Below are 54,667 nucleotides of genomic sequence, written 5' to 3'. Positions count from 1 at the left end.
GTTGCCGCAACAATTCCAGCGCATAGTCACCCGTGTCGCGGGCATTTTCGACAAGGTTTTCTTCGACCAGAACGTCCAAAACCGCCATTGCAGCCGCGGCAGAGACCGGGTTGCCGCCGAACGTGTTGAAATAGCCAAAGCGATTGCGGAACCCGGCCATGATCTCGGGCCGGGTGACGACGGCGGCGACCGGATGCCCGTTGCCCATAGGTTTGCCCATCGTCACGATGTCCGGTGCCAACCCGATCCGCTGATGCCCCCAGAAATGACGACCGGTGCGACCGAAGCCGGGCTGCACCTCGTCCGCGATGATGATGCCACCGGCGCGACGCACGACCTCGACGGTCGGGTCGAGGAATCCCGACGGCAGGTCTGGGAAGCCTTCGTTGGCGAAGAACGGGCACAGGATGAGCGTGCCGAAGCCATGCCCTTCGGCTTCAAGCGCGTCGATGGCGGTTTGGATTTCATCTGCAAACGCCTGCGCCTGCGCCTCGACGCTGCCACCAAGCGGGGCAAGCGTGTCTGGCGACGGAACCTTCTTGACCCAGTCCACCGCACCGCCAATGGGGGTCTTCTTGGCGGACAGGTGCGACACCAGATCGGTGTTCCCGTGATAGGTGTTGTCGGTGCAGATGATCCCGGACTTGCCGGTCATCGCCCGCCCCATGCGCAGGGCGATGTCGTTGGCTTCGGACCCGGTGCAGACCATGATCATGGTGTCCAGATCGTGCCCCATCGTGCCGGTCAGGCGTTCGGCATAGTCCAGGATGCCTTCGTGCAGGTAGCGCGTATGGGTGTTCAGAGTGGCCGCCTGAGCCGAGATCGCCTCGACCACCTTCGGATGGGCGTGACCCACATGCGGCACGTTGTTGTAGCAATCCAGATATCGGTTGCCGTCCGCATCCCATAACCAGGCACCTTCGCCCCGCACAATGTGGACGGGATCGCTGTAGAACGTCGTCATGTTGGGGCCGAGAAGCCGCGCGCGCCGATGCAGTAGGTTTGAATTGTCCGACATGGGGAAGGCTCCGCTGTGGTTAGTCGTCGTTGACGCGTCCGCGCAGCGCCTTGATCTGGCTGCGGCGTGTCTTGGCCTCAAGCCTGCGTTTCTTCGAGGCAAGCGTGGGGCGTGTTGCGATGCGCCGTTTGGGGGTGACCAACGCGCGCTGGATCATTTCAACCAGCCGGTTCTGCGCAATTTCGCGGTTGCGGGCCTGGCTGCGCGTCTCTTCGGCGCGGATCACGATGGCGCCGTCTTGCGTCCATTTGCGCCCTGCGATGCGTTTCAGACGGGCCTTGGCGGGTTGGCTCAGATTGGGGGATCGCGCGGCTTCAAACCGCAGTTCGACTGCCGTAGACACTTTGTTCACGTTCTGACCGCCCGGGCCGGAGCTGCGGGTAAAACTCTCGCTCAACTCCCAATCTTGCAGGGTGATATCATCGGTCACGCGGATCATGGCGGCACCCTAGCGAATTGGATCCAAAACGGAAATCCCGGAAATGGCAAAAGAAAAGGGCCGCCCGCCTTGGGACGACCCTTTCGAGAATTAAGGAGGTGGGACCGGTTAGGCCAATTGGCCAACTTGATCCGCGTTCCTTGCCGGGGGCTGCCCCGGAAAGTCGCGACCTAGGGTGTCCCGGCACCTCGCTCCATTGTTCCTCTCGACATGGACACCTCCTTTCTCACTGTTTCTATATCTAGGAGGTTGCCACAGATTTTGCGTTTGTCAAAACTTTTCACGCAGGATTTTGTGAAAGTTTTGTGACGATGAGTCGAAATGGGACCAGTGCGATCAGTGCAATCGCCGTTTTGACCAGCCAATCAGCCAGTGCCAGCGACATCCAAAGCGGGGCGTCCGGGCCGCTTCCCAGCAGGGGCAGAACCGCGTTCGCCCAGCCAACATCGTTGCCGGGTTCAAGGAAGGTCAGGCTGGCCGAAAAAGCAATGGCAAAGAAAATCGCGGTGTCGACTGTGCCGCCGATCAGGGTGCTGGCCGCCGGAGCGCGCCACCATTTCCCATCGCGCAATCGGTCGAAGATCGCCACGTCCAGCAGTTGCGCCGTCAGGAAAGCCAGACCAGACGCAACCGCGACGCGCAGGGTAACGAGCGGGCCGAACTCGCCCATAATCTGCGTGCCGACAAGGCTGCACGCCACGCCAGTGATAAACCCGGCAAAGACAACTTTGCGCGCGGCCGAGGGGCCATAGACCCGGTTCATCACGTCGGTGACAAGAAAGGCGAAGGGATAGGTAAAGGCGCCCCAGGTCAGCCATTGACCGAACAGATGTTGCACCAGAATATTTGACGCCACCACGATGGCGGCCATGGCAATTACGCCGGGAAGGATACGGGTCATGTTGTTGGTCCGTTTTAGCAAGGTTGCGGAGACTTGGTTCCCAAAAGCCGGGAACGGGCTGCGTTTAACGGTTCATTGGGTGTTAATCAAGTGGTCCGTCCCGATGCCCGCGCCATCCGGGACGACGTATTCCACAATTTCCGTGACCTGGAAAAACTTGAAATTGTCGTCCGAGACCATGGTCAGGCGGATCAGACCATCCACGTCCCGCCAAACGGCAAGCCCCTCAAGATTGTCATGCGCACCAACTTCGGTTTGCAGCAATATGGTCTCGTTCGTCAGGCTGTTGCCGGTAATGTCAAAGCGCCGGACGCGGCTGGTGAAGCCGAAGATGCCGCTCAGGTGGCGTTCCAGCACATAAAGCCGCCCGTCAGGCCCGACATCTGCCCCGACCGGCACATAGGGGCGATATCGTGGCAGGGTGAAAGGCTGTTCCCAGGTTTTTGCACCGGGGCGCAATCGAAAGACGCGGTGCGGTGCTTTCTGGCTACCATCGCCTTCGGGGATCACAAGAATGGTGCCATCCGGCTGGACCGCCAATGCTTCTTGTCCGGCGTTCGGCTCCATTTTCTTGGTGGCCGGGTTCTTGGGCAGATTTCGCACCCGTCCTTGCCCGGTTGGGTATCTGACGATCCTGTGGCCCACCTCGAAACTGACGAACATGGTGCCATCCGGCGCGATGGCCAGGCCTTCGCTGTCCGACCATATGCCACGCACATTGACCCCGCGCGGTGTGGTCAGCTTGCGCAGGGCGCCATGGGCAACCTTCGCGATCTTTCCATCTTTCCGCACAAATCGACCGTGCGTTATATCACCTCGATCGGTGATCGCGGTAAAGGACGTGCCGTCCTCGCTGACCTCAATGCCAGAGAAACCGCCAAAGGCGGGATCGTCCCCACCATGCCAGCGCGTGACTGACAGCAGCTTGGCCTCGGTCACGGTCTGCGCGCCCAGATCGACGGTCAGAAATCCGACCAGTAAGGTCAGCGCCCCTAGCGCGACGACAAGACGGAACGGCATTGGTTGGGAAGATCAGCAAGTGTCAGAGGCCCGCGCGGTTTGCTTGGCTTGGGCGGGGTGGGCGGGGGCGGTTTGGGGTGCAGGATATCGTTGACCCAGTTCACCGCGTCCTGGCAGCCGTCACCGGGTGGCGGTGGGGCCTGATCGACGCAACCGCGCATACCTCTGGGGCATTTCAGGCGCACGTGGAAATGGTAGTGATGCCCGTACCACGGCCGAATTTTCCTCAGCCATTTGCGGTTGCCCTTCTCGTCCTTGCACATTTGCACCTTGGCACCGGGAAAGACAAATATGCGCGCCACGCGTTTGTCCTTGGCCGCGGCTTTCAGGATTTCATGATGTGCGCGGGTCCAGGAGCTGTTCACAAAGGCACCCTTGGCGCGACGCATCGAGATCGACGAGATGCTTTCGCGCGCGCCGACCGACAGGTTCAGCTTTTTCGCGGGCAGCATCCAGATGTCCACGTCCAAGCCGATCTGGTGGGATCGGTGTCCGCTCAGCATCGGCCCGCCGCGCGGTTGGCTCATGTCACCAACATAAAGCCCGTTCCAGCCGGGCTGTCGCGCCGCCTTGCGGGACAGGTCTTTGACGAAGTCGATAAGCTCGGGATGCCCCCAGTTCCGATTGCGCGACAGGCGCATCGCCTGCCAGGTCGGACCGGTTTGAGCAAGTTGCTTGCCCCCTGCAAGACACCCTTTCGCGTATGACCCGAAAGGGGCCGCTTTCTGCGACGATCCGGATCGCTTTGCCCCGAACAGCTGTTTCGCCGGTGTGTCGGCCTGCGCCGAGATCGGCCCAATGACCACCCCCGAAAGCGCAAGCGCACCGACCAGAACAGCCCCTTGAATGAGTTTCTTGATATTCACCATGCCACCTCTCACCGCTCTCCCTCTGGTTTAACCCAGATCAGAAGCAAAAGCCCCAGTGCAAACAACCCGATCAGCGGAGACACGCCGAGCCGCGCGCTGCCGGTCATCGTCGTGAACCATGCGATCAGCGCCGGTGCCATGAAGGCCGTCGCCCGCCCGGACAGGCCATAAAGACCGAAACTTTCGGTCGGGGCTTGGGGGTCGGTGTGGCGCACCATCATCGACCGGCTGGCCGATTGCAGCGTGCCGCCCATGCCGCCGATCAACATGCCGCAGCCGAAGAAGATGATGTCCGGGATATTCGATCCTTCCGGCAGCGCAATGCCCAACAGAGACTCGCGCGTCATGTTCACGATCAGGAAGCAGACCGACATCAAGATCAGGATCGACCCGATGATGACGGGCTTGGGTCCGCGCTTGCTGTCCACCCTGCCGCCCATCCAGCTGAACGCCGCCGCCGCCAGACCCGAGATGATCCCAAAGACCCCAATCAGGACGATGGGCCAGTTCAGAACAAGGCTCGCATAAACCCCGCCGAACCCGTAAAGGCCATTCAATGCGTCGCGGTAAAACATTGAACTGCCCAGATAGGCGGCAAGGCTTTTCTTGTTTTTCAGACCCCGAATGGTTCGGCCCAGAATGGCAAATGCACCGGAAAGGCTGTGTTTGGCGTTCGGGCGCGGCACGTCTTTTACCCACAGCGCATAGGGGATCATGAACACGACAAACCAGATCGCAACGAACGGTCCGACGATCCGTGTCCCTTCGCGCGCCTCGGCGTCCAAAAGGCCCAGGCCGGGATCCAGCCCGATCAGGGTCTTTCCATTGGGCTGTTCGACAAACAGCGTCAGCATGATCGCCAGCGCCACCAGCCCGCCAATATAACCGAAAGCGAAGCCGGATCCCGAGATCTCGCCCACCTGATCCTGGTCGGCCAGACTGGGCAGTTGCGAGTTGGTGAACACCAAAGCAAACTCCGCCCCGATGAAGCCGATCGCGAACATCAACATCATCGTCCACAGGTTCGATCCATCTGGTTGGGTCCACCACAGCGACCCTGCGCCGATGACATAAAGAAGGCTGAACACGGCGACCCAGGGACGCACCCGCCCCGCGGTGTCAGCCAGCGCGCCCATGACCGGCGCACCGAACCCGACGATCAGACCCGCAGCGGCCAGCCCCCATGACCAGATGCTCTGCGCCCTGGCGTCCGCCGCCTGTTCGGCCAAGCCCTGGCCCATGAAGTACTCGGTCGCAACGGCGGCAAAGAACGGTCCGAAGATGAACGTCAGAAGCAGAGTGTGATAGGGCTGGCTGGCCCAATCGAACCAGAACCAGCCCCAAATGCGCCTGCGCGTCGAGATTTCTGCCATGCCTGCTCCCTGTTTCCGCCGATCAAACAGCGAAACCAGCGCGCGGGCAAGGGGTGTCATGCTTCGGGTGGCCAGGGGCGCTGTGCGTCGGCGTCGATCCAGGCCTGAACCCAGTCCGGCAATGTGGGACGCTGGCCAACATAACCCAGCGTGTCGACCACGCGGGCGGTGGGCACGATCCCGTTGCGATCCGTCACGGCCGAGCGATAGACGATCTGGTTCGCACATTCGCCGCGCAGCCACATGCTTTGCTCGACATAGATGAACCGGTCGTCCCATCCGACCACGCGGCTGCGCATCTCGACCCGGACGAAGGTGCGCACCCGCTTGCGATACCGCACAGAGGCACCCGCCATGGTCAATCCCCAGCGGTTCTTGATCAACATTCGGGACAACCCGGTGCGCCCGGCCAGCGGAATGCGCCCAAGGTCATAAAGCGTCAGCGTGCGCCCGTTGTTCAACTCGCGCCACAGGTCGATGTCCCACGGCCAGCACATATGATGGCTGACATGGGTGCCGGTGATCGGCAGCGGCGTGGCACGCGCGTTCTTGATCAGCTCTTTGGTCATGCGGATGAACGGATACATGGTGGCTCCTTCCGGTTGTGGCCGACCTGCCCTTGAGCGCCGCAAACGTCAACCGAAACCACGCGTCACCCTTGCCCTGACTGGCAACCTTCCCTAGATGGAACGGACAACCCGAAAGGAGCCCCTATGCAGTCGCTGTTTCAAATCCTGATGCTGATCGTGGATATCGCCTGGTTTGTCCTGATCGTGCATATCGTGATGTCGTGGCTGATCAACTTTCAGGTGCTGAATCTGCGGCAACACGTGGTTGCACAGGTCTGGTACGGGCTGAACCGGCTGTTGGAACCTGTCTATTCCCGCATCCGGTCTTTCCTGCCGCAGATGGGCGGGCTGGACTTCGCCCCATTGGTGGCGCTGATCGCGCTCTATGCGATCCGGATCATCCTGGTCAATAACGCCTCGGTGTTCTTCTAAGCCCCTTGCCCCTTTCGGTCGCGCATGGGATTGTGCCCTCAAAATAACGAGCAGCACCTATGCCCCGCGATCTGGATCTTTTGAAATCCGTTTTCGGTTTCGATGAATTTCGCCCTGGACAGGCCGAGATTGTCGAGGCTGTTTCGCGTGGTGAAAACACCTTGGCGATCATGCCCACGGGTGGGGGGAAGTCGCTGTGTTTTCAACTGCCAGCCCTGATCCGCGATGGCGTAACCGTTGTTATTTCGCCTTTGATTGCCCTGATGCGCGATCAGGTGCGCGGGCTTCAGGCGGCGGGGGTGAATGCTGGTGCTCTGACCTCGGGCAACACGCAGGACGAAACGGACGCGGTGTTCGATGCACTGTCACGTGGTGAGCTGAAGCTGCTTTACATGGCGCCCGAGCGGTTGGCATCAGGGGGCACGCTGAACTTGTTGCGCAACGCCGGTGTGACCCTGATCGCGGTGGACGAGGCGCATTGCGTCAGCCAATGGGGCCATGACTTTCGCCCGGACTACCTGCGGATCGGAGAGCTCAGACGCGCCCTTGACGTGCCTCTTGCCGCCTTCACCGCCACTGCCGACGAAGAAACCCGCGCCGAGATCGTGCAAAAGCTGTTCGACGGGTCCACGCCACGCAGCTTTCTACGCGGGTTCGACCGCCCGAACATCCATCTGGCCTTCGCCGCCAAGGATAGCCCGCGCAACCAGATCCTGAACTTCTCAGCGGCCCGAAAGGGGCAGTCCGGCATCGTCTATTCTGCCACCCGGGCCCGCACCGAAACGCTGGCCAACGCCCTGCGCGACGCGGGTCACCCGGCTGTGCATTATCATGGTGGGATGGATGCGGACGACCGACGCGATGTCGAACGGCAGTTCCAGCAGGAAGACGGATTGATCGTTGTCGCGACGGTAGCCTTTGGCATGGGCGTCGATAAGCCTGACATTCGCTGGGTCGCCCATTCCGATCTGCCCAAGTCGATCGAGGCGTATTATCAGGAAATCGGTCGCGCCGGGCGCGACGGGGCGCCTGCCGACACGCTGACCCTGTTCGGCGCCGACGATATTCGTCTGAGGCGGTCGCAAATCGACGAAGGGCTGGCCCCGCCCGAACGCCGCGCGGCCGACCACGGCCGCCTGAATGCCCTCCTTGGCCTGGCCGAGGCGCATGGCTGTCGGCGCCAGCAACTTCTGGCCTATTTCGGTGAAACGACGGACCCGTGCGGCAATTGCGACCTGTGCGCCACGCCGCCTGAGCTGTTCGACGGGACGGTCGACGTGATGAAAGCACTGTCGGCCATTCTGCGCACAGGTGAATATTTCGGTTCAGGCCATCTGATCGACATTCTGCGTGGCACCACGACCGACCGCATCCGGGACCGGGGCCATGACCAGTTGCCGACGTTCGGGGTTGGCAAGGATCATGACAAGCGCATGTGGCAGGCCATTTTCCGGCAGATGCTGGGGCTTGACCTGGTGCGCCCTGACCCTGAACGGCATGGCGCGTTGCGTATTACCGAAAAGGCGCATCCCGTTCTTCGCGGGGAAGCGCAGGTCGAACTGCGCCGCGATACGCTGAAATCCGGCACACGGCGACCGGCCGCCAAAATGATGGTGGCGGAAGAGGACGCGCCGCTTCTGTCGGCGCTCAAAGCCAAACGCCGCGCGCTCGCCGAGGCGGCGCGTGTACCGGCCTATGTGATCTTCAACGACCGGACCTTGATCGAAATGGCCGAAAAGCGACCCACTGATCTGGATCAGATGGCCCGTATTGGTGGGGTTGGCGCGAAAAAGCTGGAAAGCTATGGCCATGCGTTTCTTGAGGTGATCAATGGCGCGGCCCCCGTGCTTCATCCGCAACGGCGCAAGCTGGCCGGGCGTGCCGCTGGGGGGCTGTTTGATCAGTTGCAAGCCGTCGCGACAGAACTGGCCCGCGGCGAAGACGGGACCGGAAAACACCTGAGCGTGACCGCAACGACCCTGCGCCATATCGCCGAACGCAAACCCATGACCTTGGGGGATCTGGGTCGCATCGCAGGCATGGGGGACCAGAAGGTCCAGCGGTTCGGCGCGGCCTTCATCGACGTGCTGATGAAAGAGGGTTGATATGCTTGTTGTCGTGTCGCCGGCGAAACGGCTGGATGAGAAACCCGCGAAAGCGCCGAACGGCACCCGCCCTGTCTTTCAGGACCAGGCCGAGATCCTGGCCGAGACGGCACGGCACCTGTCGGGCAAGGATCTGGAACGCCTGATGCACATCTCGCCGTCACTGGGGGCGCTGAACGCCGAACGGTTCAAGGTGTTCGGCAGCGGCGCGGGCGAAAAACCAGCGATCGAGATGTTCGCGGGTGATACCTATGCCGGGCTGGACGCCGCCAGCCTGGATGACGATGAGTTGCGATATGCGCAGGATCATCTTTGTATCCTGTCGGGTCTGTATGGACTGTTGCGTCCACAGGACCAGATCGCGCCGCACAGGCTGGAAATGGGCACGCGAATGAAGACAATGCGCGGCAAGAACCTGTATGAGTTCTGGTCCGACCGTATCGCAAACGCGTTGAACCGCCGGGCCGATGAAACCTCGTCCAAGATCCTCGTCAATTGTGCGTCGGTCGAGTATTTTTCGGCCGTCGATGCCGATGCGCTTGATCTGCAGGTGGTCACGCCGCAGTTCCTCGAAATGCGGGCAGGCGCGCCAAAGGTGGTCAGCTTTTTCGCCAAGAAGGCGCGCGGGGCGATGGCGCGCTTCATCGTGCAGAACCGCCTGCGTGACCCGGATGATCTGATGAGCTTCGATCTGGGCGGATACCGCTTCCAACCTGGCATGAGCACACCAGACCGCCCGGTTTTCCTGCGGGACGAAAGCTAGCAGCAGCTTCCCGGCAGGGGGCAGCGGGCGCTATCCGGGCAATGCGTCAGGATCTCATGCAGGATTTCAGGCTTTTTCAGCGGCTTGGTCAGGTGCTCGTCCAACCCGTGTGCAAGAATGTCCCGGTCATCCCCGGTCAACGCATGGGCGGTCAGCGCGACGATGCGCGTGCGCGGCAACCCTTCATCCTGCTCAAGCAGACGAATGCGCCGTGTGGCTTCTTTTCCGTCGACTTCCGGCATTGAGATATCCATGAACACGATGTCGGGTTGCAGGGACTGATACGCCTCGACCGCTTCGATGCCATTGCTTGCGAAGTGCAGATCAATGTCCAGGTCTTTGAGCAGTTTGGTGAAGACAAGCTGGTTTGTCTTGTTGTCCTCGGCAGCCAGTACACGCATCTGCCGCAAGTCCGAACGTTCGGCCGGTGTCAAAAGCAAGGGCGCGTCGGTGACCGGTTCGACCTGATTGGGGGCAGGGTTGGCGGGTGAAGTGCCGATCTGCTGGATGATCTCGAACACCGCATCGCGCGTCAGGGGCAGTTGCAATACGCGCGTGGCACAGGCGACGTTGTTGTTTTGCTTTGCGGTGGTCGATTGCGGTGCGGTCAGAAAAACAATCGGTGCGGTCGGGTTTTGCGATCGCAGCACCTGGACGAAAGATTTGCCGTCCTGCGACTGGATCCTGGCGCTTTGTTCATCGACAAGGATCAACGCCGCCCCCTGAACCGCCGCGTAGCTGGGGCTGAGCGGGTCATAATGCCGAATGCGCAATCCCGTTGCCTCGAACCGTTTTTCCAGGATGGTGCGGTTCAGACGATCTTCCATCGCCATGACAACCCACCCCGCATCGCGCGACAGTTTGGGTGGCTCGGTGATTTCCGCAACGGGCAGGGCGATGTGAAACCCAAAACATGACCCGACACCTTCCTGGCTGTCGACCCAGATTTCGCCACCCATCAACTCCACCAGTTGGGACGAGATAGCGAGACCAAGCCCGGTACCTTCGAACTTGCGGTTGCGTTCGGTGTCGACCTGGTTGAACTCTCCGAAAATGTGCCGCTGCATGTCTGCGGGGATGCCGATGCCGCTGTCTTCGACGGTGATGTGAACCTGCTGCGCATCGCTGTCGCTGAGTGGCAGGCCAATGGCGCGCACCAGCACATGGCCTTCCGACGTGAACTTGACCGCGTTGCCGATCAGATTGGTCAGGATCTGCCGGATCCGCACCACATCCCCGATGAATTTCGACGGCATGAAAAGATCGAAGTCGACGATCAACCGGATGCCCTTTTCCTGAACGGCGGGTTGCAACAGCGTCACGACATCCAGAATCACCCGTTCAAGATCGAAGGGTTCAGGTTGCAAGGTCAGTTTGGCGGCTTCGATTTTCGAGTAATCCAGGACGTCGTTGATGATGGTCAACAAAGCCTCGCCCGATTGCCGGATCGTGTCGATATAAAGGCGCTGTTCCTCGTCCAGATCGCCCTCGGCCATGATTTCGGCCATCGAAACCACCCCGTTCATCGGCGTGCGAATCTCGTGGCTCATATTGGCAAGAAAGGTGGACTTGGCACGGTTCGCGGCCTCGGCACGGTGCCGCGCCTCTCGCAGTTCTGCCTGGTACTTGATGGTTTCGGTGATGTTCAGGCCAAGGCTGACCATATCGCCATCGCGCGAGCGTCGGTCGACCAGCTTGATATGCGTCCCGTCCCACAGTCGCAGAACGACCGGGTCGCGCGAGGGCGCGCGCCAGCGATCCAGCATCATATCGCGCCATTCCAGGGGGCGCATATCACCGATATCCACGATCCCTTCATCCGTCGCGATGTGCAGGATGTCGGTATAGGGAATGCCGGGCACAACGCAGCTTAACCCGTCGAATGGCTCAAGATACGCGCTGTTGGCGGCGATCAGCTTGTCCGATTGATCAAATACCGCAAACCCGTCTTCGATGGTTTCCAGCGAATCCCACAGACGGCGCTTGGCAATCACAACCTCTGCATTTGCCTTTTCAAGATCGGCGCGCACCTGCGAATTTTCGCCCTTGATCTCTTCGACCGTGACGCGTGTTTCGTGGATTTCATCCGACAGGTGCAACGCATGTTGCGACAGCACACGATTGGCATTGGACAATTCGGCCTGTTTCTGCGCCAGCAACCGTTCAGCGGCCATTCTGGCGCGCCGTTCCTGTGCAAGAATATCTTCGATTTTCATCCCCGGTTCTCCGAGTCACCTGTTTCGTGACTCCCAGCATCATCGAACAGGGTGAACAGGGTCTTAACGGTCAATCAGAAAACGCGCCCCCAACAAAAAAGCCCCGGCACCGGGCCGGGGCTTTGGGTGTGATCTGCGCTGGATCAATCCTTGTCGTCTTCGTCGTCGTCATTGTCCGGCAGGTTGAAGAAACTGTCCGCGTCGGGCAGTTCGTCTTCTTTCTCATCATCCGGAGTGCCGGACAAGGTGAAGGTCTCAAGCCCCTCGATGGCGCTGGGGATCTTCGGTTCCGGCTCCATGCCAAGGCTTTGTTCGGTCGAGACCAGCTTGCGGCGTTCGTCATCCGACATCACGCCACCTTCCTTGGCCTTCTTCGCGGCTGCTTTCTGCACGGCCAGATCAAGCTCGCTTTGTTTGCACAGGCCCAGGGCGACCGGGTCGATCGGCTCCATGTTCTGGATGTTCCAGTGCGTGCGCTCGCGGATCGACTGAATCGTCGGCTTGGTGGTGCCCACCAGCTTGGCGATCTGGCTGTCGGCCAGCTCCGGGTGGAATTTGACCAGCCACAGGATCGAGTTGGGACGGTCCTGACGTTTCGACAGCGGGGTATAGCGCGGCCCGCGGCGCTTTTCTTCGCCGGTCGCGGCGGCATAGAATTTCTGCTTCAGCTTATGCAGCGGGTCTTTTTCGGCCTTCTCGATCTCGCTTGCGTCCAACTGGTTGTTGGCGATCGGGTCGAACCCCTTCACGCCAACGGCCACATCACCATCGGCGATGCCTTGCACTTCCAGCTCATGTAGGCCGCAGAAATCGGCGATCTGCTTGAAGCTGATCGTCGTGTTGTCCACCAGCCAGACGGCGGTGGCTTTTGCCATGATCAGTTTGCTCATCCGAACACTCCTTCGAAACTGACCCCGGATACAACTTTCCCGCGCCCTGGCTGGGCTGCCTGTGTCGCGGGGACTTTATCAGGCCGGTTTCCGTTGTCGGGGAACTTGAGGTCTATATAAGGGGGAAGAAGGAAAGAGGGAAGGCAAAATGCGACAGGTCTTGTTCGGCGGCATTCTGTGGCTGGCGTCAGTGGTTGGCCTTTGGGCGGAGGGCGAGCAGGCCGGCGACTTCGACTATTACATTCTGGCGCTCAGCTGGTCGCCCAACTGGTGCGCCGTCGAAGGTGATGCGCGCGGGTCCGAGCAATGCGACGCGGCCCGCGATCTGGGCTGGGTCGTGCACGGGCTTTGGCCGCAATACGAAGAAGGCTGGCCGAGTTATTGCAACACGTCGATGCGCCCGCCGTCCCGTGGCCTGACCAACGCACAGGCAGATATCTTCGGCGCAGGCGGGGCGGCCTGGTATCAGTGGAAAAAGCACGGCGTCTGTGCGGGGTTGGAGGCCGAGGACTACTATGCCCTTGCCCGACAGGCGTTCAACAGGGTGAACAGGCCCGAGGTGTTGCGCAAACTGACCTCCCCCGTCCGCCTGCCCGCATCAGTGGTCGAGGAAGCCTTCCTGCAAGCCAATCCAGGCTGGAAGCCCGACATGCTGACCATCACCTGCCGCCAAGGCCGCATACAAGAGGCCCGCCTGTGCCTGACCCGCGACCTTGAACCTAGGGTATGCGCGCGGGACGTGCGGACCGATTGCCGGGCGGGGAAGGCGTTGCTGGAGCCGGTGCGGTAGGGGGTGGTTGTTGAGGGCGGGATGACATGTGAAGTCCGCTCAGAGCCCATAGTTACGGATGCTGCACTATGTATGAATGGCAGCATACTGCAAATTTTTGGTAAAAGTTCGCAGTATTGCCTTCTTCTGGCACTAACGATGCAAACGGCGGATGTGTGCGAGTGCGCCGAATGAACAGGGCATACACTCCAATACCTAAGCGTCACATATCATCACCGGACGGGGTTTCATCTGACGTCCAGCCATATTTGCGCAACCATGCCTCGGTATAGGCAATATCTTCGTGCGTGTGGATGTCGATGCTGCCGGAATTTGGAACGCCCTTGATCCTTTGCCCCATGAAGTCCCAAGGTTGCTGACCTTGTGCTTCGGGACCGAAACAGGTTGAAACCCTGAGCACCCAAAACGTGTGGTCGATAAACAGCGCCGGTTCGAGATCTTGCCGGTTTGTCGAGATTGGACCTTCGGTTTCCAAAAACGGCACCAGATTTCCATCCGGGCCAACCTTCTTGGTGCGCAGGGGGTGATATTCATTTCGTTCTTCGACCGTGACCACGGAATCGAGTTCGGGGTTGTCGATAAGTTGCTGGATGCAATGATCCACCAAACCCGGGCGATGCGTGCCGACATTGCAAAGAAACACGACCAGAATCTCGGGCTTTTTCCCTTCCGCTTCAAGCACGGACAGTGCATGCGTGAGGGCATCTTTGTGCTGAGAGGTTGGCAGCGCAAGTTCTTCGGGGCGGTCGATGATCTTCAACCCCATCTCACGCCCAACGTCTTTCAGCTTCTCGCCATCGGTGGACAGGTAGACTTCGTCAATCAATTTCGATTGATTTGCCATCAAGGCCGCGTAACTCATCAAGGGGCGTCCCAAGACTTCGATGACATTTTTGTCGGGAATGGAAACACTTCCCCCGCGTCCAGTCAAAAGTCCAACAATCATCGTTTTCTCCTGTCTTTTATCAATCGCATCATGACCTGTTTCCAGGGCATGTTGTACGGCTGATTTTACTTGAACTGGCGAAGGCCTTCGCCCAGGTGCTTAGGTTCCAGTATTGTTTGATGCCGGTCCTCGGGCAGTTTCGCCCATTGCTCTGCGTCCCCATACCCATAGGCCGCACGCAACACGGTCATTGCCGTGCAAGTTTCATATAGCTCCAGCGGGGCTTTCGCTTGATCCTCGATCAAGACGAACTTCTGCTGCAAGCCACCATTGGCTTTCAGGATGCGACAAATCTGTTGCGACTTTCCAAGCCCGACATTGTCATAAATTCCGTTGAAATCACGAGAGTAAATTTTCTGCTCGTCAAAGGGAAGGTTGGCCATTTTCAGGAAAGAAATCACAGCGGCCTTGTCCCGGGCTGTGCAAATATAGGTGTCGAACAATTCTGTGGAATCCCGCAGCGCCTCGACCGCTTCGTTATAGGCGGTAAACAACGTATCATAGCGATTTTCGAGCAGGTATTGCAGGTCGCGGCGTGTGCCATAAAATATGGTGTCGAACTTGCGGGATTTAGCTTCATCCACCAAGGCATCAAAGGCTTCCCAATACGCCTTGGACGAAGAAAACCGGCGATTTGAGCGCACGAAATATTCAATTTGATAGAGGTAATCCTTCCCGTCCACGACATAGGGACGGTACGGTCGCAATACTTCGGTCAGCGCGTCGACTTCGCCACTTTCCAGCGTTGTTTCCACAACATGCCGAGAAAGCGCTGGAAGGGTTCCCTCAAGCAATTGTATGGCAAAATGACTGACGGTTGCACACTCATACAGCGAGTTGCACAAGACTCCGTCAAAATCCCAGATGCAAATCATGATGTTCCCTCCGGTGCCACATTATTCAACAGGATTGGTAGGGCCGCGATGCATTTTTCAGTCGCTCCGGCATGCGTCTGCAAGAAATCGCGTGTGGCGTTGGTGAACTTCAGCGCATCCCAACGGTCGGCAAGAAAATCGAGGGTGAAGGTCTCCAACTCTTCTATTGTTTCGCATTGCGTCAGAACACCAGCTTCGATCGCTTCCACCGATGGATATTCGATGTTCCAGGTATAGGGGCCCACGACCACTGGTTTGCCCAGCAGCAGCGGCTCAATCACATTGTGGGATCCGCGCGGATGAAAGCTTCTGCCAACCACAACCATATCTGATAGGGCAAGATAGAAGAACATTTCACCAAGTGAGTTGCCGACAATCACATCGATATCGTCAAGCGTCAGATTTTCTTTCTCTGAAAGGTCTGCATCCAGCCAATCGCTGCGCGCACAGGCCCGCAGGCCATAGCTATTCAAACTTTGGGTCAGTCCAGAAAAACGCTCGGGTTCGCGCGGGACATAGATGAACAGAGGTTTGGTTTCAGTATCCTCAACGCGCTCCAGCATATGTTTCATATAGCTGAAGTGAAGATCCTCTTCTTCCGCGACCGCGCTGGTCAGTGCAATGGCTTTGCGATTGGCAAATCCGGCCGACGCCTTAAGCTCATTGGCTGCTGCCAGATGATGTTTTGGCACGGGTTGGTCAAAACGAAGCTCGCCGGTGACGGCGATGTTCTTGATGCCCACTGCATGAAAGCGATCCTTGTGAAGGCTCGATTTCACCATCATGCCAGAAAGCTCACGCATGACGCCGGAACGTATGCCAAGAAGCTTTCGGTCCAATTCAACGCTCCGGCTTGAAAACAGGCCATTGCATAGAAAAAGAGGCACCCTCCGCCTGCGGCTTGCTGAAATCATGCGTGGCCAGATGTCGGCCTCGACGATAAGCCCGTATTTCGGGGCAAAAGCTTTAAAAAACCGTGAGAACACCCAATCAAACTCGAAGGGTACATAAACAGCTTTCAACCGTCCCGCTGCCATATCTTCTGCAAAAAGTGACTGGGACGTGCGCCGCCCTGCAGGAGTGAAGTGGGTTATGATCACCCTTTCCCCCTGTGCAAGCAGCGCCCGGACTAGGGGTGCTACAGCAATGGTCTCGCCCATAGATACGGCATGAATCCAAACTGATGAGGACATGCCGAGATCCTGATATGAACCAAAACGCTCGGCCAGATGCTCTCTATATTCCCGGTCCTTGCTGCCGCGCAGGAACAAATATCCAAGAGCAAATGGAAACAACAGAACCCAGATCAAAGTGTATAATATATGAGTAAGATAAAGTTTGATTTCGGGTCTCAGTTTATTCGTCTTTTGGATTTGCGAGTCCCGTTCAGCATAGGGACGTGAAGGATTGTTGGCTCATTATCAGGTCTTTTCGTTGCGGACGGTCGAGAAATCAAGTCCTCCACTATTGATCAAGCGGGGTTTCATTCCCGCGATGAAGGATTCCAATGAAGTGGTCCCACCTATTCGGACAATTTTGCAGCTTTTCTAAGGTGTATCGTGTTTAGGTTTCATGCTGCTTTTTGCTCTTTCAAGCCCGCCCAATATGCCTCGTCGGGCGTTCGCCGATCAAGCGCGGAATGGGGTCGCTCGGCGTTGTAGAATGCCATCCAGTCTTTGCCGACGCGGCGGGCCTGGAAGCCGTCATTGATCTCTTAGAGATAGATCGCTTCCTGCTTCAGACTGCGCCACAGCCGTTCGATAAAGATGTTGTCCAGATAACGCCCGCGCCCATCCATTGAGATGCGCACGCCTGCCTCGGTCAGCGTCGAGATCCAAGCCGATCCCGTGAACTGCGACCCTTGATCTGCATTCATGATCTCGGGAGGGCCGTGTTTGGCGATGGCTTCGTTCAGGGCATCGACCATTGCCCGGCAGGCGATTTGCAAAGCAAATCTGCCGGGAGGGGCAGAAGTCGGCATGCATCGTATTCGACAGCCGCCAGCTCAGGACCTTGCGCGACGCCCAATCCATTATCGCCACGAGATAGAGGAATCCGTTTCGCACCGGGACGAAGGTTATATCGGCGCTCCAGACCTGGTTTGGCCTCTCGATCTGCATCTTTCTAAGCAAGTACGGATAGACCGGATGCTGGGGATGCGGCTGGATGGTCCGAGGGCGTTTGTAGATTGCCGCCGGGCCCATCTTTGCCATCAGCCTTCGGACGCGATGCCGCCCGTCAACCGTTACTTCCCGACTAAGTACGCAACGATCTGACGTGATCCGAAGAACGGATACTTCGTGAAGACCCGGTCGATCTGTTTCATCATCACCAGCGTGTCAGCGTCGACCCCGGCCGGGGTGTAGTAAAACGCAGATCGACTGAGCCGCACCAACTTACATTGCTGGCTGATGCTCAGCTCGGGGTGATCCTGTTTGATCATCGCGCGTTTCTTCTCGGGCTCACCGCTTCAGCCCTTCGAACAAAAAATCATTCTCGAATGCCAGCCTCCCGATCTTGGCATGGAGTTCCTTAACTTCTGCTTCTGTCAGACCTTCCGGTTTGCCGACACGGGCAAACACATCGGCCATGCCTTCGACAGCCTGACGTTTCCATGTACTCACCTGGTTCGGGTGAACCTGATGCCTTGCCGCAATCTCCTGGATCGTCTTGTCGCCTCGCAGCGCTTCCAACGCCACCTTGGCCTTAAACTGGTCTGTAAACTTCCGGCGCTTCGCCATTCTCGTATCTCTTCAAAGGTTTGGGATACACCTTAGCCGACTGTCCAGTTTTCCGGGACTACTTCAGGGCGCCTCGGGCGTCATTTTTCGCAGGATAATGTACATCTTTGTAACGGGTTAGCGGACGGCGTCGACATCTGTTCGGTCAAGTATCACGGTGCGTTCTTGCCAAGAGCCATTGGCGTGATGGCCTGCGGACTCGATATTCTGGAGCGAAACTTGGCCTCCAAGAAAATCGCCGAGCGTGCAGGGAAACTCTTGGAAGCAGGAGGACTTTTGGTTTCCGAATTCGCGCCAGGCGCGGCCGAGGATCAGAATTCTGTGATCGCCTCTTGCCGTCTCCAGGGAGGCTTGTCGCAGGTGCTATTGCTGGTTCAAAGCAGCACTGATGGCGGTTCGCGGTTCACTGCCGGGCATTTCGCCAAGTTGCCTCGCAAGCTCGCTTTCATCGTGCCCCCGTAGGCACAGTTGTCGAAATCCACGTTTGGAGCCAACCTTTTGCTACTCAGTGGTAAAGTGGGGCTCGCCGAGTTTGTCGGCCTGAAAACACTAAAGACATTGAAAGCCGATCTGCTGCCGATGCGATCAAAGGACGACTATGATGGCGTCCTAGACAGCTTGGGAAGCACCCCGACGACGTTCCTTTGAGCTTATGGGCAGGAGAGTGTAAGTAAACCCTTCGGTCGGCAGGAGTTCCCTGAGCAGTTCAAAGCTCTCAATCTATTCATCAAATTCCATCACAAGGCTCTCCATTATTTCTTCACAGAAGTGCGTAGCCGAGGTGCCAATTTCCAAAGCCGTCATTGGCGCGACAGTAGCGAAAGCCCGCACTGTCCCGCATACCGACCATTCGAAGATATCCAGGTTGACGCAAACTATCCTCCTGAATCCTACGTCCCAACCTCCAACACAATCTTCCCGATGTGCTCGCTCGTCTCCATCCTCTCGTGCGCTTTTGCGGCGTCCTCCAGCAGGAAGGTCTGGTCCATCACCGGGGCGGCGCGGCCTGCATCCAGAAGCGGCCAGACCTTTTCCGCCAGTTCCTCGGCGATCCTTGCTTTCGCCAAATCGGATTGCGGGCGCAGGGTTGATCCCGTCACGGTCAGGCGTTTGGCCATGATCATGGCGAAGTTGACCTCGGCCTTGGGGCCGGACAGGAAGGCGATGTGGACCATGCGGCCTTCGACCGCTAGGCATTTGATGTTGCGTGCGATGTAATCGCCGCCGACCATGTCGAGGACCAGATTCGGGCCGCCTTCCGCCTCCATCACCTCGACGAAGTCTTCGGTCTTGTAGTTGATGGCCCGCTCCGCTCCAAGGTTAAGGCAGACCGCGCATTTTTCGTCCGAGCCTGCGGTGGTGAACACCCGCGCGCCGAAGGCGTTGGCAAGCTGGATCGCGGTCGTGCCGATGCCGGAGCTTCCGCCGTGCACCAAGAACCGCTCGCCCGCTTGCAGCCCGCCGCGCATAAAGACGTTGGACCAGACGGTGAAGAAGGTTTCCGGTAAGCAGGCGGCCTCCTTCATGCCCATGCCGTCGGGCACGCGCAGGGCGTGGGCGGCCGGGGTCGTCACGTATTCTGCATAGCCGCCACCGGGCAGAAGAGCGCAGACCTTGTCGCCCACGGCCCATTGCGTGACACCGTCGCCCAACGCCACGACCTCGCCTGAAGCCTCAAGGCCGGGCAGGGGGCTGGCGGTGGGGGGCGGCGCGTATGACCCCGCCCGCTGCAGCGCGTCAGGCCGGTTCACCCCGGCAAAGGCCACGCGCATCAGGATGTCGCCGGGGCCGGGCGCTGGGATCGGCTGTTTGGACAGTTGCAGAACCTCGGGTCCGCCGGCTTCTGTAATCTCGATTGCGCGCATGGTGTCAGTCATTCTTTGTTCCCTGTATCTTTCGGTTCCCATCGACCCGGATAGTTCGGATTTGGCGCACCGGGCGCCTTGATGCTGTCCAGAATCTTGCCCGGCCCCGACATAAACGCCTTGTAGAGTGCCGTTTCACGCGCCTGACCCTTGATCTTTTCGATCTTCATCACATCGTCGATACGGCGGTCAAGGAAGGCCCATGTGGCCTCGTTCCCTTCGCTGTCATCGCCCAGCCAGAACAGCACGACAGAGGAATAGACCGCCGACAAGGTCGCGCGTTTGGTGTACCAGTTCAGATCGGTCGAGCTGTCGCCCAACGTCTCCCATATCAACCCGCAGGTGGCCCACAAGGCAGCGGCCCCGTCGCCCGCGTTCTGCGGCAGGGCAAAGAACGTCATGCCACGGCGCACCAGTTCTTTGTCCGCGACCTCCAGACGGTACCGCACCCCCGCCGCGATCTGGTCACGAAACCGCATGCCCTCAAGATCGGCGGCGTTCAGACGGGCCACCATGTCCTCGTCCCCCTTACGGTGATAGGCCAGCGCAAGGTCCAGCGCGCCACGCGGGAACATGGCGCGGGCTTCCGCTTCGGTCAGGTCGCAATCCTGTGCAGCGGCGATCAGGGTCGCATCGCTCCACCCGTCAAACGGGACGTGGGCAATCGCGGCTTCCAGCATTTTCTCTTTCTCGATCATGTGCGGTCCTCGTGTCTGAGGTTGAACTGGACAAATGCAGTCATGGGTGTTAGATGGGCGCTTCCTGCAATTCTGCAAACTCTAACTTAGAAAGGTGGTGACAACCACATGCAGGTTTCGGTTCGCGATAACAACGTAGACCAGGCGCTTCGTGCGCTGAAGAAGAAACTTCAGCGTGAAGGTGTCTTCCGCGAAATGAAGCTTCGGCAACATTTCGAGAAGCCCTCCGAGAAGAAAGCGCGCGAGAAGGCTGAAGCGATTCGCCGTCAGCGCAAGCTGGCTCGGAAAAAAGCGCAACGCGAAGGCATGATGTAAATCACGCCCAAGTGTTTCGGTGAGTGGGTTGTCAACCGCTCGCCATGACGACCCCCGCAGCCTGGCTTCGGGGGTTTGTTGTTGATGGGGTATGTCTGGCGCTTGCGTCCTTGGGTGTCGGCGGTATTGTCGCTCCATGACCTATCGGATCACTGTCACTGCCACATATCCGCGTGACGCCGACGCCGTGTTCGCCGAGGCTTGCCAGTTTGCTGAACTTGTCCAAGCGATGCGGGGCATCGCAACTTATGACGGGTTGCCCGCGGGGGCTGCGCAGCAGGGAAAAACATATGTGGTCGATGTTACCTTGTTCGGATTGATCAGGAACCCCGGTCACACCATGTTTGTCGAGCGGCTGGATCATCAGGCGCGGCTCATTCAAAGCCGCGAGCATAACGCGTCCGTCAGAAGATGGGATCATGAACTGTCGGTCCAGCCGGACGGGGCGGGTGCTGTCTGGACAGACACGGTCGAGATTGACGCACCCCGCGCGGCATGGTTCACAGCGCAGTTTGCGCGCTTTGTTTACACCCGCCGCCACAAGAAACGAAAAGCAACCACGTTGGTATCAAGGATTGAACGGGTCTAGCGACCGCGCCACGCTTCAAGAATGTACCGGCTGGTCATCAGGTCCAGATGCGCACCGCCGCCGTTTTTATACAGCGTGATGTCGTCAGGCTGTCGGGTGAACACGCCGTCCTTCTGGTCGTATAGGTCACCCACAATGTCGTCGCGAATGATCACCCCGCGCGCCAGCGGGTCTTTGAACTCGCCGATATGATCCAGCACCGTGTCTCGGCTGTCCATGAACAGGCGGGCGCGGGTCAGGGCAGTATCGTCAGCTTCGCGCATGTCCGGGCGATAGGCGCCGATCAGGTCCAGATGCTGACCCGGTTGCAGCCAGCTGCCCTTGATCAACGGGTCCGTGGTCATTGTGGCTGACGTGATGATGTCGGCCTGTGAAACGCCATCCTCAAGTGACGTTACAACATCTGTCTTGTCACACTCGTCTGCAAATCTCGCGGCACCCTCGGGGCTACGATTCCAGATCAGAAAGCGGGCATCGGGAAACAGCGCGCCATAGGCGTTACGCAGGTTGCGTCCCACGGTGCCTGCGCCAACGATCAGCACAACCTTGCTGTCTGGCCGGGCCAGAAGCCGCGCGCCCAGAACGCTGTCACCGGCGGTTTTCCATTTGGTCACAAGGTGGAAGTCCACGATTGCCGCCAATTGCCCGGTGACATCGTCATAAAGGTTCACGGCACCGTGGATCATCGGCTCGCCCCGCGCCGGATTGCCGGGCATGATGTTGGCGGTTTTCACTGCGCTGCCCAGCCCGTCGATCCAGGCCGACCGGGTCAGCATCGTATCTTCGCCACGATACAGAAACGTGTCGCCGATTTCGGCCTTGGGGCGGCTGTGACCGTCAAGCAGCGCATCGGTCAGCGCGCGCCAATTCAGATGGGTTTCGGCTTCGAAGGGGATCATGGCGGGTGTCACAGGTCGGCCTCTTCAATCAGATCACGTGCGATCAGGTGATCGGCCCAATTTCGGGCCGAGGTAAAGTGATGTGTCTGCCAGCCCCGCGCATCTGCGGCGGCAATATTCTCGGCCCGGTCATCGACGAACAGCAACGCCTGCGGGGCTTGGCCGCAATCGGCTTCCAGCATCTGGTAGATCTGCGCGTCGGGTTTTGCCACGCCCATATGCCCCGACAGATAACGGCGGTCGAAATCCGACAGGAAATCGAATTTCTCTTCGGCCAGCACGAACGGCTCACGCCCGAAATTCGACAGCGCAAATACCGGATAACCGCGCCGCTTCAGCGCGCGCAGGGTTTGCACCGACAGGTCGATGGCAGGTTGTGCCATGTTCAGCCAACGATCATGCCACCAGCGGATCTCGGTCCGGTAGTCGGGGTTGGCCTCGGCGAAATCATAGATCACGTCGCGAAACACGCCGCCCCGGTCAACCCGGTCGTTCATCTCATGCAGGTCGAGCGTATCGAACATCTGTTGACGGCGTTCTTGCCCGATCCACCGGTCATACAGGTCTTCGGGTTGCCAGCGAATAAGCACATTGCCAATGTCAAATACAACGGCACCGACGGCAGGCAGGAAGGAGGCGTTTCGTGTCATGCCCAGACCCTAGCAATACCGGGTCGCGGCGCAAGCGGGTTTCATCCTAACCGCCCTTGGACGATCCATGAAAGGCAATGACATTGGCCAGATCCTCGGACGGCGTGTCGGCGGATACGCAGGCATGGGCATTGGTGATGTGATTGAAGATCGACCCGTCCGAAAAGAATGTGCTTGAGGTCACAAAGACCACGCGCGCCTGCGGCAAACGAAAGGCCACGTAATCAGCAATCACGATCCCTTTTCCCCCGGCAAAATCCGTGTTCACCGCCACCACGTCATAACTCTGTTGATCCAGCAGATCCCTCGCTTGATCCGGGTCATGCGCGCAATCCACTGCGATTTTCTGCCGCAGCAAGTGATCCGACCACAGCCTGGTCAGCGCCGGGTTTGTTTCGACAATCAGCACCCGCATCATATGCACTCCACCTTTCAGGATCGCATGTCCAAGCCAACATATCTATGCCGAAGCGGGGGAAAGGTTAATGGGCAAAGTGCCGCGTGGGTACAGGATGCCGCGCCCGGGGTGCCAAATGCCGTATCCGCCATTGAAATTCACCCGGTTTTCCGGTTCAACCCGCAGCAGGACAAGGAGCGCGACATGACCACATGGATCACGATCTGTGACACCTGCAAACGCGAAGGCTGGGACGCCACCCAGAACCCGCTGACGGATGGCGAGGTGCTGGCGGCGCTGATTGAAGAGCATGCCCTGGGCACAGCCATCAAGACCCGCCGCGTATCCTGTCTGATGGGGTGTGACAACAGCTGCAATGTCGCCATTCAGGCAGACGGCAAGCTGTCCTATACGTTGGGAAAGTTCGACCCGACGGACGAGGCGGCGCAGGGCGTGGTGGACTATGCCAAGGCCCACGCCGAAAGCACGTCGGGCCAGGTGCCTTACCGGGAATGGCCGCAGGCGGTGAAGGGGCATTTCGTGACACGCCACATGCCCCTGCCTGACGGCGAATGAACCACGTCGCGCCGATACGTGACCATGGTGGCGGGTTGGATGCCGCCATCGCCCGTCATGGTGGGACGCGCGCTGATTGGCTGGATCTCTCCACCGGGATCAATCCCATGCCCTATCCGGTGGGTGACGTGCCCCCCGATGCCTGGACCAGTTTGCCAGACCAATGTGCCTTTGACCGGCTGGAACAAGCCGCCCGCCAGTTCTGGGCGGTGCCCGATGATGCGGCGGTTCTTGCCGCGCCCGGTGCTTCGGCCCTGATCGCACGCATTCCATCGTTGCTCCCTGCGGGCCGCGTTGTGATCCCCGGCCCGACCTATAACGAACATGCCGCCGCCTTTCAGGCGCAGGGCTGGCGCGTCACGGAAGAAGGCACCGGTGACGCCCGCGTGATGGTGCATCCGAATAATCCGGACGGGCGGCGATGGACGTTGCCTGAGCTCAATCAGCCGCTGACCGTGATCGACGAGAGCTTCTGCGACGTCACGCCCGACGCGTCACACATAAAGCTCACCACAAAGCCCGGCGTTCTGATCCTGAAAAGCTTCGGGAAGTTCTGGGGGCTGGCCGGACTGCGGCTGGGGTTCGTCATTGGCGATGCGACCCTGATCGCCCGACTGCACGAGGCGATCGGACCGTGGCAGGTCTCGGGCCCGGCGCTGGAGGTTGGAGCCCGGGCGCTGGACGATCGCGACTGGGCCAACCGCACCCGCGCCCGGCTTGCCGAGGATGCGGCCCGGCTGGATGCGCTGCTGATCGGCAAAGGCGCAGAGTTGGTGGGTGGAACATCATTGTTCCGACTTTTCGGTGTGGATGATGCGACGGCGTGGCAGACACGATTGGCCAGGGCGCATATCTGGTCGCGGGTGTTTCCCTATTCGGACCGTTGGCTGCGGCTCGGTCTGCCCCCCGCAACCGGATGGTCGCAGTTGGAGCGTGCTTTATGAGCGGCCCAACGATCCTTGCACTGGCGCTGTTGCTGGATGCGCTGTTTGGGGAACCCGAATGGCTGTGGAAGCGTGTGCCACATCCGGCGATCCTGATGGGGCGCGCGATCGACTGGCTGGACGAAACATTCAACAAGGGCGACAAGCCGATGGCCAACGGCGCACTTGGGATGCTGGCTTTTTGCGTGATTGTCGTGATGATCGGGTGGGCCATTGAAGATCTGTCACCCGGGGGTGTTCTCGAGGTGATCGTCGTCGCCATCCTGCTGGCGCAGAAATCACTGGCGCAACATGTGCAGGCGGTGGCGGACGCGCTGCGCCAATCGGTTGGCGAAGGGCGGAAGGCGGTCAGCCAGATTGTCGGGCGTGACACTGCCGAAATGGACGAAGCCGCCATCGCCCGCAGCGCGGTGGAAAGTGCGGCCGAGAATTTCTCGGACGGGGTGGTGGCGCCTGCGTTCTGGTTCCTGATCGCCGGGTTGCCGGGGATCCTCGCCTACAAGCTGGTCAATACGGCCGACAGCATGATCGGGTATCGCACACCGCGTCACGAGGCCTTCGGCAAGTTCGCCGCCCGGCTGGATGACGTGCTGAACTGGGTGCCCGCGCGTCTTTCCGCCCTTCTGATCATGGCCAGCCGGCGGCATTGGAGCACGTGGCGTGTGATCCGGCGGGATGCCCCCCTGCACCGTTCGCCCAACGCGGGCTGGCCAGAGGCCGCGATGGCGGCGGTTTTGGGCGTCGCCCTGTCCGGACCGCGCTCTTACGAAGGCGAAATGCGCAGCTTTCCATGGGTCAACGCCGAAGGCACCCGCGACATCGGCCCGAAAGAGATCGACCAATCCGTCGATCTTCTGTGGGCAGGTTGGCTTGTGATGCTCGGTTTTGTGATCCTGCTGGCGGTTGTCACCTAAGTTCAATCAGGTAACGTGCACCCACGTTCAACACGAGGGTGCACCATGATCAAGTTCCTGTCCTACGCCGCTGCGATGGTATTCGTTGGCGCCGCTCCGTCGCAGGCCGCCATTGTGGAATGCGGGGGAACCTTCCGTGATTTCACTGCCGCCATGAAGGCCGAAGCAATCAATCGTGGCTATGCGCAAGACACCGTTGACACCTTCTTTGCCTCGGCCCGCCACGATCCGGCGACCATCAAGGCGGACCGCACGCAGGGCATTTTTCAGCGCCCGTTCATCGACTTTTCCCGCCGCCTGATCAGTCAGGACCGGATGGCGCGTGGCAAGGCGATGATGCAGAAACACGCCGCAATCTATGATCAGATGGAGCAGACCTATGGCGTCAGCCGGGGCGTTCTGACTGCCTTCTGGGCGTTCGAGACCGACTATGGCGCGGTGCAGGGCGATTTCAACACGCTGAATTCCCTGATGACCCTGTCGCATGATTGCCGGCGCCCCGAACTGTTCCAGCCGCAGGTCTTTGCCGCGCTCGAACTGTTCGAGCGGGGCAGCTTCAACCCCAAGACCTCGAAAGGGGCGTGGGCGGGCGAGATTGGCATGGTCCAGATGCTGCCCGGTGACATCATCGAAGCGGGCGTGGACGCCGACGGGAATGGGTCGGTCGATCTGCGCACATCACCCGCCGATGCGCTTCTGTCCGGGGCGAACATGCTCAGGAAGCTGGGCTGGCGCGCGGGCGAACCATGGTTGCAAGAGGTGGCAGTGCCGCAAGACCTGGATTGGTCTCAAACCGGGTTGGACAAAACGCTGAGTGTTGCCGAATGGGACGCCCTTGGGGTCGCCCCGCGGCACGGGTCTTTCGGGGCGCCTGGTCTGCAAGCGTCGATCCTGTTACCGCAGGGGCGCAAGGGGCCAGCCTTCATCGCCTATCCGAATTTCAACGTCTATTTCGAATGGAACAAGAGCTTCGTCTATGTGACCACCGCAGCCTATTTCGCCACTCGGTTGGAAGGCGCGCCGGTTTATAATGCAGGCAACCCGGATCCGGCGTTTTCGGACCAGCAGATGAAGGCGCTTCAGAAGAAGCTACAGGCGCGCGGGCACGATGTCGGCAAGGTCGATGGTATTCTAGGTGCCATGACGCGGGCTGCCGTGCAGAAGGAACAAATCCGGCTTGGTTTGCCAGCAGATGCGTGGCCGACCGCGCAATTGCTGAACGCCCTGTAGCGGCCTGACAGGCATCGCCGTATCCACGGGCTGCGTCAGGACATCTGCGCCTCGAAACTTTTGACCAACTCGGTCCAGATATCGAACATTTCGTCGAAATCAGCCGAGTCTACCCCGGCATTGCCGGTGTAGATGTCATATTCCAGTTTCTTGCGCCCTTCGGCATCTTCATAGACGCGGCCATACCGCTGTTCGGCATTCCACTGGTTCAGGGCGTCGCGGGAAATCTCGCTTTCCGGTGTATACCCTGCATAGAACTGGATCGAATTGCAGTTCACGTTATCCGAGCAGCCATAGAAGAAAACAGCAAAGGTCGTCCCGTAATACTGAAGCTCGATCAAGGGATCGCCAACACTGTCCTCGGTCAAAGTGGCCGGCGCCCCGATATCCTGGAAATAGGTCAGCACGGATTGCGGGTCGGATGCCTTGATCGGGTCGGCGCAGGCGCTTGACGCCAGGCCGACGGCAATCAGTGCAGACGCCGCAAGCGATTGAAAACTCATGATATTGCTCCTGATACGTTTGATCGACCCTAAAAGAAATCGCCGGGCCATGCAATGCAACGGTCAGGCGACCAGGGCTTCGGCTTTCTTCAGATCGACGCTGACCAATTGGCTCACGCCCATTTCTGCCATGGTCACGCCAAACAGGCGATCCATCCGCGCCATGGTGACCGCGTGGTGCGTGATGATCAGGAACCGGGTATCCGTGCGCCGGGTCATTTCATCCAGAAGGTCGCAGAACCGCGTGACGTTTGCGTCATCCAGCGGCGCGTCGACCTCGTCCAGCACACAGATCGGGGCCGGGTTTGCCAGGAAAACGGCAAAAATCAACGCCAAGGCGGTCAGGGTCTGCTCTCCGCCCGACAGCAGGCTGAGCGTCGACAGCTTCTTGCCCGGTGGCTGGCACATGATCTCCAGCCCGGCCTCCAGCGGATCATCGCTTTCGACCAACACCAGCTTTGCTTCACCACCGCCAAACAGGTGGGTGAACAGATTGCCAAAGCTGGCATTTACCTGCTCGAACGCGGTCAGAAGGCGTTCTCGTCCTTCCTTGTTCAGACTGGCAATACCGCTGCGTAACTTCTTGATCGCCTCTTCCAGATCGGTCTTTTCCTGCAGCAGATTATCATGTTCTTCCTGAACCTCTTTCGCGTCCTCTTCTGCGCGCAGGTTCACAGCCCCCAGCGCGTTGCGCTGACGTTTCAGGCGGTTCACGTCATGTTCGATCTGTTCGGCCGAGGGCATTTTATCGGGATCAGCCCCAAGGGTTTCCAGCAGCGCGTCCGGCGTGGTTTCCATGTCTTCGGCGATCCGTTCGGCGGCTGCGGTGACGGTTTCACGCGCGGCCTCGGTCCGGGCTTCGGCGCGGGCGCGGGCCTCGCGGGCTTCACCGGCGGCACGTTCGGCATCGCGTTCCGCAGTGGTCGCGTTCCGTTCGGCCGTTTCGGCTTCGGCCAGCGTATCGGCGGCGGCTTTGCGCCGGGCCTCGGCGTCATCAATCGCATCGGCCAGTTCAGCCCGCTTGGCGACCAGCGCGTCAGGCGCGGCGCTGGCCTCGGTCAGTTCAGCTTCGCTGTCGACCTTGCGTTCTTCCAGCTCGGCAATCCGCTTGCCCGCTGTTTCCAGACGATGCTTCCAGCCCGAGATTTCCTTGATGATTTCCTGGCTTCGGCGGGTGCGGGCCTCGCCTTCGCGGCGCAACTCGTCATGGGCTGATCGCTTTGTCATCATCGTCATCCGTGCGGCTTCGACCGCCATCTTGACGTCCTCAACCTGCACTCGCGCCGCGTCCAGATCGCCCAGATCGGCCACGCCGCGTTCGGCTTCGATCAATCTCTGCCGCGCGCCCATGGTTTCTTCTTCGTGGCGTTTCAGCGCCATGCCGAGGTTTTCCAGCTTGCCGCCTGCGATGTTCCGGTCGGCTTCGGCACGTGACAGGGCGCGATTGGCGTCGGCCATCGCGCGGTCCGCATCGCGACGGGCATCGCGGGCGCGCTTGTCGGCTTCGGTCGTTTCAACAAGCCGCGTCTTGAGCGATTCATGCGCCGCCCGCGCGCCATCCGCGCGCGCAGTGGCGTCCTCCAGATCCTGCTTCAACTCTTGCAGGCGGTTCAACTGCTCAAGCCGCAGGGCGGCGGTCGACGGCTGATCTTCCGCGCCTGCGCGGAACCCATCCCAGCGCCACAAGTCCCCTTCCATCGAGACCAGCCGTTGACCGGGCTTCAATTCAGACTGAAGCCGTGCGGCGTCAGCCGTGCGGGCCAAACCAACCTGGCTCATCCGGCGCGCCAGCACCTCGGGCACGGTGACAAAGTTGGACAGGGCGCTGACACCATCTGGCAAGGCTTGCGCCTGTGAATAGGCGGGCAACGCGGCCCAGCCCGACGGCGCATCGCCGTCGATCACCGGCGCACGCAGGTCATCGGCCAGAGCCGCGCCAAGCGCCTTTTCATAGCCCGGTTTCACCCGCAGATCGTCCAGCACCTGACCGCCTTCGGCAGCATCGCGTTCGACCAGCCGCGCCAACGCCTGAACTTCGGCGTGAAGCGCGTTGACTTCACCTTCGGCGGCAGACCGGGCGGCGCGGGCGTCTGCCTCGCGGGCCTGTGCGTCGGCGCGGGCCTCGTCGGCGGCAACCAGAGCCGCCTCGGCGTCCTCGGCGACCTTTGCGGCGGTGGCTTCGGCGGTCTTGGCGGCCTCGTAATCCGTACCGGCCTTGTCCAAGGCGGCTTTTGCCTCGTCCATTGCAGCACGGGCGCGCTGGGCTTCGCCTTCGCTTTTCTCAAGCGACTTGCGGCTGTCTTCCAGCAGGCGGTGGGCAGATTGGTGACGCGCGGCCAGACGGGCAACATCTTCGGTCAGTTGCGACAGGTCGCCCTCGCGTTCCTGCAGGATCGCGGCGCTGTCGCGGGCATCGGTGCTGGCGGCTTCCAGCGCGGCATCGTGACCTTCCGACGCCTTGGTGATCTGCGTCTGTTCCCATTCCAACCGCTCAATCGTTTCGCCAGCATCCTTGTTCAAGCCGCTTTCACGGTCGATGTCGCGGGACAGTTGGGCAATCCGGGCGGTCAGGGTTTCGATGCGCTGGCGGGCCTGTGCTTCCTGATCCGCCAACTGGTCGCGTTGCACTTGCAGGCGCTGCAGGACCGCAGCCGCGACCGCTTCTTCTTCGCGCAGGGGCGGCAGGCGGTCCTCGGCTTCCTGCCGGGCTTTGGCGGCAGCGCGCGCCACCCCTTCGGCGGCACCGGCGGCTTTCACCCGTTCGGTAAGTTGGGCTTCGGCCTCGGCGCGTGCCGTATCGGCCTCTTTCCAGCGGCGATACAGAAGCAGCCCTTCGGCGCGGCGCAGATCGTCACCGATGGTGCGATACCGCGCCGCCTGACGGGCCTGCCGCGCCAATTGCCCCAGTTGCGAGGCCAATTGCTCGATCACATCATCGACGCGCGCCAGATTGGTTTCAGTGCCTTTCAGCTTCAGTTCGGCCTCGTGACGCCGCTGATACAGACCCGAAATCCCGGCGGCTTCCTCCAGAATACGTCGGCGCGCCTTTGGCTTGGCGTTGATCAGCTCTGAAATCTGCCCCTGACGCACCAGCGCGGGCGAATGCGCCCCGGTCGAAGCGTCGGCGAACAGCATCTGCACATCGCGTGCGCGAACGTCCTTGGTGTTGACCTTATAGGCCGACCCTGCGTCGCGGGTGATCCGGCGCACAATCTCAAGATTGTCGTTGTCGTTGAAGCCAGACGGGGCTAACCGCTCGCTGTTGTCCAGCAGCAGCGCCACCTCGGCAAAATTACGGGCCGGCCGGGTCGAGGCACCGGCGAAGATCACATCTTCCATCCCGCCGCCGCGCATTGCGGTCGGGCGGTTTTCGCCCATCACCCAGCGCAAGGCTTCCAGCAGGTTCGACTTTCCGCAGCCGTTTGGCCCGACCACACCCGTCAACCCGTCTGCGATCACCAGATCGGTCGGGTCCACGAAGCTTTTGAAGCCATTCAGTCGGAGTTTAGAAAACCGCAAGCGGTCTGCCTCATCTTTTGATTCTTCTTGAATACGGAGTTTTCCGACGGAACGAGGGCGAGTCAACGGCAGACATCGACATATGGGTGGAACCGGCGGGTTATCCACAAGATATTGCATCCCCACGAAGCCCATTCACAGTCGATTGCCGCCAAACCGGCCCATCGGGTCGGTTTCCGTCTTGACCCCGCCGACCCCTGCGCGGCAAACAAGTCCGGCATGGTTCCCATTGGGACCAGAGGGAATGCAGCGGAGGCGACCCAATCCGGGGCCTGATGCTGCAGCCGCCCCCGCGACTGTAAGCGGAGAGCACCTGCACAATGCCACTGGCCTGTTGGGCTGGGAAGGCGGCAGGGGCCTCGACCCGCGAAGCCAGGAGACCTGCCATGCAAGAAAACGCAACCCACCCGTCGGGGAGACGGGGTATGGAGGACAAGATGCAAGCAAAGATACCGGCCACCGTCGTCACGGGCTTTCTGGGCGCGGGCAAGACCACGCTGATCCGTCACATGCTGGACAACGCGAATGGCAAACGCATCGCGCTGATCATCAACGAATTTGGCGATCTTGGCGTGGATGGCGACATCCTGAAAGGCTGCGGGGATGAAACCTGCACGGAAGACGATATCATGGAGCTGTCGAACGGCTGCATCTGCTGCACCGTGGCAGAAGATTTCATCCCGACGCTGGAAAAACTGCTGGACCGCGACACGCCGCCGGATCACATCGTGATCGAAACATCGGGTCTGGCACTGCCGCAACCCCTTGTTCGTGCCTTTCAGTGGCCCGAGATTTCCACACGCGTGACCGTCGATGGTGTCGTCACCGTGGTGGACGGCAAAGCCGTGTTTGACGGGCAGTTTGCATCGAACCTTGCCGCTGTCGAAGCGCAGCGCAAACTGGACGAAAACCTTGATCACGAAACGCCTCTGTCCGAACTGTTCAAGGATCAGGTGGCCTGCGCCGACATGATCGTGGTGAACAAAGCCGACCTGTTGAACGGTGACGAAGCCGACGCGCTGGTGGGCAAGCTGTCGGGCGAGGCACGTCAGGGCGTGCAGGTCGTGCGCACGTCGATGGGTGTGTTGCCGGTTGAAGTTCTGTTAGGGCAGGGCGTCGGTGCCGAAGATGACATGGACGCACGCCTGTCGTTGCACGAGCAGGGGCATCATCATGATGACCATCACGACCATGACGACCATCACGATGACGACCACCACCATCATCACGACCATGACCATGACGCGTTCGAAAGTTTCGTGGTCACGCGGGATGAGGTGGCCGACCCAAATGCCTTTGCCGAACAGGTCGCCCAGACGATCCGCGACCACAACATCCTGCGCCTGAAAGGCTTTGCCGCCGTGTCAGGCAAGCCCATGCGCCTGACCCTGCAGGCGGTCGGCCCGCGCGTCGATACCTATTACGATCAGCCCTTCGGTGCGCTGCCGCGTGAAACCCGTCTGGTGGTGATCGGCCAGTCCGGTCTGGATCGCGCCGCCATCGAAAAGGCCCTGGTGGCATGACCATTGACGTGACCCCCGGCGATCCCCGCGATCCCGGGGCAACGGCGCTGCTGAAACAAAGCCACGCGTTGATGGAAGAGCTCTTCCCGCCGGAGGACAACTTCTTCCTCGACATCGACCAGCTTTGCGTGCCCGAAATCTCTTTTTTCGTAGCGCGTGAGGGCGAACAGGTGTTGGGCACCGGAGCATTGGCCGACAAAGGCAGCTATGGCGAGGTAAAGTCGATGTTCGTAGCCCCCGATGCCCGTGGCAAGGGCGTGGGCGAGGCAATGCTGGCGCGGATCGAAAAGACCGCCCGCCAGAAAGGGCTTGCTGCCCTGAAGCTGGAAACGGGCAACGTACTTCATGCCGCGCACCGACTTTACCAGCGTGCCGGGTTCCGTATCTGCGCCCCGTTCGGGGACTATCCCGAGGCGAACAGTTCGATCTTCATGGAGAAGACGCTGTGATCCGCGCTTACGTCTTCTTTGCCCGTTCCGCCGCCGCTTTCATCCGCGCCAGAAGGGCTGATTTGTCGTCCTCGCGGTTCAGAGGGTTCTTCTCGGTGCCGCGGGCATTGTGTTCGGCGTGGCGCGGGGCGCCTTTGGCGGGTTTGGGCGCGCCGGCTGCTTTGTAATCCATGGGTCCACCTTGATCGGGCATATGCTTGTCCGGTCGCATAACACCAATTCGCAAGGGACGCGACATGCATCTTCTGGCCGCCACACCCGGTTCCATCGACGACGGAAAAGAACCTGTCGATCTGGGGCAGACCCCGGCGGATGTGGTATTCATCTCGGCCGCCGATACGGAACTGGCCGGGCTTGCACAGGCGCGGGCCGAGATGGCCAACCCCCCCGAATTGCGCCTCGCCAACATGATGCACCTGGCGCACCCCATGTCGGTCGATCTGCATGTCGACAACTGTGCGACAAAATCCCGTCTGGTGATCGCCCGTGTTCTGGGCGGTGTCGGCTATTGGAAGTACGGCGCGGAACAATACGCAGCGCATTTGCGCAGCGCAGGGGTGCCACTGGCCTTGCTGCCGGGCGACGACAAGCCGGATGCTGAGTTGCGGGCGCTATCGACGGTGTCTGACGAAGATTACGACGCGCTTTGGGCTTACCTTGTTGAAGGCGGGCCGGAAAATGCGGTCGGGTTCCTGACCTACACGCGCGTCATGCTGGACGGGGGCGACAAGCCCGAAGCGGCGCGTCCTTTGCTGCGCGCTGGCGTCTATTGGCCTGGTGCCGGGGTGGCTGATCTGGATGCGGCGCGGGCCGACTGGACCGATGACGCCCCCGTGGTGCCGATCGTGTTCTATCGCGCGCTGGTGCAGGGGGCCGGGCTGAACCCGATCAACCGATTGGTGCGGGCGCTGCTCCGGCAAGGGCTGAATCCACTGCCCGTCTTCGTCGCCTCGCTGAAAGATCCGGTGTCGGTGGCCACGATCGAGCATTTGTTCACCGAAGCCGCCCCGTCGGTGATCCTGAACTGCACCTCGTTCGCGGTGGGATCACCGCATGAGGGCGATCCATCGCATGCCGCCAACCCGTTCCAGATGCCATGGTGCAATGCCGCCCCCGTCTTTCAGGTCGTGCTTGCCGGGTCCAGTGAAGAGGCATGGGCAGATGGCCTGACCGGCCTGTCCGCCCGCGACATCGCGATGAACGTGGCCTTGCCCGAAGTGGACGGGCGCATCCTGTCCCGCGCCATCAGCTTCAAGGGCGAGGCGTTCTTTGACGAAGCCACCGAATGCCCCATTGCCACCTATCGTGCGCGTGGGGATCGGGTGCAGTTCGTGGCCGAGCTTGCGGCAAGTTGGGCGAAACTGCGCGGGGCCAAGGTGGCGGATCGGCGCGTGGCACTGATCATGGCGAACTATCCCAACAAGGACGGGCGGCTGGCCAATGGCGTCGGGTTGGACACGCCCGCCGCAGTTGTTCACGCCTTGGGGGTGCTCCAAACCGAAGGCTATCGCGTTACCGATGTCCCCGCCGACAGTGACGCCTTGATGCAAGCCGTAATGGCGGGGCCGACCAATTGGCTGACAGATCGCGCCACCCGCACAGGTGGCGTGACCCTGTCGATGGCAGAGTATCAAATCAGCTATGGTCAACTGCCGTGGGCGTTGCGCGAAGCAATTGAAACGCGCTGGGGCAAGCCGGAAGAAGACCCGTTCTACACCCCCGGTTCAGTTGATTGCGGGTCGTTCGCCCTGTCGGTGCTGGAATATGGCAACGTGATCGTCGGGGTGCAGCCCGCGCGCGGTTACAATATTGATCCGACGGATACCTATCACAGCCCCGACCTTGTGCCGCCGCACAACTACCTCGCTTTCTATTTCTGGCTGCGTCACACCTTTGGGGCGCATGCGATTGTACATATGGGCAAGCATGGGAACCTGGAATGGCTGCCGGGGAAATCCGTGGCCCTGTCAGCGGATTGCTGGCCCGAGGCGGTGCTTGGCCCCCTGCCGCATGTCTATCCGTTTATCGTCAACGATCCCGGCGAAGGCACACAGGCCAAGCGCCGCGCGCAGGCGGTGATCATCGACCACCTGACACCCCCTTTGACACGGGCCGAGACCTATGGGCCGCTGCGTGATCTGGAGGCTTTGGTGGACGAATATTACGAGGCGGCGGGCGTGGACCCACGCCGCATCGACCACCTGCGGCGTGAAATCCTGACGCTGACACAGGCCACCGGGCTGGATGCGGATGTGGGCATGTCGGGCGAGGATGAAGAACAGGATCTGGCGAAGCTCGACGCGTATCTGTGCGAGTTGAAAGAGGCGCAGATCCGCGACGGGTTGCACATCTTCGGGCAATCGCCGCAAGACCGGTTGGAGCGTGACCTGGTGCAAGCGCTGGTCCGTGTGCCGCGCGGGTCTGGCGACGGGGGCAATGCGTCGTTGATCCGGGCAATGGCCGAGGATCTGGGGCTGGACTTCGACCCTTTGGATTGCGACATGGCCGCACCCTGGACCGGATCACGGCCAGAGGCTTTGACGGGTGACGGCGCGTGGCGCAGCCATGGCGACACCGTCGAGCGGTTGGAGGAGCTGGCGGCGCGCATTCTGGACGGAAAGGCCTCCGCGCCCGGTCCGGCAACGCAGGCCGTACTGACCGAGGTCGAAACAACTGTGCGCCCCAACGTGGCGGCCTGTGGTCCGGGTGAGGAAACGGGGCTCCTCACCGCCCTTTCAGGGCAATTCGTCGCCCCCGCACCATCCGGTGCGCCCACCCGCGGGCGGCTGGACACGCTGCCGACGGGCCGCAACTTCTATTCCGTCGACAGCCGCGCCGTGCCGACCCCGACCGCCTGGGCGCTGGGCTGGAAATCGGCGAGCCTGTTGATCGACAAACACCTGCAAACCCATGGCGACTGGCCGCGCGCCATGCTGGTCACGGCCTGGGGCACGGCGAACATGCGCACGGGTGGTGACGACATCGCACAGGCGCTGGCGCTGATGGGCGTGAAGCCGAAATGGGACAGCGCCAATCGGCGCGTGACGGGGTTCGAGGTGATCCCGGCAACGGCGTTGGGTCGCCCGCGTGTTGATGTGACATTGCGCGTGTCCGGCTTCTTCCGGGACGCCTTCCCGCAACTGATCGCGCTGGTCGACAGCGCCGCGCGCGCTGTGCAGGCGTTGGATGAACCCGACGACGTGAACCCCGCCGCCGCGCGTGTGCGGGCGGGCGAGGGGGCACATCGGGTCTATGGGTCCAAACCCGGTGCCTACGGCGCGGGGCTTCAGGCGATGATCGACGAACGGCTTTGGGCGAACAAGGCCGAATTGGCTGACGCTTACCTTGAATGGGGTGGCTATGCCTATGGTGCAGGCAGCGAAGGTGCGCGCGACCGGGACGGGTTCGAGGCGCGCTTGGGACAGGTCGAAGCCATCGTGCAGAACCAGGACAACCGCGAACACGACCTTCTGGACAGCGATGACTACTACCAGTTTGAAGGGGGCGCAGCGGCGGCGGTGGCCACCCTGCAAGGGCGTGACCGGCCCATCTATCACAACGACCATTCCCGCCCCGAACGCCCGGTCATTCGCACCTTGGATGACGAGATCGGGCGTGTCGTGCGTTCCCGCGTGGTGAACCCGAAATGGATCGACGGGGTGAAACGCCACGGCTACAAAGGCGCGTTCGAGATCGCGGCGACGGTCGATTACCTCTTCGCGTTCGCCGCCACCACGGGCGCGGTAAAGGGGCATCATTTCGATCTGGTCTATGCGGCTTTCATCGACGATGACGACACGCGGGGATTCATAGATGAACACAACGCGCCCGCATTGAAAGAGATCGCCGAACGCCTGACCGAAGCGATAGAGCGCGGGTTGTGGATGCCCCGGTCCAACTCGGCGAAGGCGCGGTTGGACGAGCTGCGATGACACCGCGCCGGATCACGCCAGACGATGATATGGCGCCGATCCTTGCGCTGTTGCATCGCGCCTTCGCCGGGATGGAGGACCGCATCGACCCGCCCAGTTCACTGCATCGCTTGACCGTGGAGGGGATCGCCGAACGGGCGCGCACGGGCGAGGTCTGGGTGATTGACGATGTGGCCTGCGTTTTCCTGACCCCGCAGCCCGAGGCAAGACCTCCCACACTTTACATCGGCAAACTTGCCGTGGACCCTTCAGCGCAAGGACACGGGATGGCGCGCCGGCTGATTGACCTTGCCCAAACCCGCGCGCTTGATCTGGGTCTGTCGCGGCTGGCACTGCAAACGCGGGTCGAGCTGGTCGAAAACCACGCAATCTTCAAGGCGCTCGGCTTCGTGAAAACCGCAGAAACCGCGCATGAGGGATTCGACCGGCCCACATCCTATCGGTTCGAAAAGCGGCTGCCCTGACGCTAGCCGCAGTCGATCTCGGCCCGCTGGATGGCCTGATCGCCGGACAGTGACCCTTCAACCACCTTGCAGCCTGTCGCCTGTTCAATCGCGATCTTGGCGCGAGAGAGGATCACAGGGATGCGCGGCAAGGCTTCGAAATTTGTGCGATAGACCTCGACCCAGTTTTCGCGGCGGTGGATTGAGAAGGTCGAGCCTTCTACCGTCACCTTTTTGACTGACGTGTCGGATGACATGAATTGCGGGCTGGGGCTGTCGCAGGCCGCGACAAGCAGGCCGGTTGCCAGAAACGCGGCGCAGGAAAGAATGGGCTTCACTTGGACACTCCTGTTTTTCCGCAGCGTGCGCGGCGATGGTTAACAACCGGTTAAGAACAACGCACGGGTGCGACATCATGTGCGCGACAATCCCTTGCCCGCGCAGGCTGTCACGACTATAAATATTCACAAATATGAATATGAATGGAGAAATCCCATGCAACACACTCGCCCTGCGGACACCTATTCTCCGCTCTATTTCCTGGCTTCGGTCGGGGCTGGTGGCCTGTCGGTCACGTTCTTCATGTACCTGATGTTCTGGGTGCCGCATCCCGGCAAACCCGTTCCCGTTTTCGAAGACATCATGGCGGCTTTTTCTACGGGGTCGGTCGGCCTGAAAACCGGGATCCTGGTGGCGATGCTGGGGATTGCCGCGATGGTGTTTCTGAATCTGAAATACCTGATCTGGAACCTCAAAACCTTCTCGGTCTTCCGCAAGACCGAGGCGTATACCAAACTCAAATCCTCAAACGGTGAGACCACCATCCTTGCCATGCCGCTGGCCTTGGCGATGAGCGTCAACGGCCTGTTCATCGTCGGTCTTGTGTTCGTGCCGGGTCTGTGGTCGATCGTGGAATACCTGTTCCCCTTTGCCATGGCCGCGTTTCTGGCCATCGGTATTATGGCGCTAGTCTATATTGGCGACTTCCTTGGACGGGTGCTGACCAAGGGGGGTGTGTTCGACGTGACCGCGCATAACAGCTTTGCGCAGATGCTGCCGGCCTTCGCGCTGGCCATGACCGCCGTCGGCTTTTCCGCCCCCGCCGCGATGAGCACGAACACCGTGGTGGTTGGCGTGTCGCTGGTCGGGTCGACCTTCTTTGGCATCGCGTCGATCATCTATGCCGTGCTGGCGCTGTTCACCGCGTTCAACTCGATGCTGCATTATGGCACGTCGAAGGAAACCGCGCCGACGCTTCTGATCGTGATTCCGCTGATGACCATTCTTGGCATCATGGCGTTGCGTCAGGATCACGGTCTGCATGCCACGTTCGAGGTGCATGGAAGCGCCGGGGAAACCATGATCTTCCTGGCCCGCCTGATCGCTGTACAGGTTCTGTTCGGGCTGTTGGGGCTGGTGATGCTGGCGCGTCACGGCTACTGGAAAAGCTATGTGTTCGGCTCTGACACCTCGCCCGGTTCCTATGCGCTGGTCTGCCCCGGTGTTGCCCTGTCGGTGTTGCTGCAATTCTTTATCAACGCAGGATTGGTGCAGGCAGGTGTGCTGACAAAATACTCGGTCATGTACTGGGTGATCACGGCGGTCGCGATTGCGTTCCAGTTTGCAATGGTCGCCCTGGTGCTGCGTCTGAACCGCCAGCATTTTGGCCGCCCCGCCGTGCAAGCCGTGCCGGCTGAGTAAACCAGGCACCATCAAAGGACGGGGGCGTGTCGGAAGCGGCGCGCCCTCTCTTGCATCTGGACCTTATGAGCCGCACAGTGACGGGCGAACAATTCATGAGGACAGCATGACCGTAGATCCCGACAGACACGCCTCGAAGATGGCCAAGAAGAAAGCCGCCCGTGACAAGATCATGGCGACCAAGACCGACAAGAAGGGTCTGATCATCGTGCACACCGGCAAGGGCAAGGGCAAAAGCTCGGCCGCGTTCGGGATGATCTTTCGCTGCATCGCGCATGGGATGAAATGCGCTGTGGTGCAGTTCATCAAGGGCGGGATGGATTGCGGCGAACGCGATCTGATCAACGACAAGTTCGGCGACATCTGCGAGTTCCATACGATGGGCGAAGGCTTTACCTGGGAAACGCAGGACCGCACCCGCGACATCGAAATGGCGCAGGCGGCGTGGGAAAAGTCGAAAGAGTTGATCCGCGATCCGTCAAACACCATGGTTTTGCTGGACGAGATCAACATTGCCATCCGCTATGACTATGTCGATGTGAACGAGGTGGTCAAATTCCTTGTCGAAGAAAAGCCCGAGATGACCCACGTGGTTCTGACCGGACGCAACGCCGCCGCGGAACTGATCGAAATCGCCGATCTGGTAACCGAGATGGAGCTGGTCAAGCACCCGTTCCGGTCGGGGATCAAGGCGCAGCAAGGGGTCGAATTCTAGACCTCTGAGGAGGAGGAAGATGCCCAAATTCTATCTCGCCTACCACGAGCCGCGCGACGTGCCGGATGACAAGAAGGCGGATATGCAGGCCGCCTACAAGGCATGGATTGCCAAGTATGCGGACGCGTTCGTCATGCCGGAAACGCCGTTCAAGGCGCAGTGGACCGTGGATGGTGACGGTGCGCGCGAAGGGTTCAAACAGCCAATGATGGGGTTTTGCATCATCGAAGCGGCCGACGCGGATACGGCACTGGCGATTGCCAGTGAAAACTCGTTCATCCAGATGGGCACCATCCATCTGGCCGAGATGATGGAGATGCCGGGCGGCTGACCGCCCGCGTCACCCTTTCCGTCCCATTTCGCGCAAATCGTCCAGTGTCAGGCTGGGCGTGGCCACTTGCGGGTCGAGCACCAGTTCGATCACCGCCAATCTGTCGGCTGCTTGGGCGCGGGCGAAGGCCTCGGCGAAATCCGCGCCATTGGTGACGGTCTCGCCATGCCCGCCATAGGCGCGGGCAAGCGCGGCGAAGTCGGGGTTGGCCATGTCGGTGCCGGACACGCGTCCCGGATAGGTCCGTTCCTGATGCATTCGGATCGTGCCGTAACGACCGTTATTGGCAATGATCGCGATGGGTTTGGCGCCGTGCTGGATGGCGGTCGACATCTCGTTCAAGGTCATCTGAAACTCTCCGTCCCCCAGCCATGCGACAACGGTGTGGTCGGGGTGTTCAAGGCTCGCGGCGACTGCGGCGGGAAACCCGTATCCCATCGACCCGGACGTGGGTGCAAGCTGGGTGCCGTGCTGTTTGAAGCAGAAGTAACGGTGCAGCCATGTGGCATAATTTCCGGCCCCGTTGGTGATGATGGCGTCCTCGGGCAGGTTCTTGGTCAACCAAAAAACCACCTCTTCCATTTTCACATCGCCGGGCGTGGTCACGGGGGCTTGAAATGCCTCGTAATCGACGCGCGCGGACCGGGTCCAGTCGGACCATGTGGGCGCTTCCGTTCCATTTGTCTGTACAAGCGCCGCAAGGGCCTCGGGTCCGGTGGCCACCAGTGCCAGATCGGCGTGATACACGCGCCCCAACTCGTCAGGGTCGGGATAGACATGAACGATCCGCTTGCCCGTGGCCGCAGGGTCCAGCAGCTCGTAACCACCCGTCACACTGTCACCCAGACGCGACCCCAGCACGATCAGCGTGTCGGCGTCGCGCAGCCGTGCGCCCAGTTTCGGGTTCATCCCAACGCCAAGGTCGCCGACATAGTTCGGGTGGCGGTTGTCCATGAAGTCTTGCCGCCGGAAGGCACAGGCGACGGGCAGGTCATGGGCTTTCGCAAACCGGGCCAAGTTGTCAGCCGCCTCTTGCGACCAGCCCGGCCCTCCCGCGATCACCAAAGGTTCTTTCGCGTCTGCCAGCATCGCGGTGATTGCTTGCGCATCCCCTGCGGTGACATGTCCGTTCGAGCGCGCCATGGCAGGGCGATCCGGCACGTCGGCATGGGCGCTCAACATATCCTCGGGCAGGGCCACGACCACCGGACCGGGGCGACCTGATCGGGCCATGTGAAAGGCACGAGCCAGATATTCGGGCAGGCGTTCGGTTTGATCCACCTCGCAGGCCCATTTGGCAAGTGTGCCAAACACCGCGCGATAATCGACCTCCTGAAACGCCTCGCGGTCGCGATGGTTGCGCGCGATCTGACCGACGAACACCACCATCGGCGTGCTGTCTTGTTGGGCCACGTGAATGCCGGACGCGGCATTGGACGCCCCGGGTCCGCGGGTGACGAACACCACCCCCGGCTCTCCGGTCAGTTTTCCATGTGCCTCGGCCATCATGGCCGCGCCGCCTTCCTGACGACAAACGACGTTCTCGATCCCGCTGTCATGCAGACCATCCAGTGCCGCCAGAAAACTTTCTCCGGGCACCGAGAACACGCGCCGCACCCCTTCGGTTTTCAGGTGATCGACCAAAATCTGTCCGCCATGCCGCATGTCTGCACCTCCCGTTGCCCATTCAACCGTTGACCTTGCCCGACACGCACCGCACCTTGGCGGGACGCTTGAGGGAGGTTCAATTGTCCAATCATCGTTTGCTTGGCATGTCCGGGTCATTGCGTAAAGACGCAACGAACCGGCTTCTGATCAGAAACGCCGCGCGCGTGTACGGCGATGCGGAGTTTACCGAGGCCGATCTTGATCTGCCGCTTTACAATGCCGATGATGAAGACGCGCAAGGCGCCCCTGACAGCGTGGTCCGACTGGCCGGGCAAATCGCGGTGGCGGATGCGGTCATCATCTCGACGCCCGAATACAACGGCATGATGTCCGGCGTTCTGAAGAACGCGCTTGATTGGGTCAGCCGGGTAAAACCGATGCCGTGGACAGACAAGCCCGTGGCAATCATGTCGGCTGCGGCGGGGCGTGCCGGGGGGGTGCGGGCGCAAAACTCGTTGGTGTTGGCGATGATGCCATTCCAGCCGCGCCTGATCACCGGGCCATCCGTGGCCATTGCGGGTAGCCGTCAGGAGTTTGACGAGGGCGGCAAGTTGAAAAGCGAGCGATACGAAGCCACGCTATCGGCGTTGATGGAGAAGCTGCGCGCCGAGGCTGAACGGGCCTAAAAACTGGCCTCAACCCTGAAATCCTCGGGGATCGTGTCGCGCCCCTCCAGCACCAGATCGGCCATCACCTCGCCGACTTTCGGCCCCATGCCGAAACCGATCTTGAAGCCGCCATTGGCGATGAAGTGACCGGATCTGCCGGGATAGTGCCCCAGCATCGGCGCGCGGGACTTGGCGCGTGGGCGCACCCCTGCCCAGCGGTCAATGACAGGGGCATCAGCAATGGCCGGGCAGATGGCACGCGCACCGGCGATGATGTCGTCAAGCGCGGCATCGCAGCTTGCCGGGTCGTCGAATTCGCGTTCACTGGTTGATCCGATGGCGACCGTTCCGTTGGCATGTGGGATGATGTGCAACGCGTCTGCGAAAAGCTGCGGCAGATGGGCAGCCTCATGTTGCAGCAGCGCACTTTGCCCTTTCACCCCGTTGCCGACGGGTTTCCCCAGCTCTTGCGAGAGGTCCAAAAGCCCCTGCCAGCCGGTGGCCCAGACGACGCGTCCTTCCTCACGCCCTTCTTGGGCGATCTCTCCACCCTTAGCCTGAACCGCCCCGGCCAGCGCCTTTGCCGCAAATCGCGGGTTCATCCGCGCGGTCAGCGTGTCGTGGATCAGGTATCCGGTCGGGCTGTCCGGTGCCCAGCCCGGAAAATCAGAGACGGGGCGAACGTCCCACACCGCCTTTCCCTGCCATAGGGTTGCAGCCTCGGCCTTGCGGTCACGGGCAAGGGCCAACTGGCGTGCGTCGGCGATGGGTTGCAAACGGCCCGTGCGGCCATAACCCGAGGACAGGCCGGACACAGCCTCAACCTCAGCCCAATACTCTTCCGCCATGATCAGGCTATCAAACTGAAACGCTTTCTTGGTGTTCCATCGTTCCGGCACATGCGGGGCCAGTGCTCCGACCAACCCACCAGACGACCCCGCTCCGACGCCATGCGGATCAATCACGCGCACCTTTGCGCCGCGCTTCACGCAGCTCCACGCCACAGACAGGCCAAAGATACCTGCGCCATAAATGGTCACATCCATGATTGCCAAAGCATCGGTCCTTCTTCATGGTCACGCGCGTTGGGCCGAGTTCTAGGGCAAGTCATGACAAAGAACCAGAACGCAGACATCACATGGAAAGACAGCGGCGTACCGGTGGCGACGCGGTTCGACGATCCGTATTTCTCGCTTGAAGATGGGTTGGCCGAGACGCGGCACGTTTTCTTGGACGGCAACGATCTGCCCGCCCGGTTCGCACCGGGGTTTCATGTGGCCGAACTGGGGTTTGGCACAGGGTTGAACATGCTGGCGACCTTCCTGTCATGGCTGGATGCGGGGGCGCCACAGGGCGTCCGTTTCACCTCGTTCGAGGCCTTTCCCATGGCGGTCGACGACATTGCCAAAGCGTTGGACGCCTTTCCGGACGCGCGCTCCGCTGCTGCGCCATTCCTGTCGGCGTGGGCCGGCGGCGCGCGCTCGGTCGATTTGGACGGCTTTGCGGTGGAGGTGATCATCGGCGATGCCCGCCAGACCCTGGCCGCGTGGCAAGGCAAAGCCGATGCTTGGTTTCTGGATGGCTTCTCGCCCGCCAAGAATCCCGAGCTTTGGGGGGACGATCTGATGAGTGAGATCGGCGCACACACTGCCCCCAGTGGCACCTTCGCGACCTATACCGCCGCGGGGTTCGTGCGCCGGGCGTTGGACGCGGCAGGCTTCGACGTTGAACGCTCACCGGGCTACGGGCGCAAGCGGCATATGAGCCGCGGCACCCTGCGCCCCTGAGGAGCCGCCAGATGGAGCAAAACACCCGCGCCGGTATTCTACTGATGATTGGGGCGACCTTCGTGTTCGCCATGCAGGATGGCATTTCGCGCCACCTTGCCGATGCCTATAGCGTCTGGATGGTGGTGATGATCCGGTACTGGTTCTTTGCCGCGTTCGTCATCTGGCTGACCCGTCGCAATGGCGAACTAAGGAGTGCCCTGCGACCCGCCCGTCCCTATCTGCAAGTCTTTCGCGGCATACTTCTGGCGCTGGAAATCTGCGTGACGGTGTTGTCTTTCGTGCTTCTGGGGCTGGTGGAAAGCCACGCGATTTTCGCCTGCTACCCGTTGCTGGTGGCGGCATTCTCTGGCCCGGTGTTGGGTGAGACCGTCGGTTGGCGTCGCTGGCTGGCGATTGGCGTCGGGTTCATCGGCATTCTGGTGATCCTGCAACCTGGCGTCGGTGTCTTCGCGCCCGAGGCGATCGTGCCCCTGATCGGTGCGCTGATGTTCGCGCTTTATGGGCTGCTGACCCGGTTGGCGGCGAAAACCGACAGCACCCAGACCAGCTTTTTCTGGACGGGGATTGTCGGCGCGGTCGTGATGACTGTCATTGGCGCGTCGTTCTGGGAACCGATGATCGCACACGATTGGGGCTGGATGGCGCTTCTATGTGTGACCGGCGTGTTGGGGCATTGGCTCTTGATTAAATGCTATGAATTTGCCGAGGCCAGCGTGGTCCAGCCATTTGCCTATCTCCAATTGGTGTTCGTCTCGATCCTTGGCGTATCCCTGTTTGGGGAAGAGCTTCGCACCAACGTGGTGATTGGTGCCGCCATCGTGGTTGGCGCGGGGATATTTACCCTGATCCGCAGCCGCCGCGCGACCCGGCCTATTGCTTAAGCTCCTTTGACAGCGAAAGCGGTTCTGTTTTGCCCGTCAATCGTGCACGATAGACGGGCAGGCTTTCTGCCACGCGCATGACATAGTTTCGGGTCTCGCGGAACGGAATGTGCTCGATCCAGTCGATGATGTCAGTTGAACTGGCGCGCACATCGCCGAGTTGTTCGGTCCAACGTGTCGCGCGGGTCGGTCCTGCGTTGTAAGCCACCGAGACAAGCACCGGGTTCATCCCGAAATCCTCGATCAGCTTGGCAAGATATTCAGACCCTAACCGTGTGTTGTATTCGGGATCCGTGATCAGGCGCGATTTCGAGTATGGCATGTCCAGACGCTTGGCCATGTCCGATGCGGTGCCGGGCATAAGCTGCATCAAGCCACGCGCGCCCACGCCCGACATGACGCTAGGGTCAAATTCGCTTTCGCGCCGTGCGATGGCAAGCTCCAGCGCGCGGGGCACGGTGCGATTGCCGCGCCCGATATCCGGCGTCGGATAATAGGGGCGCGGGATCGTCAGGCCGACGCGGGCGGCCTGTTTGGCGATCATGACTTGCAAATGCGGCTCATCCACGCTTTCGGCCCATGCGGCAAGCTGGCCGATCTCCTCACGATACAGGCTTTCGGCCAGATGCACGGTAAACCGTTCGGCCCAATAGCGTTCGCCAGCCGCTTGCAGAAGCCGCGCGGCCTCCATCACCGATCCGCCCCAGAACCGGGCTTGCTGGAATGGGGGGAACGGCTCGTTGCCGGTCAATGTCGGATCCATCGGCATGCCAGCCTTCTCGGCGGCCAGCAGACCATAGAAACTGGTCTGGTACTCGCCCCCCAGCTCATAGGCAGCCTGTGCCGCGACCGCGTCGCCTGACGCCTCATAGGCGCGACCCAGCCAATACCCCGCGCGACCCATGCTGATCGGTGTGTCCACCGCCAGACGGAACGCCTGGAAATGCTCAAGCGCCGTGACCGGATCGTTCAACTTGCGCAGCGCGACATAGCCGGCGATCCATTCAAGGTCGTTCTGATCCGACCCGCCGGACAAGTGATGGAACGCCGCCAGTTGATAGGCTTGCTGCGCCTCGCCTTCGCGCATCGACCACCGCGCCAGAACCCGGCGCCAACTGGCCCAGCGTTGGGGTTGCCCCAGCGATGCCGCACTGTTGGAACGAGAAAGGATCAGGTCGATCGCGTCCTGATTTCGTCCCTTCGATGCACGCCACAGGAAACGCTCATAGGCAAGCCCCGGATCATCTGCCAAAGCAGAAGGAACAGCGGCGATCAGCGCGTCGACGCCGTCTTTCTTCTTGCGCAGGGCCAGTCGCGCGTTGGCCAGCGCCTGATGATCCTTGTCGACCAACGGCAGCATCCAGCCCGCTTCCTGCGTATCGCCCCGCCAAAGCAGAATATCCAGCCGGTCCCAGTGATAGGGTTTCAGCGTGTCGCCATAGCGGGACAGGAACGCATCATGTTCTTCTTCGTCCAGCGACAAGGTGGTCCAGGCCAGAATGATCTGGGCGCGGGCTTCTTCGGCGGCACCTGTCGCGGTCAACGCCTCGGCGTGCCGCAGCGCGCCCCGGCCGGTTTGCGGTGGTTCCTGTTTGAAGAATGCCAACACCTTCTGTGGATCGTAGCGATACGGGATATTCTCTTCGGATTGCTTGCGCAGGTATTTCAGACCCGGCCAGTCCGGGTGTTTTGCCAAAAAGGCGCGGGTGTCCTCGAAACTGCCCTCGCCACGGCGCAACCGGTGCCATTCGACGATATCGCGCACCAAAGGCCCTCCGCCCTGCGCCGTCGACAAGGCTGCTGACCAGTCATCCGAGCGGGCCTGTTGTACCGCCTGCTTCAACGCGTTCACCGCGCTTGATTCTTGCGCTATTGCCCCTTTCGACATAGCCAGAAAGGGCAAGAGTGACAGGGACAAGGCCCCGATTGTGTGTTTGAATAACCTGCTCATGGGGAAAAACTAGTAATGGCCGCCGGATACGCAACACACAAACTTGGCATTTGTGTTGAACCCGGCTAGTTTCCGCCGCGTTTGCGGGTGCGAGTCAGTTTGCACCGCTTGAAATCAGATACAACAAGATGGAGCGTGTCATGTTCAAAGGATCTCTTCCTGCCCTGGTCACGCCGTTCAAGGACGGCGCAGTGGATTTTGACGCGCTTAAACGCTTGGTGGACTGGCAGATTTCCGAAGGGTCGCACGGGTTGGTGCCTGTCGGGACGACCGGCGAAAGCCCGACCTTGACCCACCAAGAGCACGAAGCGGTGATCGAAGCGGTGGTCGCCGCCGCCGCCGGGCGTGTGCCTGTCATTGCGGGTGCCGGATCGAACAACACCGTGGAAACCCTGCGATTCATGGAGCATGCCAAGCGTGTGGGTGCCGCTGCGGGTCTGGTGGTTACGCCGTATTACAACAAGCCGACCCAGCGCGGGCTGATCCACCACTTCCTGACCGTGGCCGATGCAGTGGACTTGCCGATCGTGATTTACAACATCCCCGGCCGCTCGGTCGTGGACATGACGCCGGAAACAATGGGCGAGCTGGCAAAGCACAAGAACATCATCGGCGTGAAGGACGCGACCGGCGATCTGGCCCGCGTGTCGATGCAGCGCATGACCTGCGGCAAGAATTTCGTCCAACTGTCCGGCGAAGACGCGACCGCGCATGGCTTCAACGCTCAGGGCGGGCAGGGCTGTATCTCGGTCACGGCGAACGTGGCCCCGCGCCTGTGTGCCGATATGCAGACCGCGACCCTTGAAGGTAATTATGCCCGCGCGTTGGAGATCGCCGACAAGTTGATGCCGCTGCACAAGGCAATCTTTCTGGAGCCGGGCACCAGCGGAGCGAAATATGCGCTGTCGAAGCTGGGGCTTTGTTCGGAAGAGGTACGGTCGCCGCTGGTCGGCCTGACCGATCAGACCAAGGCGGCGCTGGACGACGCGATGCGTCAAGCAGGTCTGCTGAACTGATCAAATCAGGCCGGTCGTCTGTGATTTGCGGATGGCCGGGCTGGACAGCACCCGACCGAACGCCTACATCCGCGATATGGCAAAGACGAAAGACGACCCCAACTATAAGGTGATCGCCGAAAATCGGCGCGCGCGTTACGATTACGCGATCGAAGAGGATATCGAGTGCGGCATCGTATTGATGGGGTCCGAAGTCAAATCTCTGCGCGACGGCAGCGCCAATATCGCCGAAAGCTACGCGGCGGTCGAAGATGGAGAGCTTTACCTGACCAACGCCTATATCGCGCCCTATAAACAGGCCGTGACCTGGGGGCATCTTGAGCGGCGCAAGCGCAAGCTGTTGGCCTCAAAGCGCGAGATTGCGAAGATGTGGAATGCGACCCAGCGCAAGGGCATGACCCTTGTGCCTCTGGTCATGTATTTCAATCATAAGGGTCTGGTGAAGATCAAGATCGGCATCGCAAAGGGCAAAAAGGCCCATGACAAACGCGCGACCGAGGCCAAGCGGGATTGGGGCCGCCAGAAACAGCGGTTGTTGCGGCACGGGGATTAAGAAGGGGCCTTGCCCCTCTGCGCATGCGCGCATTCACCCCAGGATACTTGAAGCCAGAAGAAGCACGGGTCACGTCAGGCCGAAACCTGAATAGGGCAGGAAGCGCACCGGCGTTCCGGGTGTGATGTCAAGCGCCTCGTCTGGCAGTTCGACCAGCCCCGTGGCCCAGCTAAGGCCTGAAATGCGGCCCGAGCCTTCGGATTTGAACGCTTCAACTTGACCCTCATCATTGACCCGCGCGCGCAGGTATTCGCGGCGCCCGGCTTTCTTGGATTTTGTGAAGGCGGCGGACAGGTCAAAGGCTTGCGGGGTAAGCCACGGGCCGCCCGCGAGTTTCGAGAAGGCGGGGCGTGCGAAGATCAGCGTGGTGATCAGGGCAGCGACAGGGTTGCCGGGCAGGCCAAAGACCGGGGTTCCGTTCCATTGGGCAAGCGCCAGCGGGCGGCCCGGTTTGATCGCGATGCGCCAGTGGTGCAGCGAACCGGTCTGTTCAAGCAGGGCCGAGACATGGTCTTCGTCGCCAGCAGATGCGCCGCCGGAGGTTAGGATCACGTCCGCTTTGGTGGCCGCATCGTCAAAGGCCTGGCGCAGCTTGTCGCGATCATCGGCCACATGGCCCAGATCGACCGGGGTGTAGCCCCAATTTTCCGCCAGTGACAGCAGCATCGGGCGGTTCGCGTCATAGGTGCGACCCACGTCCAGCGTGGTGCCGGGCTCAGTCAGTTCATCGCCGGTGGACAAGACGCCGACACGCAATTTCGTATGGACCTGAACATCCGGCAGGCCAAGCGCCGACAGAAGGGCCACATCCGGGGCGCGCATTTTGTGGCCTGCGGGCAGGGCAAGCTTGCCGGCGGCCACGTCTTCGCCTGCGGCGCGGGCGTTTGCGCCGGGCTTTACGCCTGCCGGAAAGCTCACGGTATGTCCGTCGATCTGCACGTCTTCCTGCATCACGACTGTGTCGACCCCGTCGGGCAGCAGGGCACCGGTCAGGATGCGGATGGCGTGACCCATTGGCACCGTGCCTTCAAAGGGTGCGCCAGCGGCGGCACGGCCATCGACAAGGGGCATCTGGATCGCGTCACCTGTCGGAAGCCCCACATAAGCGAAACCATAGCCATCAACTGCCGCGTTTGCGCCGGGCGGGTTGGCGCGCACCGCCATATGGTCGGCGGCAAGGACGCGGCCACGTGCCTGTGCCACGGGGATCGTTTCGGTGCCGGTGATGGGGGTCAGGCGGCTTTGCAGGGTCTCAAGCGCCTCATCAACCGGGGTCCAGTGCACACCGGGGGGCAGGGCGAAACAGTCATTGGCCAGCTTGGCCGAGGATCGTCGGGTCATGCCCGTTGCGACGTCGATGAAGGCGGCAATGGCGGCGGTGTCGTCAAGGTCGAAGACTGGCAGGTCAAGATCGGGCAGGGGGGTGTCGCTGGCAACCGCGCGGATGGTGTCGTTTTTGAGGGCAAGCAATGCCTCGCCCGTTGCCGCGCGATGGGCTTCGATCTTGGGGTGGGGGGCGGATTTGAACCCTTCGATCAACACCAGATCGCAGGGGGTCAGCCGGGCAATCAGATCGTCAAGGAGCGGCTCGGCGTTGTCGCGCAGCTCGTGCAGGATCGTCACGCGGGCGGACGAGGTCAGCACGACCTCTTGCGCGCCCGCTAAGCGGTGGCGGTGCGTGTCGGTGCCGGGGCGTTCCAGATCAACGCCGTGATGGGTGTGTTTCAGGGTCGAGACCCGCAGCCCCTTGGCGGTGAAATGGGCGATCAGGCGTTCCATCAGCCCGGTCTTGCCGGAGTTTTTCCAGCCGGTGACACCAAAGGTTTTCATGGGGCGGACTCCAGCAAAGATTGGGCGCGGGTCAGGTCTTGGGGGGTGTTCACGTTGAAGAACGGGTCGAACGGGTCAGGATCGAACACGGCCTGCGCAGCGCCGTGGCGGTCGGTCCATTGGACGACCTTGCGCAGCCCGTCTGCAAGTGCCGCGCGCAGATCATCGCGCAGGGTGACATCCCACAACCCGAAGGTCGGTTGCCGCATCGGGCCACGGTCAGGGTCCAATGTGGCGGCAAGGGCGATCGGAGCGTTGGCGGCGCGCGCCGCTTGCGTCAGCCGATCGACCAGATCGCGCGGGAAAAAAGGGGTGTCTGCGGCGGCGGACACCACTTGGCTTGCACCCTGCGCCGCCGCCCAATCCATCCCCGCAAGCACACCGGCCAAAGGCCCGGCAAACCCGCCGATGCTGTCGGGCAGGACCGGCAGTCCGAGGCCTGCAAACCGCGCGGGATCGCCATTGGCGTTCAGGGCCATTGTCTCCACCTGCGGGGACAGCCGGTCGATGACCTGCGACAAAAGTGTGCCGTCGCCCAATGGCAACAGCCCCTTGTCGCCCCCGCCCATCCGGGTGGCCAGACCACCCGCCAGAATGATGCCGACCGGCTTGGTCATGCGCCAGCCCCTTTGCGGCGGTGTTTGCGGTCTTCGTGGGCCACATGGGCAGGGTCGATATCGCGGATCAGGCGATCCTCACCTGACAAACAGGTGAAGCGTTGCCCGCGCATCCGTCCAATCAGGGTCAGGCCGACCTCGCGGGCAATCTCGACGCCCCAGGCCGTGAACCCAGAGCGGGACACCAAAATCGGAATGCCCATCTGCGCGGTCTTGATCACCATCTCGGATGTCAGGCGGCCTGTCGTATACAGAATCTTGTCGGCCCCCGTGACGCCTTCGGACAGCATCCAGCCCGCCACCTTGTCGACGGCGTTGTGGCGGCCCACGTCCTCCATATAGACCAGTGGGCGGTCTTCCTGGCACAGAACCGTGCCGTGGATGGCGCCGGCTTCAAGATAGAGCGACGGGGTGCGGTTGATCTTCTGCGCCAGCACATACAGCCAAGAGGTTTTCAGCGGCGCGGGGGGCAGGGTCAGCCCCTCCAACCCCTCCATCATGTCGCCGAAAACGGTGCCGACCGCGCAGCCCGAGGTGCGCGTTTTGCGGGCCAGCTTGTCTTCGTAGTCGGTCTCGACCTCCGTGCGCACCACGACGGTGTCGATATCTTCGTCATAGTCCACGCCAATGATCCGGTCATCGTCGGACAGCATTCCCTGATTGCGCAGAAAGCCGAGCGCAAGATATTCGGGATAGTCACCGATGGTCATGGCGGTCACGATCTCGCGCTTGTTCAGGAAGATGGTCAGCGGGCGTTCCTCTACGACCGATACATGGACGGGCGCACCTGTTTCGTCGAAGCCGTCCACCGCCCGTGTCAGGCGTGGATCGGCAGGGAGGGGCGCGATCAGATAGTCGGAAAGTTTGTCTTCGGTGGCCAATTGCAACTCCTGCCATGACGCCGTAAGCGTAGTGCGCAACTTAGGACCCGATGATGACTTCGTCCAACCCGAAACGACATTTCCTGCGCGGTGTGCGTGACTCTTTGCCATTCATACTGGTGATCGTACCCTTCGCTGCGCTGTTTGGCGTGGTCGCGACCGAAGCCGGTTTGAACGTGGTCGAGGTGATGAGCTTTTCGGTTTTGGTGATTGCAGGGGCGGCGCAGTTCACCGCCGTGCAGTTGATGACCGAGAATGCGCCGACGATCATCGTGATCCTGACCGCGTTGGCGGTGAACCTTCGCATGGCAATGTATAGCGCGTCCCTGACCCCATATTTGGGGAAAGCTCCGATGTGGAAGCGGGCGTTGGTTGCTTATTTCATGGTGGATCAGGCCTATGCCCTGTCCCAGATCAAGTTCGAGATGGAGCGCGATCTTTCTGTATCCGAGCGGTTCGCCTACTATATCGGGACTGTCGCGCCACTTGCGCCGCTTTGGTATGGCGCAAGCTATGTGGGGGCTGTGGCTGGGGCGCAGGTGCCGCCGTCACTTGCGCTGGATTTTGCGCTGCCGATTACCTTTCTGGCGATGATTGCACCCGCCCTGCGCACATTGGCGCATGTGGCGGCCGCGACGACATCGGTTGTACTGGCGCTTTTGATGGCCTGGATGCCCTATGGTTCCGGCCTTCTGGTCGCCGCCATCGGCGCGATGATCGTCGGGGCGCAGGTCGAGCTTCTGATGACGCGAAAGGCGGGACAATGATCACGGATCACATCACGGTCTGGATCGTCATTGTCGCGTTAGCGATTGGCAGCTTCCTGATCCGGTTCAGTTTCCTTGGGATCGTCGGGGATCGCCCGATGCCGGAATGGCTGTTGCGCCACTTGCGTTACACTCCGGTTGCCGTGTTGCCGGGGCTGGTGGCCCCACTGGTCCTGTGGCCCGCCGCGACCGGCGGAGTCACCGATCCGGCCCGGCTGGGTGCTGCACTGATGACCTTGTCGGTGGGGTATTTCAGCCGCAATGTGCTGGCCGCGATCCTGTCTGGGGCCGCCACGCTTTACGGGTTGCTTTACCTGCTGGGATAGGGGCGCGGGTCAGATGCCGCGCGTCAGAATCTCGCCGTTTTCTTCCGGGTCGTTGTCATAGAATTTGCGTTCGGTCACACCCGGAAAGGCTGCGAACTGATCCATGATCTTCTTCGGAAACATCGAGGGTTTGACCGACTGGAACCCGGGCAGGCTGCGCAGAATGGTCCCGACCGAAGTGGCGCATTGCGCTTTTGGCACCGCGCCATACCGTTCGACCGCCCGGATCGCCATTTCCGCCACCTGCGGACTGACCACGATGTCCTGCCGCACCACGTGATAGGTGATGCGGGCATGGTAATCGATATAGAAATCGACCGCCTTGTCGGTCATGCCGTAATGCACGTCATGCCGTTCGGGCAGGTTCGGGTGATGCCACGTCCCCGCCGGATCAAAGATCAGCCGCTCGGACCCGTTGATCAGCAGCGCGGAATGAGCGCCTGCCCCGGATTTGTTCGAAATCACGGTGAACAAGGTGATCGTGGGTGGCCCGCCATGCCGGTATTTGGCGCGCGACACGGCCTCGTCGCTGGCCCAGACATTGTCTGCGCCCCCACAGGCTGCAAGCGTCAGCAACAGCGACACAGCCATGATCAATCGCAACATCGGGAAATCCTAACTCGACAACAGACCGTGGCCTCAGGCGTTGAACATCGCCAGCAGAAGCAGCACCACCAAGAAAGCGATCACCGCGCGGGCTGAAAACTTTACAAAACCTTCAAAGGTTTTTTCCTGCTCGCTGGTGTCCATCGTTCCGTGTACGTGATCTTCCATCATGTGTCTTCCTGTTCACAAACCTGCGTTGAAGTTTCAATTACCCGATTTGTAATCGTCTGTCACGTGCCGGATTGCAGATCAGCCCTCGGGGGCGTCACCTTCCTCCAACTGGGCGGCCAGGCGAAATCCAATGCGATTGGGGGCTTCGCTTTCGACCAGTTTCGGCAGGGCGCGCAACATGACCGACAGCTGGCTGACATGCTGGATCAGCTGCGTTTTCATGCCTTCGCCATCCGACCCATAGAATGTCAGTACGTCGGGGTCGAAATACCCGATCCCTTCGATCCGCAGCACACCGGCATCGCCACCAGTGAAGCCCATCGCGACCTCGTGTTCATTGTCCAACTGTTCCTCGAAGTTCTTGATATAGAGAATCAGCCGCTCATAGGCCCATTCCGCCGGGCTTTTCTGTTCCAGCGGCGTTTCGGCCACCTTCTTGGGCAAGGGTTGGTCGTCGACGACAACAGGCCCATCCTCGCTGCACCTGGCAGTATGCGCGCGGGGCGGGTTGGGGCGGTCGGTCTGCTTTTTCTTCGCCATCTGGCCTCACAACGAATTACAGTTCACTCAGCTCTTTGTGGCACACACATCCAGGGGCGTCACCTGACGATCGCGAGATCGTCTCGATCTTGCAACTACCGCGCAAGGACTGACCATGTATCTGGCCCGTCTGCACGCAGCAAAGGATGAGAACGTGAAAATAGGTTTCATAGGGTTGGGAAATGTCGGCGGGAAACTGGCTGGCAGTCTGCTTCGCAACGGCAAGGATCTGACGGTTCTGGATCTTGATCCTGACCGTGTTGCGGGTTTCGTGGCGCGTGGGGCGAAGGCGGCGGACGACGCTTTCGATCTGATGCAGGGT

At 60.8% G+C, this 54,667-nt stretch carries 55 protein-coding genes, 2 pseudogenes and 1 riboswitch (2 of these 58 only partly in view); of the genes and pseudogenes, 26 read left to right on the top strand and 31 right to left on the bottom strand.

Annotation, left to right across the window (positions count from 1 at the left end):
* The 7 genes from MUY21_RS14255 to MUY21_RS14225 form a co-directional block, all read right to left on the bottom strand.
* Positions 1-1,018, bottom strand: the 5' portion of a protein-coding gene (locus tag MUY21_RS14255) for an aminotransferase class III-fold pyridoxal phosphate-dependent enzyme (RefSeq protein WP_248411009.1). The gene continues 260 nt to the left of window position 1, outside the view; 1,018 of the gene's 1,278 nt are visible here — the first part of the coding sequence; its start codon is at positions 1,016-1,018; its stop codon lies beyond the left edge, outside the window.
* Positions 1,019-1,037: 19 nt separating this feature from the next.
* Positions 1,038-1,457 (bottom strand): alternative ribosome rescue aminoacyl-tRNA hydrolase ArfB, encoded by a 420-nt coding sequence (gene arfB, locus MUY21_RS14250; RefSeq protein ID WP_248411008.1) that lies wholly within the window; start codon positions 1,455-1,457, stop codon positions 1,038-1,040.
* Positions 1,458-1,737: 280 nt separating this feature from the next.
* Positions 1,738-2,358: a queuosine precursor transporter gene (locus MUY21_RS14245; protein WP_248411007.1), complete on the bottom strand. Its 621-nt coding sequence runs from the start codon at positions 2,356-2,358 to the stop codon at positions 1,738-1,740.
* A 72-nt stretch (positions 2,359-2,430) separates the two neighbouring features.
* The gene (locus tag MUY21_RS14240) at positions 2,431-3,378 is read right to left on the bottom strand and encodes an esterase-like activity of phytase family protein (protein WP_248411006.1); all 948 of its coding nucleotides are present in this window, start codon (positions 3,376-3,378) and stop codon (positions 2,431-2,433) included.
* The gene (mepA, locus tag MUY21_RS14235) at positions 3,351-4,247 is read right to left on the bottom strand and encodes a penicillin-insensitive murein endopeptidase (RefSeq protein ID WP_248411005.1); all 897 of its coding nucleotides are present in this window, start codon (positions 4,245-4,247) and stop codon (positions 3,351-3,353) included. Before mepA ends, MUY21_RS14240 begins: the two co-directional genes overlap by 28 nt.
* An 8-nt stretch (positions 4,248-4,255) precedes the next feature.
* Positions 4,256-5,620 (bottom strand): MFS transporter, encoded by a 1,365-nt coding sequence (locus tag MUY21_RS14230; RefSeq protein WP_248411004.1) that lies wholly within the window; start codon positions 5,618-5,620, stop codon positions 4,256-4,258.
* A gap of 56 nt (positions 5,621-5,676) precedes the next feature.
* On the bottom strand, positions 5,677-6,207 hold the full coding sequence (locus MUY21_RS14225) for a thioesterase family protein (protein WP_248411003.1): 531 nt from the start codon (positions 6,205-6,207) through the stop codon (positions 5,677-5,679).
* A 126-nt stretch (positions 6,208-6,333) separates the two neighbouring features.
* On the opposite strand from MUY21_RS14225, the gene MUY21_RS14220 reads away from it, so the two are divergent.
* Genes MUY21_RS14220 through yaaA form a run of 3 tightly spaced genes read left to right on the top strand, consistent with a single transcriptional unit; the run spans position 6,334 to position 9,489 of the window.
* The gene (locus MUY21_RS14220; RefSeq protein ID WP_248411002.1) at positions 6,334-6,621 is read left to right on the top strand and encodes a YggT family protein; all 288 of its coding nucleotides are present in this window, start codon (positions 6,334-6,336) and stop codon (positions 6,619-6,621) included.
* Between the two features lie 59 nt (positions 6,622-6,680).
* On the top strand, positions 6,681-8,726 hold the full coding sequence (gene recQ, locus MUY21_RS14215; RefSeq protein WP_248411001.1) for a DNA helicase RecQ: 2,046 nt from the start codon (positions 6,681-6,683) through the stop codon (positions 8,724-8,726).
* A gap of 1 nt (position 8,727) precedes the next feature.
* Positions 8,728-9,489, top strand: a complete 762-nt coding sequence (gene yaaA, locus MUY21_RS14210) for a peroxide stress protein YaaA (RefSeq protein ID WP_248411000.1) — start codon at positions 8,728-8,730, stop codon at positions 9,487-9,489.
* On the opposite strand, the gene MUY21_RS14205 is transcribed toward yaaA, so the two are convergent.
* Together MUY21_RS14205 and MUY21_RS14200 are read right to left on the bottom strand one after the other, a co-directional pair.
* A complete protein-coding gene (locus tag MUY21_RS14205; protein WP_248410999.1) occupies positions 9,486-11,705 on the bottom strand; it encodes an ATP-binding protein in 2,220 nt (739 codons plus the stop codon). The two genes, yaaA and MUY21_RS14205, sit on opposite strands and share 4 nt — an antisense overlap.
* Before the next feature lie 143 nt (positions 11,706-11,848).
* Positions 11,849-12,595, bottom strand: a complete 747-nt coding sequence (locus tag MUY21_RS14200; protein WP_248410998.1) for a cell cycle transcriptional regulator TrcR — start codon at positions 12,593-12,595, stop codon at positions 11,849-11,851.
* A 148-nt stretch (positions 12,596-12,743) separates the two neighbouring features.
* On the opposite strand from MUY21_RS14200, the gene MUY21_RS14195 reads away from it, so the two are divergent.
* A complete protein-coding gene (locus MUY21_RS14195) occupies positions 12,744-13,385 on the top strand; it encodes a ribonuclease T2 (protein ID WP_248410997.1) in 642 nt (213 codons plus the stop codon).
* A gap of 202 nt (positions 13,386-13,587) precedes the next feature.
* Here MUY21_RS14195 and MUY21_RS14190 read toward each other — a convergent pair whose 3' ends face one another.
* The 4 genes and pseudogenes from MUY21_RS14190 to MUY21_RS14175 all read right to left on the bottom strand — a co-directional run bounded on the left by MUY21_RS14190 (position 13,588) and on the right by MUY21_RS14175 (position 17,947).
* Positions 13,588-14,331: a hypothetical protein gene (locus MUY21_RS14190; protein WP_248410996.1), complete on the bottom strand. Its 744-nt coding sequence runs from the start codon at positions 14,329-14,331 to the stop codon at positions 13,588-13,590.
* A 65-nt stretch (positions 14,332-14,396) separates the two neighbouring features.
* On the bottom strand, positions 14,397-15,206 hold the full coding sequence (locus MUY21_RS14185; RefSeq protein WP_248410995.1) for a hypothetical protein: 810 nt from the start codon (positions 15,204-15,206) through the stop codon (positions 14,397-14,399).
* A complete protein-coding gene (locus tag MUY21_RS14180; protein WP_248410994.1) occupies positions 15,203-16,516 on the bottom strand; it encodes a glycosyltransferase N-terminal domain-containing protein in 1,314 nt (437 codons plus the stop codon). The genes MUY21_RS14185 and MUY21_RS14180 overlap by 4 nt, the downstream gene beginning before the upstream one ends.
* Before the next feature lie 260 nt (positions 16,517-16,776).
* Positions 16,777-17,947 (bottom strand): annotated as a pseudogene (locus tag MUY21_RS14175) (IS3 family transposase).
* Positions 17,948-18,028: 81 nt separating this feature from the next.
* Here MUY21_RS14175 and MUY21_RS14170 point away from each other — a divergent pair.
* A pseudogene (locus tag MUY21_RS14170) lies at positions 18,029-18,409 on the top strand (DNA-processing protein DprA); the annotation flags it as partial.
* 428 nt (positions 18,410-18,837) lie between these two features.
* Here the strand turns inward: MUY21_RS14170 and MUY21_RS14165 are convergent.
* Together MUY21_RS14165 and MUY21_RS14160 are read right to left on the bottom strand one after the other, a co-directional pair.
* The gene (locus MUY21_RS14165) at positions 18,838-19,824 is read right to left on the bottom strand and encodes an NAD(P)H-quinone oxidoreductase (RefSeq protein WP_248410993.1); all 987 of its coding nucleotides are present in this window, start codon (positions 19,822-19,824) and stop codon (positions 18,838-18,840) included.
* A complete protein-coding gene (locus MUY21_RS14160) occupies positions 19,821-20,510 on the bottom strand; it encodes a COQ9 family protein (RefSeq protein ID WP_248410992.1) in 690 nt (229 codons plus the stop codon). Before MUY21_RS14160 ends, MUY21_RS14165 begins: the two co-directional genes overlap by 4 nt.
* Positions 20,511-20,618: 108 nt before the next feature.
* On the opposite strand from MUY21_RS14160, the gene rpsU reads away from it, so the two are divergent.
* Together rpsU and MUY21_RS14150 are read left to right on the top strand one after the other, a co-directional pair.
* Positions 20,619-20,825 (top strand): 30S ribosomal protein S21, encoded by a 207-nt coding sequence (gene rpsU / locus MUY21_RS14155; protein WP_091427324.1) that lies wholly within the window; start codon positions 20,619-20,621, stop codon positions 20,823-20,825.
* A 136-nt stretch (positions 20,826-20,961) separates the two neighbouring features.
* Positions 20,962-21,414, top strand: a complete 453-nt coding sequence (locus MUY21_RS14150) for a hypothetical protein (protein WP_248410991.1) — start codon at positions 20,962-20,964, stop codon at positions 21,412-21,414.
* Here the strand turns inward: MUY21_RS14150 and MUY21_RS14145 are convergent.
* The 3 genes from MUY21_RS14145 to MUY21_RS14135 are packed head-to-tail and all read right to left on the bottom strand — an operon-like array spanning position 21,411 to position 23,378.
* Entirely contained in the window at positions 21,411-22,325 is a 915-nt protein-coding gene (locus MUY21_RS14145) for an ornithine cyclodeaminase (protein ID WP_248410990.1), read from the bottom strand. The two genes, MUY21_RS14150 and MUY21_RS14145, sit on opposite strands and share 4 nt — an antisense overlap.
* The gene (locus MUY21_RS14140) at positions 22,322-22,963 is read right to left on the bottom strand and encodes an HAD family phosphatase (RefSeq protein ID WP_248410989.1); all 642 of its coding nucleotides are present in this window, start codon (positions 22,961-22,963) and stop codon (positions 22,322-22,324) included. Before MUY21_RS14140 ends, MUY21_RS14145 begins: the two co-directional genes overlap by 4 nt.
* Before the next feature lie 46 nt (positions 22,964-23,009).
* A complete protein-coding gene (locus tag MUY21_RS14135) occupies positions 23,010-23,378 on the bottom strand; it encodes a response regulator (RefSeq protein ID WP_248410988.1) in 369 nt (122 codons plus the stop codon).
* A 186-nt stretch (positions 23,379-23,564) separates the two neighbouring features.
* On the opposite strand from MUY21_RS14135, the gene MUY21_RS14130 reads away from it, so the two are divergent.
* The 4 genes from MUY21_RS14130 to MUY21_RS14115 are packed head-to-tail and all read left to right on the top strand — an operon-like array spanning position 23,565 to position 27,024.
* Positions 23,565-23,936: a DUF1636 domain-containing protein gene (locus MUY21_RS14130; protein WP_248410987.1), complete on the top strand. Its 372-nt coding sequence runs from the start codon at positions 23,565-23,567 to the stop codon at positions 23,934-23,936.
* Entirely contained in the window at positions 23,933-24,880 is a 948-nt protein-coding gene (locus MUY21_RS14125) for a threonine-phosphate decarboxylase (RefSeq protein WP_248410986.1), read from the top strand. Before MUY21_RS14130 ends, MUY21_RS14125 begins: the two co-directional genes overlap by 4 nt.
* On the top strand, positions 24,877-25,794 hold the full coding sequence (gene cbiB, locus MUY21_RS14120; RefSeq protein ID WP_248410985.1) for an adenosylcobinamide-phosphate synthase CbiB: 918 nt from the start codon (positions 24,877-24,879) through the stop codon (positions 25,792-25,794). The genes MUY21_RS14125 and cbiB overlap by 4 nt, the downstream gene beginning before the upstream one ends.
* A 45-nt stretch (positions 25,795-25,839) precedes the next feature.
* On the top strand, positions 25,840-27,024 hold the full coding sequence (locus tag MUY21_RS14115) for a lytic murein transglycosylase (RefSeq protein ID WP_248410984.1): 1,185 nt from the start codon (positions 25,840-25,842) through the stop codon (positions 27,022-27,024).
* 35 nt (positions 27,025-27,059) lie between these two features.
* Here the strand turns inward: MUY21_RS14115 and MUY21_RS14110 are convergent, their stop codons facing one another.
* Together MUY21_RS14110 and smc are read right to left on the bottom strand one after the other, a co-directional pair.
* Positions 27,060-27,527, bottom strand: a complete 468-nt coding sequence (locus MUY21_RS14110; protein WP_248410983.1) for a YbjN domain-containing protein — start codon at positions 27,525-27,527, stop codon at positions 27,060-27,062.
* Positions 27,528-27,590: 63 nt separating this feature from the next.
* Positions 27,591-31,046: a chromosome segregation protein SMC gene (gene smc, locus MUY21_RS14105; RefSeq protein WP_248410982.1), complete on the bottom strand. Its 3,456-nt coding sequence runs from the start codon at positions 31,044-31,046 to the stop codon at positions 27,591-27,593.
* Positions 31,047-31,249: 203 nt separating this feature from the next.
* Positions 31,250-31,450: riboswitch (cobalamin riboswitch) on the top strand.
* A gap of 33 nt (positions 31,451-31,483) precedes the next feature.
* On the opposite strand from smc, the gene cobW reads away from it, so the two are divergent.
* Both cobW and MUY21_RS14095 read left to right on the top strand, forming a co-directional pair.
* Complete coding sequence (cobW, locus tag MUY21_RS14100; protein ID WP_248410981.1) at positions 31,484-32,569, top strand: cobalamin biosynthesis protein CobW; 1,086 nt, start codon at positions 31,484-31,486, stop codon at positions 32,567-32,569.
* Entirely contained in the window at positions 32,566-33,018 is a 453-nt protein-coding gene (locus MUY21_RS14095) for a GNAT family N-acetyltransferase (RefSeq protein ID WP_248410980.1), read from the top strand. Before cobW ends, MUY21_RS14095 begins: the two co-directional genes overlap by 4 nt.
* A 7-nt stretch (positions 33,019-33,025) precedes the next feature.
* On the opposite strand, the gene MUY21_RS14090 is transcribed toward MUY21_RS14095, so the two are convergent.
* Positions 33,026-33,190 carry a hypothetical protein gene (locus tag MUY21_RS14090; protein WP_248410979.1) on the bottom strand — a complete coding sequence of 55 codons (165 nt, stop codon included), beginning with the start codon at positions 33,188-33,190 and terminating at the stop codon, positions 33,026-33,028.
* A 64-nt stretch (positions 33,191-33,254) separates the two neighbouring features.
* On the opposite strand from MUY21_RS14090, the gene cobN reads away from it, so the two are divergent.
* The gene (cobN, locus tag MUY21_RS14085) at positions 33,255-36,950 is read left to right on the top strand and encodes a cobaltochelatase subunit CobN (protein WP_248410978.1); all 3,696 of its coding nucleotides are present in this window, start codon (positions 33,255-33,257) and stop codon (positions 36,948-36,950) included.
* On the top strand, positions 36,947-37,414 hold the full coding sequence (locus MUY21_RS14080) for a GNAT family N-acetyltransferase (protein ID WP_248410977.1): 468 nt from the start codon (positions 36,947-36,949) through the stop codon (positions 37,412-37,414). The genes cobN and MUY21_RS14080 overlap by 4 nt, the downstream gene beginning before the upstream one ends.
* A gap of 2 nt (positions 37,415-37,416) precedes the next feature.
* On the opposite strand, the gene MUY21_RS14075 is transcribed toward MUY21_RS14080, so the two are convergent.
* Complete coding sequence (locus tag MUY21_RS14075; protein WP_248410976.1) at positions 37,417-37,731, bottom strand: hypothetical protein; 315 nt, start codon at positions 37,729-37,731, stop codon at positions 37,417-37,419.
* 157 nt (positions 37,732-37,888) lie between these two features.
* On the opposite strand from MUY21_RS14075, the gene MUY21_RS14070 reads away from it, so the two are divergent.
* The 3 genes from MUY21_RS14070 to MUY21_RS14060 all read left to right on the top strand — a co-directional run bounded on the left by MUY21_RS14070 (position 37,889) and on the right by MUY21_RS14060 (position 40,140).
* Entirely contained in the window at positions 37,889-39,094 is a 1,206-nt protein-coding gene (locus MUY21_RS14070) for a hypothetical protein (RefSeq protein ID WP_248410975.1), read from the top strand.
* A 106-nt stretch (positions 39,095-39,200) separates the two neighbouring features.
* Positions 39,201-39,809: a cob(I)yrinic acid a,c-diamide adenosyltransferase gene (gene cobO / locus MUY21_RS14065; RefSeq protein ID WP_248410974.1), complete on the top strand. Its 609-nt coding sequence runs from the start codon at positions 39,201-39,203 to the stop codon at positions 39,807-39,809.
* 19 nt (positions 39,810-39,828) lie between these two features.
* Positions 39,829-40,140 (top strand): YciI family protein, encoded by a 312-nt coding sequence (locus tag MUY21_RS14060; RefSeq protein ID WP_248410973.1) that lies wholly within the window; start codon positions 39,829-39,831, stop codon positions 40,138-40,140.
* Positions 40,141-40,149: 9 nt separating this feature from the next.
* On the opposite strand, the gene MUY21_RS14055 is transcribed toward MUY21_RS14060, so the two are convergent.
* Complete coding sequence (locus MUY21_RS14055; protein WP_248410972.1) at positions 40,150-41,805, bottom strand: thiamine pyrophosphate-binding protein; 1,656 nt, start codon at positions 41,803-41,805, stop codon at positions 40,150-40,152.
* 83 nt (positions 41,806-41,888) lie between these two features.
* On the opposite strand from MUY21_RS14055, the gene MUY21_RS14050 reads away from it, so the two are divergent.
* The gene (locus tag MUY21_RS14050; protein WP_248410971.1) at positions 41,889-42,434 is read left to right on the top strand and encodes an NAD(P)H-dependent oxidoreductase; all 546 of its coding nucleotides are present in this window, start codon (positions 41,889-41,891) and stop codon (positions 42,432-42,434) included.
* Here MUY21_RS14050 and MUY21_RS14045 read toward each other — a convergent pair.
* Positions 42,431-43,471 (bottom strand): FAD-dependent oxidoreductase, encoded by a 1,041-nt coding sequence (locus tag MUY21_RS14045; RefSeq protein WP_248410970.1) that lies wholly within the window; start codon positions 43,469-43,471, stop codon positions 42,431-42,433. The genes MUY21_RS14050 and MUY21_RS14045 overlap by 4 nt on opposite strands.
* 54 nt (positions 43,472-43,525) lie before the next feature.
* On the opposite strand from MUY21_RS14045, the gene mnmD reads away from it, so the two are divergent.
* On the top strand, positions 43,526-44,203 hold the full coding sequence (gene mnmD, locus MUY21_RS14040) for a tRNA (5-methylaminomethyl-2-thiouridine)(34)-methyltransferase MnmD (protein WP_248410969.1): 678 nt from the start codon (positions 43,526-43,528) through the stop codon (positions 44,201-44,203).
* Positions 44,204-44,214: 11 nt separating this feature from the next.
* Entirely contained in the window at positions 44,215-45,087 is an 873-nt protein-coding gene (locus MUY21_RS14035) for a DMT family transporter (RefSeq protein ID WP_248410968.1), read from the top strand.
* Here the strand turns inward: MUY21_RS14035 and MUY21_RS14030 are convergent.
* Positions 45,077-46,939, bottom strand: coding sequence for a lytic transglycosylase domain-containing protein (locus MUY21_RS14030; RefSeq protein ID WP_248410967.1), 1,863 nt, complete (start codon positions 46,937-46,939; stop codon positions 45,077-45,079). The two genes, MUY21_RS14035 and MUY21_RS14030, sit on opposite strands and share 11 nt — an antisense overlap.
* Positions 46,940-47,178: 239 nt before the next feature.
* Between MUY21_RS14030 and dapA the strand changes: the two genes are divergently transcribed.
* On the top strand, positions 47,179-48,054 hold the full coding sequence (dapA, locus tag MUY21_RS14025; RefSeq protein WP_248410966.1) for a 4-hydroxy-tetrahydrodipicolinate synthase: 876 nt from the start codon (positions 47,179-47,181) through the stop codon (positions 48,052-48,054).
* Between the two features lie 76 nt (positions 48,055-48,130).
* Positions 48,131-48,607, top strand: a complete 477-nt coding sequence (gene smpB, locus MUY21_RS14020; RefSeq protein WP_248411052.1) for an SsrA-binding protein SmpB — start codon at positions 48,131-48,133, stop codon at positions 48,605-48,607.
* A 69-nt stretch (positions 48,608-48,676) separates the two neighbouring features.
* Here the strand turns inward: smpB and MUY21_RS14015 are convergent, their stop codons facing one another.
* From MUY21_RS14015 to MUY21_RS14005, 3 genes are read right to left on the bottom strand one after another with little or no spacing between them, the layout of a single operon-like run.
* The gene (locus MUY21_RS14015; RefSeq protein ID WP_248410965.1) at positions 48,677-50,437 is read right to left on the bottom strand and encodes a bifunctional molybdopterin-guanine dinucleotide biosynthesis adaptor protein MobB/molybdopterin molybdotransferase MoeA; all 1,761 of its coding nucleotides are present in this window, start codon (positions 50,435-50,437) and stop codon (positions 48,677-48,679) included.
* The gene (gene mobA / locus MUY21_RS14010; RefSeq protein ID WP_248410964.1) at positions 50,434-51,054 is read right to left on the bottom strand and encodes a molybdenum cofactor guanylyltransferase MobA; all 621 of its coding nucleotides are present in this window, start codon (positions 51,052-51,054) and stop codon (positions 50,434-50,436) included. The genes MUY21_RS14015 and mobA overlap by 4 nt, the downstream gene beginning before the upstream one ends.
* The gene (locus MUY21_RS14005) at positions 51,051-51,941 is read right to left on the bottom strand and encodes a formate dehydrogenase accessory sulfurtransferase FdhD (protein ID WP_248411051.1); all 891 of its coding nucleotides are present in this window, start codon (positions 51,939-51,941) and stop codon (positions 51,051-51,053) included. The genes mobA and MUY21_RS14005 overlap by 4 nt, the downstream gene beginning before the upstream one ends.
* Positions 51,942-51,988: 47 nt before the next feature.
* On the opposite strand from MUY21_RS14005, the gene MUY21_RS14000 reads away from it, so the two are divergent.
* Together MUY21_RS14000 and MUY21_RS13995 are read left to right on the top strand one after the other, a co-directional pair.
* Positions 51,989-52,702, top strand: coding sequence for an AzlC family ABC transporter permease (locus tag MUY21_RS14000; protein ID WP_248410963.1), 714 nt, complete (start codon positions 51,989-51,991; stop codon positions 52,700-52,702).
* Positions 52,699-53,028, top strand: coding sequence for an AzlD domain-containing protein (locus MUY21_RS13995; protein ID WP_191287130.1), 330 nt, complete (start codon positions 52,699-52,701; stop codon positions 53,026-53,028). The genes MUY21_RS14000 and MUY21_RS13995 overlap by 4 nt, the downstream gene beginning before the upstream one ends.
* Before the next feature lie 9 nt (positions 53,029-53,037).
* Here the strand turns inward: MUY21_RS13995 and MUY21_RS13990 are convergent, their stop codons facing one another.
* The 3 genes from MUY21_RS13990 to MUY21_RS13980 form a co-directional block, all read right to left on the bottom strand.
* Positions 53,038-53,634 carry a hypothetical protein gene (locus MUY21_RS13990; protein ID WP_248410962.1) on the bottom strand — a complete coding sequence of 199 codons (597 nt, stop codon included), beginning with the start codon at positions 53,632-53,634 and terminating at the stop codon, positions 53,038-53,040.
* Between the two features lie 33 nt (positions 53,635-53,667).
* Entirely contained in the window at positions 53,668-53,802 is a 135-nt protein-coding gene (locus MUY21_RS13985) for an aa3-type cytochrome c oxidase subunit IV (RefSeq protein ID WP_191287226.1), read from the bottom strand.
* An 81-nt stretch (positions 53,803-53,883) separates the two neighbouring features.
* Complete coding sequence (locus MUY21_RS13980; RefSeq protein WP_248410961.1) at positions 53,884-54,345, bottom strand: DUF6173 family protein; 462 nt, start codon at positions 54,343-54,345, stop codon at positions 53,884-53,886.
* Between the two features lie 154 nt (positions 54,346-54,499).
* On the opposite strand from MUY21_RS13980, the gene MUY21_RS13975 reads away from it, so the two are divergent.
* On the top strand, positions 54,500-54,667 hold the 5' portion of the coding sequence (locus MUY21_RS13975) for an NAD(P)-dependent oxidoreductase (RefSeq protein WP_248411050.1). It continues 783 nt past the right edge of the window; the window shows 168 of its 951 coding nt (coding positions 1-168); its start codon is at positions 54,500-54,502; its stop codon lies off the right edge, out of view.

It is taken from the genome of Aliiroseovarius sp. S2029 (assembly GCF_023195575.1).
Lineage (GTDB): Bacteria > Pseudomonadota > Alphaproteobacteria > Rhodobacterales > Rhodobacteraceae > Aliiroseovarius > Aliiroseovarius zhejiangensis.
The sequence above is the reverse complement of the archived record's forward strand: the minus strand, read 5'-3'. Positions and strand labels throughout refer to the sequence as shown.

Excerpts from the sequence above, each read along its gene's own strand:
- arfB (WP_248411008.1), bottom strand. The coding sequence starts at position 1,457 with ATGATCCGCGTGACCGATGATATCACCCTGCAAGATTGGGAGTTGAGC.
- MUY21_RS14245 (WP_248411007.1), bottom strand. The coding sequence starts at position 2,358 with ATGACCCGTATCCTTCCCGGCGTAATTGCCATGGCCGCCATCGTGGTG.
- MUY21_RS14240 (WP_248411006.1), bottom strand. The coding sequence starts at position 3,378 with ATGCCGTTCCGTCTTGTCGTCGCGCTAGGGGCGCTGACCTTACTGGTC.
- mepA (WP_248411005.1), bottom strand. The coding sequence starts at position 4,247 with ATGGTGAATATCAAGAAACTCATTCAAGGGGCTGTTCTGGTCGGTGCG.
- MUY21_RS14230 (WP_248411004.1), bottom strand. The coding sequence starts at position 5,620 with ATGGCAGAAATCTCGACGCGCAGGCGCATTTGGGGCTGGTTCTGGTTC.
- MUY21_RS14225 (WP_248411003.1), bottom strand. The coding sequence starts at position 6,207 with ATGTATCCGTTCATCCGCATGACCAAAGAGCTGATCAAGAACGCGCGT.
- MUY21_RS14220 (WP_248411002.1), top strand. The coding sequence starts at position 6,334 with ATGCAGTCGCTGTTTCAAATCCTGATGCTGATCGTGGATATCGCCTGG.
- recQ (WP_248411001.1), top strand. The coding sequence starts at position 6,681 with ATGCCCCGCGATCTGGATCTTTTGAAATCCGTTTTCGGTTTCGATGAA.
- yaaA (WP_248411000.1), top strand. The coding sequence starts at position 8,728 with ATGCTTGTTGTCGTGTCGCCGGCGAAACGGCTGGATGAGAAACCCGCG.
- MUY21_RS14205 (WP_248410999.1), bottom strand. The coding sequence starts at position 11,705 with ATGAAAATCGAAGATATTCTTGCACAGGAACGGCGCGCCAGAATGGCC.
- MUY21_RS14200 (WP_248410998.1), bottom strand. The coding sequence starts at position 12,595 with ATGAGCAAACTGATCATGGCAAAAGCCACCGCCGTCTGGCTGGTGGAC.
- MUY21_RS14195 (WP_248410997.1), top strand. The coding sequence starts at position 12,744 with ATGCGACAGGTCTTGTTCGGCGGCATTCTGTGGCTGGCGTCAGTGGTT.
- MUY21_RS14190 (WP_248410996.1), bottom strand. The coding sequence starts at position 14,331 with ATGATTGTTGGACTTTTGACTGGACGCGGGGGAAGTGTTTCCATTCCC.
- MUY21_RS14185 (WP_248410995.1), bottom strand. The coding sequence starts at position 15,206 with ATGATTTGCATCTGGGATTTTGACGGAGTCTTGTGCAACTCGCTGTAT.
- MUY21_RS14165 (WP_248410993.1), bottom strand. The coding sequence starts at position 19,824 with ATGACTGACACCATGCGCGCAATCGAGATTACAGAAGCCGGCGGACCC.
- MUY21_RS14160 (WP_248410992.1), bottom strand. The coding sequence starts at position 20,510 with ATGATCGAGAAAGAGAAAATGCTGGAAGCCGCGATTGCCCACGTCCCG.
- rpsU (WP_091427324.1), top strand. The coding sequence starts at position 20,619 with ATGCAGGTTTCGGTTCGCGATAACAACGTAGACCAGGCGCTTCGTGCG.
- MUY21_RS14150 (WP_248410991.1), top strand. The coding sequence starts at position 20,962 with ATGACCTATCGGATCACTGTCACTGCCACATATCCGCGTGACGCCGAC.
- MUY21_RS14140 (WP_248410989.1), bottom strand. The coding sequence starts at position 22,963 with ATGACACGAAACGCCTCCTTCCTGCCTGCCGTCGGTGCCGTTGTATTT.
- MUY21_RS14135 (WP_248410988.1), bottom strand. The coding sequence starts at position 23,378 with ATGCGGGTGCTGATTGTCGAAACAAACCCGGCGCTGACCAGGCTGTGG.
- MUY21_RS14130 (WP_248410987.1), top strand. The coding sequence starts at position 23,565 with ATGACCACATGGATCACGATCTGTGACACCTGCAAACGCGAAGGCTGG.
- MUY21_RS14125 (WP_248410986.1), top strand. The coding sequence starts at position 23,933 with ATGAACCACGTCGCGCCGATACGTGACCATGGTGGCGGGTTGGATGCC.
- cbiB (WP_248410985.1), top strand. The coding sequence starts at position 24,877 with ATGAGCGGCCCAACGATCCTTGCACTGGCGCTGTTGCTGGATGCGCTG.
- MUY21_RS14115 (WP_248410984.1), top strand. The coding sequence starts at position 25,840 with ATGATCAAGTTCCTGTCCTACGCCGCTGCGATGGTATTCGTTGGCGCC.
- MUY21_RS14110 (WP_248410983.1), bottom strand. The coding sequence starts at position 27,527 with ATGAGTTTTCAATCGCTTGCGGCGTCTGCACTGATTGCCGTCGGCCTG.
- cobW (WP_248410981.1), top strand. The coding sequence starts at position 31,484 with ATGCAAGCAAAGATACCGGCCACCGTCGTCACGGGCTTTCTGGGCGCG.
- MUY21_RS14095 (WP_248410980.1), top strand. The coding sequence starts at position 32,566 with ATGACCATTGACGTGACCCCCGGCGATCCCCGCGATCCCGGGGCAACG.
- MUY21_RS14090 (WP_248410979.1), bottom strand. The coding sequence starts at position 33,190 with ATGGATTACAAAGCAGCCGGCGCGCCCAAACCCGCCAAAGGCGCCCCG.
- cobN (WP_248410978.1), top strand. The coding sequence starts at position 33,255 with ATGCATCTTCTGGCCGCCACACCCGGTTCCATCGACGACGGAAAAGAA.
- MUY21_RS14080 (WP_248410977.1), top strand. The coding sequence starts at position 36,947 with ATGACACCGCGCCGGATCACGCCAGACGATGATATGGCGCCGATCCTT.
- MUY21_RS14070 (WP_248410975.1), top strand. The coding sequence starts at position 37,889 with ATGCAACACACTCGCCCTGCGGACACCTATTCTCCGCTCTATTTCCTG.
- cobO (WP_248410974.1), top strand. The coding sequence starts at position 39,201 with ATGACCGTAGATCCCGACAGACACGCCTCGAAGATGGCCAAGAAGAAA.
- MUY21_RS14060 (WP_248410973.1), top strand. The coding sequence starts at position 39,829 with ATGCCCAAATTCTATCTCGCCTACCACGAGCCGCGCGACGTGCCGGAT.
- MUY21_RS14055 (WP_248410972.1), bottom strand. The coding sequence starts at position 41,805 with ATGCGGCATGGCGGACAGATTTTGGTCGATCACCTGAAAACCGAAGGG.
- mnmD (WP_248410969.1), top strand. The coding sequence starts at position 43,526 with ATGACAAAGAACCAGAACGCAGACATCACATGGAAAGACAGCGGCGTA.
- MUY21_RS14035 (WP_248410968.1), top strand. The coding sequence starts at position 44,215 with ATGGAGCAAAACACCCGCGCCGGTATTCTACTGATGATTGGGGCGACC.
- dapA (WP_248410966.1), top strand. The coding sequence starts at position 47,179 with ATGTTCAAAGGATCTCTTCCTGCCCTGGTCACGCCGTTCAAGGACGGC.
- smpB (WP_248411052.1), top strand. The coding sequence starts at position 48,131 with ATGGCAAAGACGAAAGACGACCCCAACTATAAGGTGATCGCCGAAAAT.
- MUY21_RS14015 (WP_248410965.1), bottom strand. The coding sequence starts at position 50,437 with ATGAAAACCTTTGGTGTCACCGGCTGGAAAAACTCCGGCAAGACCGGG.
- mobA (WP_248410964.1), bottom strand. The coding sequence starts at position 51,054 with ATGACCAAGCCGGTCGGCATCATTCTGGCGGGTGGTCTGGCCACCCGG.
- MUY21_RS14000 (WP_248410963.1), top strand. The coding sequence starts at position 51,989 with ATGACTTCGTCCAACCCGAAACGACATTTCCTGCGCGGTGTGCGTGAC.
- MUY21_RS13995 (WP_191287130.1), top strand. The coding sequence starts at position 52,699 with ATGATCACGGATCACATCACGGTCTGGATCGTCATTGTCGCGTTAGCG.
- MUY21_RS13990 (WP_248410962.1), bottom strand. The coding sequence starts at position 53,634 with ATGTTGCGATTGATCATGGCTGTGTCGCTGTTGCTGACGCTTGCAGCC.
- MUY21_RS13985 (WP_191287226.1), bottom strand. The coding sequence starts at position 53,802 with ATGGAAGATCACGTACACGGAACGATGGACACCAGCGAGCAGGAAAAA.
- MUY21_RS13980 (WP_248410961.1), bottom strand. The coding sequence starts at position 54,345 with ATGGCGAAGAAAAAGCAGACCGACCGCCCCAACCCGCCCCGCGCGCAT.